Genomic DNA, 57,671 nt, shown 5'->3' with positions numbered 1-57,671 from the left:
CAGCGCACCCCGTCACCCAGGGCAGCACGCACGGCCGCGAGCAGGCGCTCGTCCTCCTCTTCCGCGACGCACCGCAGGTCCACCAGGCACACCCCGTCGTGCACTCGCGGCAGCACCGCCGGCGTGCCGCAGCGCAGTGCTGCCGCGGCAGTCTCCGGCAGCTGCACCGCCCACCCGGGCAGGGGTAGGCCGGGGGCCCCGCCGCCGCCGACACGACCTTCGTGCGGGACGACCTGTGCGCCGACCGCGGCTGCCAGGTGGTGCGCGCGTGCCGCGAGTCGATCCGGGTCGGCATGGAGCGACTGCACGACCGGTGGCATCGCTCCGATGAGTGTGGCCTCCAGCGCCGCCAGCGCGAGCTTGTCGGCGCGGACAGCCCGTGCCAGCGGATGACTCGACATCCGGGCGATCGTTTCGTGTCGGCCCAGCGCTATCCCGGCCTGTGGTCCGCCCAACAGCTTGTCGCCGCTCGCGGTCACGACGTCCGCACCGTCGTCGAGTGCGGTCGTCACGTCGGGTTCGTCTGGGAGCATCGGGTCCGCCCTGAGGAGACCGCTGCCCACGTCCGCGACGATGGGCAAAGCATGCTCGTCGGCAAGCGGGCGCAGTGCTTGCACGGAGACCGCGGACGTGAATCCCTGGACCCGGAAGTTGCTGGGATGCACCTTCAGGATGCAGCCGGTGTCGGGCCCGATCGCTTCGGCGTAGTCGCGCAGATGGGTGCGGTTGGTGGTGCCCACCTCCCGCAGCCGGGCACCCGTGGACGCGATCAGGTCGGGCAGCCGGAAGCCGGCTCCGATCTCGACGAGCTCGCCTCGGCTGACGATGACCTCGCGGCCCGCGGAGAGCGCCGTCGTGGCAAGCACCAGCGCGGCCGCGCCGTTGTTGACGACAAGCGCATCCTGCGCGGCGGGGCAGGCGGCCAGCAATGCCGCCCTAGCGGCGACCCCACGTTTGGACCGGGCGCCGGTGGCGAGATCGAGCTCGACGTCGACGTACCCGCCGGCGACGACGAGTGCCTGGACCGCCTCGCGGGACAGGGGCGCCCGTCCGAGGTTCGTGTGCACGACGACCCCGGTGGCGTTGAGCACCGGGTGCAGCGTGCTCGTGGGCCGAGCCTGCAGAGCATTCACTACAGCCTGCTCGACCTGGTCCGGCGGCAGCTCGCCGTGTCGGGCGCGCCCCTGAGCGGCGTGGATGATGTCGCGGATAGCCCGCTCCCCCAGGCGAGCCCGCGCCTCGCATACCCCCGGGAGCGCGAGTAGGTGGTCGGTGCGCGGGATACCGCGACGTGGGTCGTCCTTGGTCACGGACCCTCCTCGGCACCGAACGCGGAATGCGTCAGTTGGCGGAGGCGGACGGGAATCGAACCCGCCAGGCCGAGATGCTCGGCCTCACCGGTTTTGAAGACCGGGGAGCCCACCAGGAACCCTGACGCCTCCATGTCGGTCCAACCCTAAGCCCCGCCCCCTGATCGTTAGGGTGGAGGGGTGAATGAGACTGCCACGAACGTTCGACTGACCGGATTCGCGCACGGTGGCGGCTGCGCGTGCAAGATCCCTCCGGGCGAGCTGGAGGATGCCGTGCGCGGCCTCACCGGTGAGCAGCCCGGTCGGGTGCTCGTCGGGCTGAATGACGGGGACGATGCCGCTGCTGTGCAGGTCCGTGACGATCTCGCGATTCTCTCAACCGCCGACTTCTTCACGCCGGTTGTCGATGACGCCTACGACTGGGGCCGCATCGCGGCGGCCAACGCGCTGTCGGACGTGTATGCGATGGGCGGGCAGCCAGTCGTGGCAATCAACCTGGTCGGGTGGCCCCGGGAGACCTTGCCGATGGAGCTGCTCACCGAGGTGCTGCGCGGCGGTCTGGCCGTCGCCTCCGTAGCCGGTTGCCCCGTCATCGGCGGACACTCGGTGGATGACCCGGAGCCGAAGTACGGGATGGCGGTCACGGGTGTGGCCGACCCCAGCCGGCTGCTGCGGATCGACGCCGCCAAACCGGACCTGCCGATCACCCTGACCAAGCCGATTGGACTGGGGCTGCTCAACAACCGACACAAGCAGACTGGCGAGGTGTTTCCGGAGGCCGTGGCGATGATGACTCAGCTCAACCGCGAGGCGTCGGAGGCGGCGCTGTCGGCTGGTGTCCGAGCGGTCACCGATGTCACGGGGTTCGGGCTGCTCGGGCACCTGCACAAGCTGTGCCGAGCCTCTGGCGTCGGTGCCGTGATCGATCGGGCGGCCGTGCCTGTGCTGCCGGCGGCCCGGCACGCGCTGCGGGACGGATTCGTGCCCGGCGGAACCCGGCGCAACCTCAACTGGGTGCGCCCACACCTCGTCCTCGGGGCCGACGTCACCGAGGACGACCTGCTGCTGCTCGCGGACGCGCAGACGTCCGGCGGTCTGCTCGTGGTCGGCGAGCTGCCGGGGCACCCGGTGATCGGGCACACCGTGGCGGGACACGGCATACAGATCCGCTGACGTCGTGGCAGCAGCGCGCCAGAAATGGGCCGCTCCTTCACCCATGACACCTCGGTCCGTGACATAGTCTGATTGTCAACAATCTTTCGAAAGGCTGCTAGGCGTCGTGTCCGCGGCGCCGTCCAACTCGACGGATTGTTAACCACAGCAGACGGATCCGCTGGCACCTTACGCCCGAGCCGGTCTCATCGCGGCGAAAGGGTGAATACATGAACGTCCCCGAACGGCAGGATTCCGGGGTGGTGGAGGCACAGGCGCAAGGAACAGCACCTTGCAGGGCCCGAGGAAGTTGCGCTCGCGTCACATCACCATGATCACTTTGGGCGGAATCATCGGGTCGAGCCTCTTCGTCGGGTCGGCGAACATCATCCGGTCGGTCGGGCCCGCGGCCATCGTGTCCTACCTTGTCGGCGGGCTGCTGGTCTACCTGGCCATGCTCATGCTCGGGGAGATGGCTGCGGTACGCCCCGCGATCGGTTCCTTCATGGAATACGCCCGGGTCGGGATGGGTGACTGGGCGGCGTATCTCGTCGGCTGGCTCTACTGGTACATCTGGTCGGTGTGCTGGCCTACGAGGCGGTGATCGGCGGGCACACCCTGCGCGGGTGGTTCCATGGGTTGCACTCGTGGGCGTGGTCTCTCCTCCTCCTGGGCATCTTTGTCGCAACGAACCTCTTCTCCGAAGGAAGCTGCGGGCAACGCGGGCTTCGGAGTCGAGCGTGCAGGCGGAGCCGGCGGGGTAGCTGAATTGAACGAGCCGTCACCCACCACGGTGAAGGCGCTTCAACGTGGGACTTCAGTTCCGGGACGATCAGGGCCATCCAGCAGGCACTCCACGCGAAAAGGTTCTGGGCCAATACTCGGCCCTCCCCCGTGCTGGTTCTAGCGACCGCCTGCGATTCCTTGCATAGCCCGCAATGACGAACCGGTCCCCCGCCGCAGAACCAGTGCCGCCAGACCCATCACCAGGAGCGTCACAAGCAACATCATCGTCGCCATCGACGCAACCTCCGGCCGTAGTCCGGAGCGCACGGCGCTGAACACGTATACCGGCCAGGGCGTCTCACCTTCGACGGATACGAAGCTGGACAGGATCACATCGTCCAGGCTAAGGGTGAACGCCATGAGCGCACCCGCCACCACCGCGGGCAACATCAGCGGGAGCGTGATCTGGAAGAAACGCCGTATCGGCGGGGCGTAGAGGTCTGCCGCCGCGTCTTCAAGGGTTTCGTCCACGCCACTCATCCGCGCTCTTACGATGAATGCGACAACCGCGGTGGAGAACAGCGAGTGCGACAGAATCAGCCGGACAATCCCATTGTTGAAGATCGAGAGGTGATGGTCGACACCAAGGGAGACGAACCAGGGCAACTCTGAGATGGCCATCATGATCTCGGGTGTGACCATCACCAGGGCGAGCAAGACGACGAAAAACTTCGACCATCTCCCCGTGTGACGAGCCAGTGACAGTCCCGCCAACGAGCCGAGTACGGTCGCGAAGATGGCCGCGCCCGCGGCTGCCTTGAACGAGGTCGCGACCGACGACAGCACCTGCGGATCGGTCAAAGCGCTGCGGTATCCGTTGAGCCCGAAGCCCGCCCAACTAAGGAACAGTCGACCATTGTTGAAGGAGTACACGACGATGTACCCGATCGGCAGGAAGAGGAATAGGTATACGAAGACGGGCCAGATCCGCAGGGCCCACTCCCCTGTGCGCTCGAGCAACCGGTCGTAGCGCCCCGGAGACCGCAATTCACCCGAACCTACCTCGAGCCGTAGCCGTGCTCGGTCCTGAGGCTGAACGAGGGTCACCCGGCGTCGGCGCCGCAGTGCACTGCGCAGCACCACTGCGGCAATACCCGCGGCGGCTACCACGCCAAGGATCGCCAGGATCAGCAGCACCGCCTCTGCCGACCCGAGCGCCCAGTTGGATCCGGCCTCGAACCAGCTGGCGACCAGTATCCCGACCATGTTGCCCTTGGCTCCACCGAGGACCGTGGCGGTGATGTAGTCGCCCATCAGCGGAACGAATACCAGCAGCGCCCCGGCTGCGATACCCGGCATGGCCAGCGGCAGAGTGACCTGAGTCAGTGTGCGAAATCGGTTGGCACCCAGATCCTTACTCGCCTCACGCAACGCCGGGTCCAGCCGTTCGAACGCGACATAGAGCGGCAGGATCATCAACGGCAGGTAGTTGTAGACGACACCGATCTGCACCGCCGTCGCGGTGAACATGACGTTCAGCGGCCCAGTGGTCAGCCCCAGATTTTGCAACACATTAGACAAGGTGGCATTCGGCGAAAGGATCAGCTCCCAGCCCAGAGTGCGGATCAGGAAGTTGCACCAGAACGGGACCAGCACCAGCCCGAGCAGGGCGGCCTTCGCCCGAGGCGACGCCTTGACCGCCAGGAAGTACGCAAACGGCAGACCAACCAGCAGCGCGATGCCCGTGGCGATTCCTGCAATGCGCAGCGTGTGCTCGAACGTACCGACGAACGGACCGCCGAGTGCCTCGCGGTACCGATCGAAGGACAGACGACTGTTGTCGTGGAATCCAAAGATGCCAGGTTTGTACCCGAAGCTGTACCAGGCGACCAGAGCGACAGGCGCGATGAAGAAGATGATCAGGTAGAGGGTCGCGGGTAGCGTAAGGATGGACCTCGGCACCGGTACGCGCCGGCTCCGATGCCCGTATGGCACAGTTCCGGTGTCGGCATCGTGCCGAGGTAGCCACGCTCGCGTGGTCTTTGAGTCGGCCTTGACCTGCATAGGATCGTGTCCGGTATCAGCCCGCCGCCGCGGCTTTGGCCGCGTTGAGGATCGAAACATGTGTCTGAGTGGCACTGTTGACCGCCCCACTTTGCAGCTCGGCGACCTGGGCCTTGGTGAAATAGATCATGTCCAGGTACTTCAGCCCGGCCGCTTTCGCCTTTGCCTCGGTTCCGACGATGGCAGTGTTGTACCCGATGAACTCGATCTCGAGCAGTGAGTGGCCCGGGTCGAGCACGTAGTTGATGAAGGCATGGGCCGCGTCTGGATGCGGCGCCCCGGCGGCGATCGACCAGTTGTCGATCCACAGGTGTGATGCTGGCCCCGGGAGGACCCACTTGTACTGTGATGCGTTCTTGACGGCAAGGAAGCCCTGACGCGCGTCGCCGTTCCACGCCTGCATCAAGGTGTACTCACCCTTCGGCATCCCGCCCCCGCTGCCCGGATAGGCATCGAACTTCTTGATGTGCGGCGCGAGCTTGTCGACCAGGAACGCCTGACACTTCTTCAGGTCGCTCTGGTTGGTGGTCGTCCAGCTCATGTCGTGTGCGAAGAAGTACAGACCGACGAACTCGTCCGGGTCATCGAGCACCGATGTCTGACCGCTGGCCTCGTTCTGCGCCGCGGCCAGGAAGTCATTCCACGTCTTCATCGGACGTGTGATCTTGGTCGTGTCGTACACGAACCCGGTTGAGCCCCAGTCCTTCGGCACCGAGTACTTGTTTCCCCTGTCCCAAGGCTTGTCCAGGTAGGCCGGGTCGTAATTCTTGAGGTTGGGAAGTTTGGCGTGGTCCAGTTCCATCAGCAGGTGGTTGGCGGCCATCTGCGGAACGTAGGGGCCGGTCGGGACGACGATGTCGTATCCGCTGGTACCTTTCGCCGATACCAGCTTCGCAATCATCTCGGGATTCGAGTCGTAACTGGAAATGCTCACCTTCGGACCAAGCGCGCCGGTGAAGTTGGTGAACGTTTTCGGATTGTCGTAGGCGCCCCACGTATAAACCGACAAACTGCTGCCGAGCTGAGCCGGTCCGCTGCTTGCCGGACCACTGCTGGCACTGGGCTGTCCTGAACTTCCGCTGCTTCCGCTGCTTCCGCCACAGGCTGCTAGCGCGGGTATTGCGCCGGCTGCGGCCAGCCCGGTGAGGAAACCTCGACGACTTATATGACGCGCGAGGGTGGTGGGGACGAGGGCTCGGATCTGGTCCGAAGAATCAGTCATCGTAATTCCATTCGGTGGAAGAGTTGTGGTCCGATCAGGTGCGAAAGCATTCCAGTTAGGCCGAAGCCGACGCGGTGTCCTGGTCCTCGGTTAGCGTGGCGGCCAGTTCAGCCATCTTTGCCTGCGCCGCGTCAAAGATTCGAACACTCGACTCGGGCCACTGGCACACCACGGAAGTGCCTCGCTCGCGGGGCACGCTGTCGGTCCGGCGGGTTCGTACGAGGACTGTCTGGTTCTCACCGACCCTGATGATGTGCTGGACCGTGTCACCGAGGTGGGCGACACTGACCAGTGCGCCGGCGACGCTGTTGACGGCCGAGGTGGACTCGCCCGCACGCATCGTGATCGCCTCGGGTCGGACCGCCCCCATCACGGAGGAGCCGTCGGGAATGCCGTCGGTGGAGGCGGCGGCCCGCAACACCACGCCGTCGCCGCGGATGGTACGTCCCTTATCGGCGACTGTTCCGTAGAAAAAGTTCTGTCGGCCGAGGAAGCCGGCAACGAAGGCGGTCTCGGGATGCTCGTAAATGGCGAACGGGTCGGCGATCTGCTCGATGCGACCGTCGAGCATCACGGCGACCCGATCGCTCATCGCCAGCGCTTCTTCCTGGTCGTGCGTGACGAAGACAAAGGTGGTCTTCAGCTCTGACTGGAGCAGTTTCAGCTCCACCTGCATCTCTTCGCGCAGTTTGCGGTCCAGCGCTCCGAGCGGTTCGTCGAGCAGTAGGACACTCGGCCTGTTCACAAGAGCCCGAGCAAGGGCCACCCGTTGCTGTTGACCGCCGGAGAGCTGTTGCGGCTTGCGGTCGGCCATTGCCGTCATTCGCACCATGTCCAGCGCGTCGCTGACGCGGACGCCGACCTGTGCCCGAGGAGTACTGCGCTGGCGCAGACCGTAGGCGACGTTTTCCGCAACCGTCATATGAGGGAACAGTGCGTAGGCCTGAAACACGGTGTTTATATCACGTTTGTGCGGAGGGACCCCGGCCACAGGCTGACCAGAGATCATGATCTGTCCGCGGTCGGGTTGCTCGAATCCGGCGAGTAGTCGCAGCGTGGTCGTCTTTCCACAACCGCTCGGCCCGAGCAGGGACAGGAATTCGCCAGGATGCACTCGCAGACTGATTCCGTCGACAGCGGCGGTCGAGCCGAAGTAGCGTGCGACGTCGATGAGTTCGACGGCTCCTCGTTCTTCGTCGAGCGGTTGCGGTGACGCCGCTGCTGGGCGGCGCGTCATCTGATCCTCAGGACGTGAGCCTCCGGCTGTGTGGTTGCCTCGTCGGCGGAGAAAGGTCCTAGCCTGCCGCGCTTCGCTGCCGGTGGTCATCAAACCATTACCTCTCGACATCCCAGATCAGTTCCTAATAAGTACAGCACCCAGAGAAGATGCGTCAAGGTATTCGGAGAATTGAATGGATTAGACGACTGATTCCGCAACTAGTCGATGCATCAGCCACGTTTTCGTGCGATGATCGGGGAACTGATGACTTGGCGATGCCGCTCGGATTCATCGCGGGATCCAGGTCTTGAAGGTACGTACCTGGAGCTGCCGATGCCACGGATGCCGTCTGAACCGGGCCACTTGTTGGCGTTCCATGCAACCGAGACTCTCGCAACAAGGCGTTGACAGATATGGAGCCGAACTCGTGTCGAAGACCTCAGCAGACCTCGCGATCATGGAAGCACGTGTGTGGACCGGTGACCCGAACAGGCCGACGACAGACGCGGTGGCTGTCCGTGGTGATCGAGTCGTGGCGCTCGGCTCCGCGGACGTTCGCGAACAGATCGGGACCGGCACAGAGGTGATCGAAGCGGACCACGCGAGCGCACTTCCCGGCTTTCAGGACGCGCACTGCCACCCAGCGCAGGCCGGGAACAACATGTTGCGAGTATGGCTCAACGATGACGCAAACCAGACTGCCTACCTCGACCACATCGGCCGCTACGCGGCCGAACATCCGGAGGAGCCGTTCATTGTCGGCGGGGGCTGGGCCATGGAAGCATTTCCCGGCGGCACCCCCCGCAAGGAGGACTTGGATGCGATCGTCCCAGATCGCCCGGTGTTCCTGTTCAACAGGGACGTACACGGTGCATGGGTCAACTCGAAGGCGCTGCAGCTAGCCGGGATAGGCCGCAACACCCCTGATCCAGGGGATGGTCGTATCGAACGCGACCCGCGCTCCGGCGAACCGAGCGGCACACTCCACGAAGGTGCGGCCTACTCCTTCAATGATCGGTATGTACCGCTGCCGGACACCAAGGCGTGGCAGAACGCGATTCGAACCGCGCAGCAACACCTGCACCGGCTCGGCATCACCGGGTGGCAGGACGCCTGGGTTACGCCAGCAACGCTCGAGGCTTATCGTGCACTGGCTGCCTCCGGAGAACTCACGGCCCGCGTGGTTGGAGCCCTGTGGTGGGACCGTCACGCCGGCCTTGAGCAGCTCGACACGTTTCTTGCCCAACGCGAGATCGGCCGTGTCGGCAACTTCTACCCCACCACGGTCAAGATCATGACTGATGGCGTGTTGGAGAACTTCACCGGCGCGTTGCTTGAGCCGTACTGTGACGGCTGTGGTGGGACAACTGACAACTCCGGACTAACCTATATCGACGCCGAGCAACTTGCCGCGGCAGTTAGCCTGCTTGACCGGAACGGCTTTCAGGTCCACATGCACGCCATCGGTGACCGCGCAGTTCGTAACTGTCTCAACGCAGTCGAGGCCGCGCGTCGAGTCAATGGCGCTAACGATCTGCGACATCACATTGCGCATGTCCAAGTGATTCAGCCCGAGGAGATTCCTCGCTTTGCACAACTCGACGTCGTCGCGAACTGCCAACCGTTCTGGGCTCAGCATGAGCCGCAAATGGAGGAACTCACCATCCCGTACCTCGGCGAGCTGCGATCCGAGCGTCAATACCTATTCGAAGACCTGCGGCGCAGTGGGGCCCGCCTGGCCATGGGCAGCGATTGGCCGGTGACAACAGCAGACCCGCTGAAGGAGATCGAGGTAGCGGTCCGACGCATTAGCCCAGACCACCGCGACACACCCGCATTCCTGCCGGAGCAGGCGCTTGCGTTGGAGACAGCGCTGAGCGCCTTCACTGCGGGCTCGGCCTTTGTCAACCACGACCCCGACGGTGGGATCCTGCGCGTCGGCTCGCGCGCCGATCTCACCCTGCTGGATCGCGATCTGTTCGCCGACGCCGTCCTGCCTGCCGACGCCACGGTGACGATGACAGTCGCCGCCGGCAAAGTCGTCTACGACGGGTCGAGCACGCGATGAGCGCCACGCGGAACGCACACCCGAACCATCCCTACGTCTCACTTTGGCTGGACGAGGCGTTCTCGACCGAGCAGAGGTTGCCCGTCGACCTGAATCCCCTGCCGCGAACTGCGGACGTTGTGATCGTCGGTGGCGGTTACACCGGATTGTGGACCGCCATCCGGCTGCTCGAGCATGACCCATCCCTGGTCGTGTGCATCGTCGAGGCACAGTACTGCGGGTATGGAGCAAGCGGACGTAACGGCGGGATCGCCGACACGAGCTGGGCGAAATTCCCGACCATGGTCAAACTCTTCGGCCTCGATGATGCCGTACGCCTTGCACGCGCCATCGAGGCCGGCCTCGATGAGTTGTGCGGATTCTGCACCCAGCACGGAATCGACGCGCAGATACGTCGCAGGGGCAGCCTGTGGACCGCGACCAACGCCGCACAAGTCGACTCTTGGCATAATGCTGTTGACGCCTGCACCGAGGCCCATGCCCATCCATTCCGTCCAGTTGATACCAGCGAGAGTCGGATTCTCACCGAGTCCCAACTGGCTCTCGGGGGCGTGTTCGAACATTCCGCAGCCTCGATTCAGCCAGCACGGTTGGTTCGTGCGCTGCGCAGGACCGCGATCAAGTTCGGCGCCCAGATCCACGAGTCAACGACCATGACCAGTTTCAACGGCGCTGGCCCCGTGCGGGTGCACACCACACGGGGCACCATCACCGCACAAAAGGTCGTGCTGGCAACGAATGCCTGGCTTGCAAGAACCTCGACCTTCAAGCCCTACCTGTTCGTGACCTCCAGCGACATCATCGCAACCGCTCCAATACCGCAACTGCTCGACCCGGATGGTCTGGGCTCGGGCATTGCACTGTCAGATTCCCGCCGGCTGATCCTTTACTGGCGTTCCACACCGGATGGGCGGGTCGTCTTCGGCAAGGGCGGTGGGCACATGTCGCGCTACAACCATGTCGACCGACGATTCACCGGAAGGTCGACCTTCACAGGCCAGGTCACTGAACGACTTCACCGGCTCTACCCCCAACTGGCACAAGTGCCCATCGAGCACACGTGGACCGGCCCGATCGACTACTCGGTGACCGGACTTCCCTACTTCGGACCGGTCGACGACAGCAACCACGCCGTGCTGGCAGGCGTTGGATACTCAGGTATGGGGGTCCTACAGACCATCCTCGGCGGGCGCATCCTCGCCTCGCTCGTCACTGAGCGCGACGACGAGTGGGCCGCCATGCCGCTGACCCGACGGTGGCCCAACCGGCTACCCCCCGACCCGTGGCGCTCTGCCGGCGCCCCACTGGTGAAGGCGGCGACGATGCGAAAAGAGCGCCTCATGGACGAGGGCCGGCAACCATGGCCGCTCACCTGCCTCGTCGCCGGGCTGGACCCGACAACCGCGCCCTCGCAGTCATGATTCACCTCGGCAGTCGCAAGTGTGGCTCACCGAGGACATGCCGGACAGCGCCGCCCAGACAGATTCGGAGACCATGCCGTGACCAGTACTCGTCTACCAGACCAACGTCACGAACTGTTTTTGACGGATGGCGGCATCGAGACCGATCTCATCTACCGCCGCCACCTTGACTTGCCGCACTTCGCAGCGTTTCCGCTTCTCGACACCAGCACGGGCCGCGCCGCGTTACGCAACTACTACACCGACTACATCGACATCGCGGCAGCGAACGGCTCGGCGTTGATGCTGGAGAGCCCAACCTGGAGGGCCAACCCCGACTGGGGCACTCTGCTGGGCTACCCAGCCCTTGAATTGAATCGGCTCAACAAAGCCGGGATCACGCTGATGCGCGACCTCCAGACCCAACGCACATCAGGCGTCGCAGAAGTCATCATCAGCGGATCAGTGGGCCCCCGCTACGACGGCTACGCCACCGACGCGTGTTTGCAACCCGAGGAGGCTGCGAACTACCACCGTCCCCAGCTGCAAGCACTCGCCAAGGCCGGCGCCGACATGGCCAGCGCCTACACGATCACCCACACCGGTGAAGCCATCGGCATCGTGCGTGCCGCCCGCGACATCGGGCTACCGATCGCGGTGTCATTCACCGTGGAAACAGATGGCCGTCTGCCCAGCGGAATCACCCTCGCCGCGGCGATCACCGAGGTTGACGCCGCCGCGCCACCGGACTACTTCCTTGTCAACTGCGCTCACCCGACGCATATTCAACCGGCCCTCGCAAACCCTGGGCCATGGATCAAACGCATCGTTGGGGTCCGCGCAAATGCGTCGAGGAGAAGCCACGCCGAGTTCGATCAAGCCACCGCCCTCGATGATGGCGACCCCGCGGAGTTCGCCAACGACGTGGGGAACCTCGTCGAGCTATTACCCGCACTCGCGGTCGTCGGCGGCTGCTGCGGAACAGACTCGCGCCACATCGGAGCCCTCGCCGCCATTCGCCGGCCGCCGGCCTGAGCCCCCGACGTCCGAACCCCGCCCCACGCTTGTCCGGTTCGAGAGCACCGACGCTCGAGACAGAAACCTGTTTGGAAAGCTCGGCCAGGCTATCGGCCAGTGACTTCGACCTTCCGATGTCGCGGTTCAGCTGAACCTGCTGAAAGAGCTCCACGTCTTCCCATTATAGGTGGCCTTGTACACCACGCCCTGGTGCTCGGCGTACACGGTGTAGTTACCACCGGCGTAGAGCGCGGCCGGCGCGGTGTCGATCCCGGCACCGATGCTCCGATGCGTCCACGACGAGCCACTGGTGTAGTCCTGCTGCAATGCATTGTTCGTGCCCCGCTCGAACACGTCCGTCACGGTCGAGGCCGATACCGCACTGACACCCGAAGGATTCACCTTCGCCGCACCCACGACCCGCCACGGATGCCAGCTCCCACCACTGTACGTATCCTGCAACAACGTGCCCGCCGACGTCGTCGCGTACACGGCATACCGGCCACCGGAATACGTCACGCCAGGGGCCCCGGTCGTCACCCCACCCAGATCCTGAGTCAACCAGGAACCCGCAACCGGATACGTCGCCTGCTGCAGATGTCCGCTCGTCCTGTGCCCGAAGACGTGATACGCGCTACCCACCCGCACTGCAGCCAGGCCCGGAGCCCAGGACCCACCCATGTCATGCCACGGCAACCACTTTCCAGCGGTGAAGGTCAACTTGTACAACTGACCGGACCTCGCCACCGCGAACACGTCGTACCGCCCGCCGGAATACAACACCGCCGGCGTCCCGGTCACTGCGCCCCCAAGATCCTGTGTGACCCACGCCCCCGCCGCGTTCCTACTACGCTGCATCAACTGCCCCGACGAGGCCACCCAGAACACATGATCCGAACCACCCACCGAAACCGCCCCCACCCCAGCAACCGCAGGCGGGCTCGTGCTGAATGTGAGTCCGGGGTAGTAATAGTGCGACAGTATCTGCTGGTAGGTACTCCCGAAACCAGCGAGACTCTGGGATCCATACTGCGACATGCTGGTGCCGGCCGGCCGCGGTGCGCATGCCGAGTCGGTGGCACAGTACTGCGCCTGGAATATCTTGCCCCTCTCCGTTATACGTGTTGGCCACGTCGCGTCAACGGCGGCATTCGTGCTGGCCCTGCCTGTCCCTGGTTTGTAAACCTGGGAACCGGCGTCGTCGCGAACGTCGTAGCACTGACCGGCATAAGACCGTGCTGCGGAGTGGTTGGTCCAGTACCACGCGAATTCTTTGACTGCCATGGCACCCGCCTGAAGAGAAGCCGGGTGCCAGCTGGAAATCCACTCGTTGGGGAGCACATCCTTTGCGTACTGTTCGAACGAGACGGTGTCCACTCGACCCAGTGCGACCCGATAGACCCGGATCGACGTTGGAGCCACAGTGTCCGAGTAGTGCCCCCCACACCCGGTGGATGCGACGATTGCCAACGGCGATGCCTTCGATGTCAGGAAGTTACCCTTCGCCCCGACGCGAATCTGACCTGATGGATCGGGCGAGCCACTGGCCGCGGCCTGCGAGCCGATCCCGGCCGAGGCGAGGACGGCGACCAGGCCGCCGACGACCAACGTGCGCTTATACGACATGCGGGTGTCCTGTCTGCGAATTCGATACGTGGCGTGGAGTGCCGCCGGACCATGTTGGCTGAGCAGATGTGTTGAGGGCACACCCACATCTCTGACAACCAGGTGCCCGAGAACTCGGCTCGACTTAGTGACTCTAGGGCCCAGGGGTGGTCCCTCGCTACAGTTCGAAGTACTGTCGTCGGCCGCGCCATCGGCGGGGCCGACGTGCTTCGAGGGGCTCAGACCACGCGTAGGCACACCCCAGACTTGGCCACGCCCCTAAATGCTGCTGGAGGTGGTGAGGCCTTCGAGGATCGCTTCTTCAATAGTGCGTGGAGTGCGGCAGTCGCCGATGGCGATCGCGGGGGTGCCCGCTTGTTGGAGTTGGCCGAGGAGCCCAGTGTTCGAGCGATGGCCGCAGGCCAGGACGAGGCCTACAACGTTGTCGAGGACGACGGGTTCCTCTGTGAGAACGTGCTGCAGATACACGCTGTCCCCGTCTGCACCGTAGGGTCGCATCAGGGATAGCACGGTGATCTTTTCCCGGTGTAGGGCTGCGAGTGCACTGTCGCGGACGTACTGCTGCAACATCTGGGCGGCGCCGTATCCATTGACCGCCAGGGTTACCTGGTGGTGGGTGTTTGCGAGGAGGCGCGCGACACCGATCCCGATCCAGTCACCGCGCCAGTCCGCGACCACGATGTGCCCGGCGGGCATGCTCTGACCAGAGGCGATGTCCCATGCGTCCTTCACGACGGCCTCGTCGGTGAGATCCAGGTCTGGCCGGTACGGGGTTGCGCCGGTGGCGAGGATGACGACGTCCGCAGCTTCGGCGCGGACCGCGTCAACGTCCATGCGCTTGTGCAGCACCAACTCGATGTCCTCACGCTGAACTTCGTGGGCCAGGTTGGTGGCGGCACCGCCGAACTCGTCCCTTCCGGGCAACCGCTCGGCCAGCAGAACCTGCCCACCGACCCTGCCGGTCGCCTCACAGAGCCGGACCTGGTGACCGCGTTGCGCCGCTATGACGGCAGCCTTCATGCCGGCCGGGCCGGCTCCGATCACCAGGACCTTCTTGGGATGAGAGGTGCGGGCGGGCGTGCCGTAAAGCAGTTCTCGGCCGGTCTCGGGCCGTTGCACGCAGGAGATCGGAAAGCCGGCGTGGAAGTGCCCGATGCAGGCCTGGTTACAGGCAATACAGGCGCGAATGTCGTCCGCCTTCCCTGCTTTGGCCAGGCGCGGCATCCTGGGGTCGGAGATCAGTGCCCGGGTCATGATGCACGCGTCTGCATCCCCCGCGAGCAAGATGCGTTCGGCTTCCTGCGGCTGGTTGATCCTCCCGGCAACGAACACGGGGAGGGACCCGACGGCATCCTTGACGAGCCGCGACTCCGCGGTCACGTACCCGTTCGCCCAGTTCATGTCGGGCACGATGTGGTCGGACCCGGCCAGGCTGGCGGAGGTGCCGACGGTCACGCTGACGTAGTCCAGCAGACCCTCGTCTGCCAGGTCGGTGCACGTCGTCAGCGCGGTCTGCTTGTCCAGCCCCTCAGGGTCACGTTCACCGATGGATATTCGCAACCCGACCGCGATGCGGGACGCGACCTTGGCACGCACCGCGCGGACGACCTCGTGCAGGAATCGTGCCCGGTTCTCTGGGGATCCGCCGTAGTCGTCATCACGATGGTTCACTCGCGGGTTCAGGAACTGGGCAGGCAGGTACCCGTGGCTGGCGACTACCTCGACACCGTCCAAGCCCGCCTGCGCCAGGCGCAACGCCGCTGACGCGTATCCCTCGATGATCTCCCGTATCTCGGTTACGAGTAAGGCGCGAGGCATCACGTGGAACCGCTCTTGAGGAACGGCAGACGGGGCCACCGGTACCTGGGCCGAACCGTCCTCGAGGGGGTCCATGACCTCCCGACCAGGGTGAAACAGTTGGCCGAACATGCGGGTACCGAACGGGTGCACGGCCTCTGCCAGTCGCCGATACCCGTCGATGCAGGAGTCGTCTGCAGCCATCAGTACGTGACTGGTGTACCGCGCCGTCTCGTGCACACCGGCTGCCTGCACCACGATCAGACCGACCCCGCCCTCGGCGCGCGCCTTGTGGTACGCAACCAACTGGTCGGTGACCCGACCATCCTTGGTCATAACCGTGTCATGAGCTGAGGACACGATCCGGTTGGGTAGCGTCACGGGTCCAACCGTCAGTGCCGTGAACAGACTGTCGAACATCGGGTTGTTGGTCATGTGTCAGCTCCGCCCAGTTGCATCTGCCCGGTCAGGTGTCGTCGCCGGTGAAGACCGGCTGGCCGTCCACCAGGGTGAGCACCACTCGTGCCAACGCAATCTCTTCAGTGGGCTCCTCAAGGAGGTTGCGGTCCAGCAGAACCAAATCGGCCTTCTTGCCCACCTGGATGGTTCCAGTCTCGTTGTCGAGATGGTTGACATAAGCGCTGCCCGTCGTGAAGGCCTGGATCGCCTCCGGCAGCGTCAATGCCTGGTTCGGCAGGAACGCATCCAGATCTTCCGACCCGGGCAGGCTGCGGTTCACCGCGACATGGATCTCCTGGATCGGGTCCGGCGTGCTGACCGGCCAGTCGCTGCCTCCTGCCAACCGCGCGCCGGAGTGGATCAGACTCGCGAAGGGGTACTGCCAGGCCGCTCGCTCCGGCCCCAGCAGTGGAATGGTCAGCTCCGTCATCTGTGGCTCGGAGCAGGCCCATAATGGCTGCGCGTTGGCGACGGCGCCCAGCTGGGCAAACCGAGCGCGGTCTTCGGGGTGCACGACCTGGATATGCGCGATGTGCGGGCGAGTATCGGTGTAGCCGTTCGCGACCCGGGCAGCCTCGATCGCGTCGAGCGCATCCCGGACCGCTCGATCGCCGATCGCATGAAAGTGGACCTGGAACCCCGCAGCATCAAGGGCGGTGACATGTCTACGCAACTCGTTGGCGTCGACAAAGGACATCCCGAAGTCGGCGGTCTCTTGCCCGTGGTCGTCGAGGTATGGGGTGAGCATGGCCGCCGTGCGTGTCTCGCAGACTCCGTCCAGCATGACTTTGACGCTGGTCGCCTTGAATCGTCCGATATGCGAGGCGTTGCGCGCGTCGAGCAGCTCGGGAATCTGCTCGTTGCCACGCTGGCGGTCCCACCAAAGGGCGCCGACAACACGAGCCGTGAGTTGGCCCCTGCTTGCAAGGTCTTGGTATGCCGCAAGCGAGTGGTGCTCGGCCGTGTCGCCGCCGACGATCGCATCTTGCCAGGCCGTGACGCCGAGCGAGTGCAGGTAGCGCTGACCCTCGATCAACCCGTCAAGCATGTCTTGGCTAGTCGTCTTCGGCAGTAGACGCGTAATCAGTCGCTGGGCGCCTTCATGGAGGACACCCGTGGGGACTCCATCATTATCTCGTTCGATCCGGCCGTCGGCCGGGTCGAGGGTTTGGGCGGTGATCCCTGCCAGCTCGAGGGCGTGGGAACTTACCCAGGCACTGTGCCCATCGCGATTCGGCAGGTACACGGGCCGCTTGCCGACCACCCGATCCAGCGGGCCCTTGTCGGGGATGCCCCCAGGAAAGGCGTCCATGGACCAGCCGCCGCCGAGAACCCACTGGCCGGCCGGCCGGAGTCGTGCGTAGTTGCCGATCGCATCAAGGTATTCCGTACCCGTGTCGAGCTCATGCAGGTCGCACTGCTTGCGGGTCATGCCGCCCTCGACAGGATGCACGTGCGCGTCCTGAAACCCGGGCAGCAGCAGCCTGCCCCGCAGGTCGACCACCTCGGTCCGAGCGCCCACCAGGGCGCCAAGCTGCGCGTCGGTGCCTACGGCCACAATGCGGCCGGCTCGCACGGCCACCGCCTGGGGTCGGCTGTCGATTGCGGTCGCGGTGTAGACAACGCCGCCACGCAGCAGCAGGTCCGCGGGTTCCTCCACATTCACCATGCCCCATGCTCCTTCAGCTAGATGCAGTGACAGCCGCCACGGCGTGCGGTTCGTGACCCAGGGGAAAGTGACAGGCAACCAGGTGTTCGCTGGCGGCGGGCGCACGTAGTACCGGGACTTCGACGGCGCAGACTTCCTGGGCTATCGGGCATCGCGTCCTGAACCGACAACCCGACGGCGGATGAATGGCGCTCGGCAGCTCACCGGTCACACGCAGCTTGTCCTTCGCTGCCTCACGAGCGGGGTCGGCAATCGGGATCGCGTCGAGCAGGCCCTTGGTATAGGGATGCAGCGGTCGCTCGTAGCATTCGGTCGCAGGCCCGACCTCGACAAGCTTGCCCAGGTACATGACGCCGATGGTGTCCGAGACGTGGCGGACGACGCCCAGATCGTGCGAGATGAACACGTAGGACAGCTCATGCCGCTTCTGCAGGTCGATCATCAGGTTGAGCACTTGTGCCTGCACCGACACGTCAAGTGCCGACACCGGCTCATCGGCTACAACAAGCTTGGGGTTCAGCGCGAGGGCACGTGCCAGGCCCACCCGCTGGCGTTGGCCGCCGGAGAACTCGTGCGGATACCGTTCGACGGCGGTCGCTGGCAGGCCGACCTCGTCGAGCAGCTCCAGCACCCTACGTTCTTGCTCCCGTTTGGATCCGACCCGCTGAATCGCCAAGGGCTCACGGACGATCGCGCCGATGCTCATCCGAGGGTCCAGCGATGCGTACGGATCCTGGAACATCAGCTGCATGTTCCGGCGCAGCTCCCGACCGGAGCGGCCGTGCAGCTGGGCGGTGTCGTGCCCCGCGATGGTAATCGTGCCTGCCGTCGGCCTTTCCAGGCCGACGATCAACCGTCCGGTGGTGGACTTGCCGCATCCGGACTCGCCAACCAGGCCAAAAGTCTGGCCCGCGCTCAGGTTGAACGATACGTCTGCAACCGCAGACAGTGCTCCCGTCTTCCGCTGCAGCACCGCGCCACTGGTGACGTCGAAGTCTTTGACGAGGTGGTCCACCATCAGCAGCTCGCGACCCTCATCGCGTGGCGACCGCCGCGCGGTCTCGTCCTGATGGCCGGCCTCTGGTCTGCTGGGGCGGCGCCACGCCAGGCTGCCGATCGGGTGCGCCATGCCCTCAGGCGTGCCCACGGGATGGAAGCATGCAAATCGGTGGCCGGATGCCTCACCGGCGACGGAAGGATAGGCCGCTACGCACTCCTTTGTGGCATAGCGGCACCGCGGGGCAAATCTACAGCCGATCGGCGGGTTGGTCAGATCCGGAGGGAGGCCGGGGATCGTATACAGGGTGTCGTGGGTTGCCGCGGCGTTGTCCGGCAAGGCTGCCAGCAGTGCCTCGGTATACGGATGGCGCGGGTTCGAGAACAACTGGGCGGTGTCGCCGACTTCCACGACTCGGCCGGCATACATCACAGCGACCCGGTCGGCTCGACCCGCGATCACTCCCAGATCGTGGGTCACCAGGATCACGGCCATATCCAGCTCGCGCCGCAACTGGTCGACGAGCTCCAGGATCTGCTCCTGAATGGTCACGTCCAGGGCGGTGGTCGGTTCGTCGGCGATAAGCAGCTTCGGACTGGCGGCCAGGGCAATAGCGATCATGACGCGTTGCCGCAGGCCTCCCGAGAGCTGGTGCGGGAAGTCGTTCACTCGTTCCGCGGCATGCGGCATCCCGACCTGCTGCAACAGGTCGAGCGCGCGGGTCATCGCGTCCGACTTCGTCACTTGCTCATGGAGTCGGACCGCCTCGGCGATCTGACGTCCGATGGGAAGTGTGGGATTCAGTGACGTCATCGGGTCTTGGAACACGAAGCCGACGGATCTCCCACGCACGTCACGCATCTGCTTGTTGGACAGCCCCACCAGGTCCTGCCCGTCGAGCACGATGCGCCCGTCGACGATCCGGCCACCTGACGGCAGCAGGCGCATGATCGACAGGCCCAGAATCGTCTTGCCGGATCCGGACTCGCCTACCACACCAAGTGTTTCGCCAGGAAACACTTCCAGATCGAGCCCGTCGACAGCCTTCACCGAGCCGTGCCGAAGTCCGATCTCGGTTCGTAGCTGGTCAATGCGCAGCAGCGGTTCCATTCGATCACGCACCTATCTCCGCTGTAGCCGTACTTCGAAGGCATCACGCATTCCGTCTCCGATAAAGTTGAATGCCACCACAATCGCGACGATCGCGACGCCGGGTGGCCAGATCAACCACCAGGTGCCGTTGTACACGTAGTTCATCCCGTCGTTGAGCATCCCGCCCAAGTCTGTCTGAGGTGGCGCAAGGCCCAGCCCGAGATAGCTCAGTGTCGCGAGCACCAAGATGGCGTCGGCCACCTGGAAGGTTGCGTTGACCACGATGACGCTCAGCGAGTTCGGCACGATGTGACGAAGGACGGTCCGTGGGCTGGTGCTGCCCATGGAGCGTGCCGCGGCAACGTAGTCGCGCGTGCGCAGCATGAGCGCCTCCCCCCTGACCAGGCGAGCCGTGACGAGCCACGAGATCAGCGCGACGATCACGACCAGGGTGGTTTTGGTCGGTGTGACGATCGCCGCCAGCAGGAGCAGTAAGAACACGGTCGGTATCGCGAGCATGCCATCGACACATCGCATGATGACCCCGTCGGCTACCCCGCCGAAAAACCCTGAGAACGCACCCACCAGGGCCCCGACGAGGGTGGCGAGCAGCGCTGCCGCGACGCCGACCTCGAGGGATGTCTGGCCGCCGATCATCAACCGGCCGAGCTGGTCATACCCTTGGCCGTCGGTTCCCAGGACGTGACCAGGCGACCCCGGCTGGAGGTTCACGATGGACAGGTTCGTGTGCACCTGGTCGGTCGAATGGACCAACGGTCCGATGAAGCAGAACAATGCGAAGAGGACAAGAAATGCCGCCGAGACCAGCGCCAGCCGGTTCTGCGCAAAGACCCCGACCACGGCGATCCACCGACGGCCGCGCTGCGGCGCACTCGCGTAGGACTCCGGAACTGCACCATCGTGCGGCTCCGCCCCGGGCCTCTCGGGGACGATCACGATGAGTACCTCACGCGTGGGTCCAGAACGGCGTAGGTGATGTCGGCGAGGACGGAGCCGATGACCGTCGCCACACTGATGATCACGGTCACACCCAGAAGTATGGGGTAGTCGTGCTGCACGGCCGCCTGCCAGAACAGCAGCCCCATCCCCGGGTAGTTGAACACCGACTCCACGACAAGCGCACCGCTGAACACCCACGGAAGGCTCAGGCCCAGAAGAGTAACGACAGGGATCAAGACGTTGCGCAACACGTGGCCGAAGAGCACCCTGGTCTCTCCTGCGCCCTTGGCCCGCGCCGTACGCGCGTAGTCCTCGGTGAGCTCGTCGACGGCGGAGGCCCGCACGTATCTACTGAAGAGCGCAACGGAGACCAGCACGAGAGTCGCAACGGGTAGAACGAGTCCACTACCCGCTGCGAACAGGCCGCCGATCGAGGTCGCCTGCGGTGCCTGTGCGGGGAAGAGATGCCACTTCACGGCGAACAGCAGGACCAAGATCAAGCCCATGAAGAACGTGGGTGTCGCGTAGAACACAAACGCCACAAACGTCATCACGTAGTCCACAGCCTTGTTCCGCCACACCGCCTGCAGTAGCCCGAGCACAATCGCCAGCAGCACTGCGATGGCAAGGGATAGACCGGTGAGCACCAGAGTCTTCGGCAATCGCTCCGCAATGAGGCTCGCGACGCTCTGGTTCTGGGTGATTGAGTAGCCCATGTTTCCTTGCAGGAACCCGCCCAACCACTTGCCGTACTGGACCGGAATCGGCTTGTCCAGGCCAAGCTGCTGGGTCAACTGCGCAACCTGCTGCGGCGTGGCGGTCTTGCCAAGCATTGAGCGCACCCCACCGGGAAGCTGGTGCAGGAGAATGAAAACCACGACCGTCACGACGAACACGACAAGGACGGCCTGAACCACCCGCCTCGCGATGTATCCGATCATGTCGAATCGACGCCTGGTCGGGAGGTCACTTGGTGAAGTACCAGTTCTCGGGAGTGAGGGTGAGCATCGGGTTCAGTGGCGTGACGCCGTTCAGCCCTTTGACGATCTCGGTCAGCTGCTGGACGGGAAGAGGCTGCCAGATCAGCGGCACCTGCTTGGCCAGGTAGTCCTGGTATGCAGTGAGCGCGGCGTTGGAGTTGCCGCGCGTCGCCGCAGCGATCAGACCGTCGATCTTCGGGTCGTTCCAACCGCCGTCGCTGGTTGCCGTGCTGAACAGCTGGCCGACGGTGGGATAGGGGCGCAAGGCCCACCCGCCATACTCACTGAGCTGCCAGCTGCAGTTCGAGTCAGTCGGCTTGCACCGTACGGTGTCACCGATCACGGTGTTGAATGGCGCCTTCTGCACGTTGACTGCGATACCGGCCTTGGATGCGTTCGACCGGAAAAGGTTCATACTCTGGTCGTACGCCGGACCGTAGTCCGCGTACATCAGGTTGAAGGTCAAAGCAGTGCCCTTGGCGATTCCAGGGCCGCACTGCCCAGGCCCGGAGCCGGCCGTGGTGCACGTCGTCTTGCCGTCGGGCACAACCGACCAGCCATGGCTCTTCAGTAGCGTCTCAGCAGCACTCACGCTGAAGGGGTACGGGTTGGAACGTTCGTAGCTCGACGCATACGGGTTCTTCGGCTCGAGGGGGACCGGGCCATTGGTTGGGCTGCCAAATCCCTTGAGTGCGCCCTTGATCACGCTGGGCTGATCGACGACGTGCTGCAGCGCCTGGCGGATGTAGAGCTGCTTGAACAGTGGACCGACCTTCGGGTTGTTGTAGTTCGGCTGGAGGTAGTCGATGCCCCACCAGTACCACGGCACCAGGTTGTAGCTGCTGGACATCGGGTTTGACGCTGCGCCGGACGCAGACTTCGAGACATTGGCGGTGGCCGGTAGATAACCGACGCTGATGCTGCTTCCGGACCGGAGCTCGTTGACTTCGGCATCCGTCGAGGTGAAGGCCAGAGTCTTGAACTCCGCCAGGTGCGGCTTGTCCGGCCCCGAGTACTTCGAGTTCGGCACGAACGTGGCATTCCCGTTCGACTGGAAGCTCTTGAGCTTCCACGGGCCATTCACGACCTGCCAGAGCGGGTTACTGGCGTACGTCTGAAGATTCTTCGCCTGACTGGCGAGATACTTGTACACCGCCGCACATCGGCTGACGTCGTTCGTACACCCACCGCTACCCGGAGTGGCCCCGTCCGATGTCTTGTCCCAGGCCATGGGAAGTGGGGTGATGTACGTCAACTCGTTGTACCAGAACCAGGTGTGGTTGTAGTTCGCATTGAGCGTGAACGTGACCTGGTGGGCGTTGTCGATGTGGACCGACGTGATGTTGTCGGGGTAGAGACCACCGACGTACCCGCCCCAGTTGTTCTTCTCGGCAGTTACCAGATGCTGCCAGAACACGACGTTCTTGGCAGTCACGCTCTCGCCGTTCGACCACTTGTAGTCCCGCAGCTTGACCGTGACCGTGTGCTTGGCATCGTTGAAGGTGGGTGCATATGCCAGGCTTGCATTGGTGCTGACGACTGGCTGCCCGTTCACGCCATACATATACAGCGGCCGGAACATCAGCTTTTGGAACTGCTCCATGTTCTGCACGCTGTAGTACGTCGACGAGTTCATCGGAAAGATGTAGTTCGGCACCGAGTTCGGCAGCCAGGCAAACGTGGCTGTGCCGCCTTGCCGCGGCGCGCCGCTTTGAGACGAACCACTGCCGGACCCCGTGCTCTGTCCCCCACTACACGCAGCCAGGGACATGAGCCCAGCTGCCGCACCGGCTACCACTATCGCCAGACTCTTCTTCATGATGCTCCTGCCTTAGCCGATTCGTGGTGCTCTGCGTTGATCAACCGAATGTGACTGTCCGCTGCCATGACTGGTCGTCATGTCTTCGGCCACCTCCCGGATCGCGTCGGCGACCTGGCGGCACGACCAGCGGAACAGCTCGGGCTCCATCGTCAATGCGGGTTGCATGCGGTAGAGCGGCTTCGACTCCTCGCTGATGGCGAATACCCCGCGCCTCATCGCGGCGAGGTGGACTGCGTGCTGGAACTCCGGCGCCGGTTCCGTAGCGTCGGCGACAGTAACGAACTCCAGGCATGCCCACGCGCCGACCCAGCGCACATCTCCCACCTGACCGACCTCACCGACCAGCGGCCCGAGCTCCTCGCGCGCGATGGACTCCAGCGCCATGACGTTCGACAGCACGCTCCCGTCCGCGAGGAGATCGAGACCGGCTAGTGCGCCGGCGCATGCCGCCGGCTCCCAGGCGTACGTGCCACCGAGGTGGGCAGCCGAGCCGGCCATCATCTCTTCCGTGCCGAGCACGCCCGCGACCGCCTGGCCTCCCCCGGTCACTCCCTTGCCGACAAGGAGGAGATCCGGCTCCAACCCCCACCGTTCCGCCGCGAACACTGTGCCGCAGCGACCGAGACCAGTCTGCACCTCATCAAGGATCAGCTTCCAGTCATACTCCTGGCACATCGCAGTCAGTCCATCCCAGAACGCCTGCGAAGGGCTGAGAATTCCGGCTTCGCCGGCAACCGGCTCGATCAGCACCCCAGCCACCTGGTCTGGCTCCACCTGATATCGGAGAACCCACTCACGGATGTACTCCAGGTACAATGTGTCGTCATAGGGTCCAGGTCCACGGTGGAACGGGGCCCGGAACGACTGCGGGTACGGAACGAGGACGACGCCCGGAACGTATTGCGCGAAACCACGCGTATTGCTAGGCAAGTCGGTGGACGCCGCCGCGGTCAAGTAGGTCGACTCACCGTGGTACTGCCCAAGAAATCCCAGAATGATCGGCCGCCCCGTCACCTCGCGAGCCAGTTTCACCGACCCCTCGACCGCCTCGGTTCCGGTCACGGTCGGTGCGACCCTGGTGATCTGACCCGGCGCGATCTCTACCAGTCGCTCGGCCAGTGACAGGACCGGCTCGCTCGACAGGTACTGGGATATCTCCATGCCGTAGCGGTCCCATGCAGTGTTTACAGCCTCCCGAACCAGAGGCGGCTGGGCGCCGTAAGGTGCTGCGCCCCATGCGGATACGTGGTCTGCAAATGTGTTGCCGTCGACATCTTCAATGACATGCCCATGCTTCTGACCCAGCACAAATGGGACATTCTCACCATCCCGCAACGGTCCCTGCAGCACGCGATCTTTCCGCGCCAGCAACTCACTGCTCCGGGGCCCAGGCAGAACAGTATTGACCTGAGGCCATGAAATAGCAGCGCACACAGGCAAACTCCCTTGATCCAGGCGCACCATACCGACGACCCGGTGATTGACTCCGAGGCCGCAACCAGCATGTCTGCGTACTTGCCTGCGTCAAGATTGAACCACCATTCAAGGTCCTGTCAACCCCTAAAACCGGCTGGGATCGATCATCAGGTCGATGCCGAGCGACAGTGTGCAAAAAGACTTCCCGAGCTCCAGGGCGAACGACGGGGTGACCGACTCGTCGTTCAATGCGATCTGCACGGCGAGGCCATCCAGCAGCGCAGTGAGCATGTAAGCGAAGCGCTCCGCGTCCAAGTCCACGGTGAGCTCGCCAGATGCCTGACCATCACGCACGATGCGGGCCACGGTGGCACGCCAGCGCGCATCCAGCTCCGCGCGATCACCTGCAGCTTGCGTATTGCGCGCGGCCTGGCTCCACAGTTCGAACCACAGAGCCCAGCCCTGCGGTAAGTCCATGACAGGTTCGGGTGAGCAGGAGACCAGAAGCAGCTCAACCAACTTATCGTGTGCGGTCCCGACAGCAGCCAGCCGCGACGAGACGACCTCGTAGAAGCAGTCCTCGGTGTACCGCAACGCCTCGATCAGCAAACGCTCCCGCGTGCCGAAGTAGTAAACAATGAGGGGCGCACTGACGCCCACCTCGACCGCTATGTCTGCCAGGCGAGTCTCGGCGAAGCCACGTTCGGCGATCACACGTGCTGCGGCCTTCAGCAGCTGTGCTCTCCGATCACCATCTCGCCCGTCGTTGGTCATCAAGGTCTCCTTTTGATCGCGTACGGGTGGTCAGTCACGACGTGAACAACTAGGGGTCTCACATCACTCACCACGAGTAGGCATCGCATCCGCGCAATGGTCAACTGCGTCGCGAATGTCGAAGGAATCGTCTGGCGGATGATTCAGGTCTTGGGGTGGACTCCGGCGGTGGGCGTTTGGCAACACACCTTCCCAGGGAAATGGCTACTCGAGGCTGGCGCGGGAGCGGCAGTCAGGGATGTGAACCCGTCCAAGATAGCCCAGAGCGATGAGGACCATCACGCATGAACCTGCCCGACTTCTTGAGGGCCGTACGCCGATCGGAGGGTGCCAGTCCATGCCGTGAAGCGCGCGCTGACACCAGGTTCCGTCACTGCGCGGTGGGAGGACGAGCGTCCATGGTCTGGCGCGCCTGCGCGACAAGGCGCACGGGGGTGTTCACCGAGCCGAATCCGCCGTATCCGTCTCTTCGCTCGAGTAGCTCGACGTAGAACGCGTCCGCAACGTGTCGGGTGTAAGCGTGCAACAGCTCACCTTCTGAGTCTCGGTCGTACAAGACGTTGTGCTCGCGCAACCTGCCGATAAGGGCTGGGCTCAGATCAGACCGAGCCCGCAGGTCCTCGTAGTAGTTATCTGGGATCTCCAGCATCCCGATGCCAGAAGTCCGCGCGGTCCTGACGGCGGCAAACACATCAGCCACGATGAAAGCGATCTGGTTGAGCCCGCGGTCCGGGATCCGGGTGGCCGTGCGGGTCTCGATCACGTTCAACACGATCTGCAGTGCACCCGCAGACGGGTGATCCTCGGAACGCACCACGCGTGAGCGTAGCCAGCCGCGTGGCTCCGTGAACTCCGAGATTGCACCGGTGGGCAGCCCGAGAAGCGTCCGGTAGAAGGAAATCTCGGCATCGCTGACCTCGAAAGGGATCCTGTACCCGAGGTGGTCCACGTCTATGATTCGCACCGCCGCGCTGGGTTGCTGTGCGGGGGTAGGAACGAAGTCATCCTGCCAGCGGTCTCCCTCGACAAGGAACAGGTGGACGCCGGCGGGCGTGTCCGTTGCGTCGCGGGGCGCCTCCGCGAGATCGTGGCGAAGCGCCAGTCGTGGCCACAGCAGTGCGTCCGCGCGTTCGCTCACCTCGGCGACCGTGGGGACAGCTACGGCGAGTCCGACGACCGCCGGCCGGTCCACGGATCGGGTCCACCGATCCGCCAGGTCGGACGACGCGTTGAGCACGATGTTGGCACCACCGTTCCGCCACCAGGAAACGGGCTTCGTGCGATGTGTCCCACCCTCAACGAAGCCAAGCCCCTGAAGGAACCCGCTCATGTCCCCGTCCGACCGGACGGCGATCTCCAGGAAGCCGCACGTCGCCTGACGGGGGGCTGGGGGCGGGTCCGTCAACGTAACGTGGGGGCGTTGATCGTCCGGCTGGCCCGCCCACCGGCTTCGAAGCTCCTCCTCCAGATGTATCAATGAGCGCATACCGTCCAGCGCAGTTGCGCGCGGCTCGGCCTCTCGGATCACGTCGCTGAACACCTCGAGAGAAAGCGGGCCGCGGTAGCCCTTCTCGATCACGGCACCGACGACCGAGGCAAGGTCGAACGTTCCCTGGCCGGGGAAGCAGCGGTGATGGCGGCTCCACTGCAGAATGTCGGTGCGCAGGTGCGGTGCATCGGCTATCTGCAGGAAAGCGATCTGGTCTCCAGGTACGTCCTGCAGCACCTCCGCCGTATCGCCTCGAGCGAGTATGTGGAAGGTGTCGACCACGAGTCCCAGTGCGTGGTGGTCGGCACGCCGGATCACTTCCCACGCCTCGCTGACGCGGCTGACGTGGGTGCCCCATGCGAGAGCCTCGAAGCCGAGTCGTATGCCGTGCTCGGCGGCGCGTTGCCCGGCAAGGTGGAGCTGTTCGGCGGATAGATCCACATCACCGATCGCCCCAGGGCTTGTGTTACTGCACACGAGCGCCGTTGCTGCACCGAGCTGTTCCATCACCTCGAGCTTGGCTTCGAGTCTCCCCAGCGCGGACTGGAATCGATCAGGGTCAAGGCCCTCGAGGTCCCGAAGGGGTTGGAACAGCTCGATCGTCAGGCCGAGGTCAGCACACCGACTTGCGATCTCACCGGGGCGCAGGCGCGATGCGACAAGGTCGGGATCGTACAGCTCGATTCCGTCGAACTTGGCCGCCGATATCGCCGCCAGCTTCTCCTCAAGGTCACCGCTGACCGACACTGTGGCGATAGATCTTCTCACCGCATGCCTCCTATTCCAGCTATCCCGGTGTCAGCCCCGTGGTTCGCTGACCAACGTGTTGAAGTGAGTGAGCATCCGATCGATATCCGGTGTCCTGCCAGTGAACTGTTCGAACGCCTCGGCTGCCTGGAACACAGCCATGCCACCACCTGCCACAACCCGGCATCCCCGCGCGCGCGCCAGTGCAACCAGCTCAGTCTCCAGCGGGAAGTAGACGACATCGGAGACCCAGAGGTCCGAGCGGATCATGGCCGGTGGGATCGGCATGCCTCCCTTGCCCAGCATGCCTATCGGCGTCGCGTTGACCAGTCCTTGCGCATCAGCTACTGCCGTCGCCAGGTCCATGGCAACGCGGACTCTGTCGTCGCCGAAGATCTTTGCAAGTCGGGTCACACAGCTGTCGGCCGTCGCCCGGTCGACGTCGATGATGCTCACCCGTTCCGCGCCCTGCTGCAGCAATGCGTACCCGACCGCTGACCCTGCGCCACCGGCGCCGACCAGGACCACCCGATCATGGACGGCTTCTGGCAGCTCACGTCGGAAGGCTCGGCCGTATCCGGACCAGTCTGTGTTTACACCCGTCATCCGGCCGTCGCGCAACAGCACGGTGTTCACTGCGCCGAGATCGTGTGCGGCGTCGGAGAGATCATCAAGCAACGGAATGACTGCCTGCTTGAACGGATGAGTGATGTTCAGGCCATCAAAGCCGAGCCGTCGGGCCCAGTCGAGGACGCTCGGCAGCTCCGCCGTGGAGAACCCTTCGAGGGCCGCGTCGATACGCCGGTAGGTGAGGTTCAGTCCGCGGGCCCGACCCTCACGCTCCTGCATTGCGGGAGTCAGGGAGGCAGCGATGCCGGACCCGACCAGTCCGAGGGCGTAGGAGGTCTTGTCTGTCATGATCCGGTTCTCCGATGAGTCGTGGTGTGAGCGCTGTTCCTGCAGTGAGCTCATCCGTGTGCGTGGATGGCCGGCACCATGCGGTGCTTGGTGTCGGTCTTTACGCCGAGCTCGCGAATGGACATCGTGTGGGTCCGGCTCGGACCGCTCAGGACGGCAATGCCGGAGGCGGCGCACGCCAGCAGTGCGAAGATCGCGACCCTGTACCAGTTGCCCGCGTTGCCTGCCATCAGTGCTCCGGCGATAGACGGGAGTGAAGCCGGCCAAAGCGAATCCGCACTGGGTGCCGATAGCCATGCCCGAAAGCCGCACGCTGGTCGGAAAGTACTCCGCATACGTCACCGACCAGACCGAGTTGGGCATGGAGTAGACCACGCCGGCAAGCAGGATGCCGGTCACCATGACAAGAGGGAGGCTCCCGAGCGATATGGCCCAGAGGAAGACCACGACCATGATCCCGGTGCCGATGAGGCCGCCGACAAAGACCGGCTTGCGCCCGATCCGGTCCGACAGGGACGCCCACAGTGGGATCGTGCCCAGCGCCACGACGTTGGCGATGATCGCCAGCCAGAGCATCGCGGTCTTGCTGATCCCGATGCCGTACGTGTCCGAGGTTGCGAAGGTCAGAGCGAAGACGGCGAAGACCGTATTGACCATCGCGACGAATGCAGCGAAGAACACCCGGACCACGCCGCGCCAGTGGTCCCGAAAGAGCACTCCAAGCGGAGCCGGGGGCACCGAGTCCTGGGCGGCTTCTGCCTGGAACTCCGGTGTCTCCTCGAGGCCCCGGCGGATGAGGTAGCTGATGATGATGACGACCGAGCTGAGCAGGAACGGTATCCGCCATCCCCAGGTCAGGAGCTGGTGGCTGGGAAGCGCCGCGATCGGCAGGAACACCAAGGGAGCCAGCACCTGTCCGCCCTGCGTGCCGTTGAGCGTAAAGCTGGTAAAGAATCCGCGGCGGTGCTGCGGCGCGTGCTCGAACGACATCGAGTTGGATCCGGCCTGCTCCCCGGCGGCCGAGAATCCCTGCAGCAGCCGTAGGAGGACCAAGAGCGCCGGTGCCAGCAACCCGATCTGCCGGTAGGTCGGAAGGCAGCCGACCAGAAAGGTCGACAGTCCCATCAGGATGATCGTGCCGATCAAAACGCGTTTGCGGCCGAGCGTGTCACCGATGTGGCCCATGAAGAACGATCCGATCGGCCGGGCGACGTATCCGACGCCGAAGGTGGCCAGGGAGGCGATGGTCGCCGCCGAGGCATTGCCGTCCGGGAAGAAGACCTTGGGAAAGACGAGTGCCGCGGCCGTGCCGTAGATGGCCATGTCGTAGTACTCGAGGGCGCTTCCGGTCCAGGCCGCGATGGCTGCCCTGCGCGGAGTGCGGTGCTCGCTGGTGGTCTGTGACATTGATCTGTCCTCGCTTCATGCCGTTGCGTCGAGTGCGTAGCCACGACGGTAGAAGTGACGGACATCACATGGCTATCGTTTGCCATAATTTGCCATACTGGCTCCGTGAACACGACACGGCCACGCAAGCGGGCCACCATTCTCGACGTAGCTCGCGAGTCTGGTGTTGCTCCGTCGACAGTCTCGCGTGCCTTCACCAAGCCCGGCCGGGTCAATGACGTCACCCGTGAACACATTCTCGGTGTGGCCGAACGCCTCGGCTACGCACCGAACCCGATGGCCCGCGCGTTAGAGAGTGGCCACACGAACACCCTGGCGCTGCTGGTGCCGGATATCACCAACCCGTACTTCGCCGGTGTCATCAAGGGGGCCGAACGGGCGGTCGCCCGATCGGGACGCACGTTGGTACTGGGAGACACTCAGGAGTCCGCCGCGGCCGAGGAGCAGCTGGTGCGCCGACTCGGACCCGCAGTGGATGGATTTGTGCTCAGTGCCTCGCGGCTTCCCGACGACGGGCTCCGGCGGGCCGCCGAGGTGAACACCCTCGTGCTGCTCAACCGGGCGATTCCCGGCATTGCGAGCGTCGTGGCCGACTATGCCTCCGGGACGCGCCAGATCATCGATCACCTGGCCTCACACGGACACCAGTCCGCGGTGTTCCTTGCCGGGCCTCCCGAGTCCTGGTCGGGGAGAATGCGATGGGACGGTCTACGGGCCGCCGCGACCGATATGAACATGACGGTAAAACGGATCGGGCCCTATGCCCCCACCCTGGACTCCGGGCCAGCGGCTGCGGACGCCGTGATCACCTCGCACGCGACGGCTGCGGTGTGCCACAACGACATGCTCGCGATCGGAGTCATACGCCGCCTGGTCGAGCGCGGCGTCCGAGTCCCCCAGGACGTTAGCGTGATCGGATTCGACAACATCTTCGGCGCCGACATCTGCACACCTTTGCTGACCACCCTCGCCGAGCACACCCAGGATGCCGGTGCCAGAGCGGTCGACGCCCTGATCCACCTCGGCCAGCAACGCTCTCGCACGGTGAAGTCATGGCAGCTGCCCACACATCTGGTCGTGCGTGACTCCACCGGACCATCTCGCTTGCGTTGAGCCGCGAAGCCTGAGAGCAGAGGCTGTGATTCGCGCGGCCGGAGCCATTCAATCAAGGAGTGCCATACCCTGCACACGGTGCCCGCTCAGGGGAGGATCAGGCCGGTGCGCACGCGCAACTCATCCGCGCTGATGCCGTAGGCGGCGCGCACCCGGGCCCCATGGGGTGACAGGTCGAAGATCGCATGGTTGGTGAATACCGTGGTGACGCAGTTGACACCGGTGAGGGGGTAGGAGCAGCGCTCGACGAGTTTGCTCTCGCCCGTCTTGGTGAACAGGCTCATCATCACGAACACCTGCCGGGCGCCGATCGCCAGATCCATTGCCCCACCGACCGCGGGGATCGCGTCTGGGGCGCCGGTGTGCCAGTTGGCCAGGTCGCCGTTCACACTGACCTGGAACGCGCCGAGCACGCACACGTCCAGGTGTCCGCCGCGCATCATCGCGAACGAGTCGGCGTGATGGAAGTATGCCGCGCCAGGGGTCTCGATGACCGGTATCTTGCCCGCGTTGATCAGGTCCGGGTCGATCTCGTCCCCGACGGCCGCACGGCCCATGCCGAGCATCCCATTCTCGGTGTGCAGCACGACGCCCTGCTCCGGGCTGAGGTGGTCGGCGACCGTGGTTGGCTGGCCGATACCCAGGTTCACGAAGCTGCCGTCGGGGATGTTGCGGGCGACCAGCGCCGCCAGCTCATCCTTGGCCAACGGGCCACGGTCGACATGGTAGGTCGGGCTGCTCACTGTGCGCCTCCTTCGGGTCCGGTCTGGCCCTGGCACACGACCCGGTCGACGTAGATGCTCGGGGTCACCACGGCCTCCGGGTCCAGCGCGCCGGTGGCCACCACCTGACCGACCTGCACGATCGTGGTGGCGGCGGCAGTGGCCATGACCGGGCCGAAGTTGCGGGCGGTCTTGCGATACACCAGATTCCCCATCCGGTCGGCGCGGTGTGCCTTGATCAACGCGTAGTCGCCGGGCAGCGGCAGCTCCAGCAGGTAGTCTCGCCCGTCGATCGTGCGTGCCTCCTTGCCCTGCGCCAGTGGCGTGCCCACGCCGGTCGGGCAGTAGAACCCACCAATTCCGGCACCGGCGGCGCGCATCCGCTCGGCGAGGGTGCCCTGGGGCACGACCTCGAGCTGGACTCGCCCCGACCGGTACAGGTCGTCGAAGATCCACGAATCGACCTGCCGGGGAAACGAACAGATGATCTTGGCCACCTGCCCGGCAGCCAGCAGTGCGGCCAGACCGTGGTCGCCGTTGCCCGCGTTGTTGTTGACGACCACCAGCTCCTTGGCGCCCTGCCGCCGCAGCGCGTCGATCAGCTCTACTGGTTGCCCTGCCGAACCGAACCCGCCGATCAGCACCGTCGCACCGTCCGGAACGTCGGCCACGGCCTCGTCCGCACCGCCCTGATCACGGTAGTGCGCGATCATCGCGTCCCCTCCGGGTCCTCATCGAGCTCGTCCAAGACGCTCTGCGCGATCCGGAAGGCCGTGTTCGCATCTGGCACACCGCAATAGATCGCACACTGCAGGATGAGTTCCTTGATCTCGTCAGTGGTCAGGCCGTTGCGGCGGGCCGCCCTCACGTGCATCGCGAACTCGTCGTGGTGGCCGCGCGCGATCATCGCGGTGAGCGTGATCAGCGACCTGCTGCGCCAGTCCAGTCCCGGCCGGTTCCAGATCTCCCCCCAGGCGTATCGGGTGATGAGGTCCTGGAACTCGTCGGTGAACTCGGTCCTGGATGCCTCGGCTCGGTCAACATGGCTGTCTCCCAGCACCTTCCGGCGCACCCGCATACCAGCGGCGTGAAGCCTCCCCTCTGGCGAGGTCCCCGTGGTCAGGTGCTCACGCACCAGTTGCGCCACGCGCTCGGGCGCCTCAGCCGGTGCCAGGTGCCCAACTCCGGGCAGCACGACCAGTCGTCCGTGCTGCACCGACTCCGCGATCAGACGGCCCTCCCGGGGCGGTGCGGCGATATCGTCCTCCCCTGCAATGACCAGCAGCGGCGTGCCGACCTCGCCAAGCCGTGCACGCACGTCGAAGCCGGCGAGTGCCTCACACGCCGCGGCGTAGCCGAAACGGTCGGCAGCCTGCAAGGAGTCCAGGAGGGTGGCGCCGATCTCGGGGTGGCTGTCGAGAAACCCTGGTGCGAACCATCGCTCGGCCGATCCGGGCACCACTGCCGGGGTGCCCGATGAGCGGACCAGCGCCGCGCGTTCGTGCCAGCCGGAGGGGTCGCCGAATCGCGCCGCTGTGCACAACAGCACCGCGCGGGTCACCCGTGCGGGCACGTCGAGAAGCAGCTGCTGCCCGACCGCACCGCCAATCGAGACACCCGCGTAGGCGAAGGCACCCCCCGCATCGCCGCGCTCGGATTGGACCCGGTCGACGAGGTCCAGCACCCCCTCAGCCAGCTCAGCCATGGTGAAGCCCTCACCCGGAACATCCGGGTTGTGGCCGTGGCCCGGCAAGTCCCAGGCGACCACCTGCCAGGCATCGGCCAGATCGCTCGCGGCAGCAGACCACAGCGCGGTGGCCGAGGTGCCCAGCGACGGACCGAGCAGCAATAGGGGAAGTCCGGGTCCGCCGCCCATGGCGACACCGGTGACTTCAGGCGTAATCATGCGTCCTCCCGAGGGTGTCGTGCACGATCGATGACCGCGTCGATGAGTAGCTCTGCAGCGCCGAGGTAGTTCTCCGGCTCGGTGTCCGTTGGCTCTTCATCGAACAGCGCTGCGATGCTGCGCCGCTCGGCAAGCAACGACTCGGCCGCCGACTGAGCGGTGCACCGCATACGCTCGGTGTCGACCCGCAGCCCCGTCACCAGCTCGGTGGTCTGCGACCCGGCCGCCACTGCACCGCGCGCAAGCGTGCGTAGCGCGGGCCACTCCGCGTGCCAGGCTCCGCCGGGCCGTTCGTCGACGGCGCCGGCCGCGGCCAGATGCACAATCGAGGCGGTCGCCGGGGCGCTGAGCGCGGTTCGCGTGATCAGCGTCGACAGGATCGGATTGGTCTTGTGCGGCATAGTGGACGATCCACCGCGACCTTCCGCGAGCGGTTCGCCCAGCTCAGCGATCTCCGGTCGAGCCAGCACGAGGACATCACCGGCGATCCGCCCGTAGGCGGCAGTGCATCCCACCAGTGCGTCCACAAATCGGGTGATCGGGGCGCGGGCGGTATGCCACGGGGTCCGGAAGGCCAGCCCGAGGCTCTGGTTGACCTGCTCCGCAAGCGCGACAGCGGTGCGCTCGGGGTGCTCGATGCCCCTGCGGCGGGCCAGCTCGACCACGGCCGCCGACGACCCGACGGCTCCCCCGAACTGCCCGGCGAGTCGCGCGGTGGCCCAGTCCAGGTCGTCACGGGCGTCAAGGACGCCGGTGAGCCACGACGCCGCCTTGAGCCCGAAGCTGATGGGTGCGGCGTGCTGGGTCAGGGTCCGGCCGGCCATCACCGAGCGCTCGTGCTGGACGGCCAGACCGGCCAGCGCATCGGTCTGTGCCTTGAGCTCGTCGCCGAGCCGATCGGCGACGTCCCGGCAGCACACCACCAGTGCGGTATCCACGACATCCTGGCTGGTCAGTCCACGGTGCAGCCACTGCGCGGCCAGCGGATCTGATTCCTGTAGCCGCTCACGAAGCAGCTGCAGCAACGGGATGAGCGGGTTGCCACCCGCTTCGGCCGCCTGGCTGATCGAGGGCAGGTCGGCCGGACCGACCAATCCGGTCAGGTCCTGTCGGGCTGCGGCCGGGGCGAGATCGGCAGAGACCAGCTCGTTCAGCCACACCTGCTCGACGGCGACCATCGCCTCCATCAGTGCGGTGTCCGAGAAGAGGTTGCCGGCTCGATCGTCGCCGGGCGAGAACAGATCGCTCATCCGTCGCCCGGATAGCGCAGGAACACCGTCTCCCGGTCCCCCTGCAGGTGCACGTCGAAACGGAACCCCTCCAGGTCGGGGGTGGCAACCAGGCCGGACCGGCGGTCTGCGGGGAGACTCGACAGCAGCGGATCGGCCGCGAGAGCTGCCTCGTCGCCCGGGATATACGCCCGGGTGAGCAACCGGTCCAGCAGTCCGCGGGCGAAGACGGTGATCGCGAAAAACGCGGCCTTCCCGGGTTCGGCTCCCGGCCACAGCGTCGTGAAGGCGTAGTGGCCCGTCGCATCGGTCGAGGCGCGGCCCCAACCCGTGAAGGTGTAGCCGTCGCGGTGCAGCGAACCCTGCTGGCGCACCGCGGCCCCGTCGGGATCGAGCTGCCATACCTCCAGCAACGCGTCGGAGACCGGGTCGCCATGCCCATCAAAGACGGTGCCGTGCAGACGAATCGCGTCGGGGTGTCCCACGGGCACCAGTTGGCTGTCCGCTTCAAAGGGCAGTGCGTAACCGAAGAACGGACCAACGGTCTGCCCGGGGGTCGGGGTGCGGATCACTGCTCCTCCTCGAATGGCGTGCGGACGTGGCCGGTCAGCACGATGTCCCACCGGTATCCGGTGGCGAACTCCGGCTGCGTCAGGTTGTGGTCGTAGTCGGCAACCATCAGTTCGCGCACCTTCGGGTCGACGGTGCTGTTGAAGATCGGGTCCAGCTCGAAGAGCGGGTCACCCCGGAAGTACATCTGTGTGATCAGCCGTTGCGTGAAGTCGGTGCCGAAGAGCGAGAAGTGGATATGCGCCGGGCGCCAGGCGTTCTGATGGTTTCGCCACGGGTAGGGGCCAGGCTTGATCGTCAAGAACCGGTAGTTGCCCTCCTCGTCGGTCAGGGCACGTCCCACTCCGGTGAAGTTCGGATCGATCGGCGCCGGGTGCTGGTCCCGCTGGTGGATGTACCGTCCGGCAGCGTTGGCCTGCCAGATCTCCACAAGCTGTCGCGGCACGGGACGCCCCTCGCCGTCAGTCACCCTGCCGGCCACCACGATCCGCTCGCCGATCGGGTCCCCACCGTGTTGGATGGTCAGGTCCGCCTCGACCGGGGCCACGTCACGCTCGCCGAAGACCGGCGCAGACAGCTCGAGCATCTCGGGGTCGGCGTGGTGAAGATCCTTCGTCGGATGCCGCAGCACGCTGCTGCGGTACGACGGGTAGTCCAGCCGGGTCCGGGGCTCGGCCGCGCCCCCGGCGGCATAGGCGCAGGCGGCCTGCGCGATCTCGGCAGTGATCGTCGCCTGGCTGACGGCCGCCATGTCCGAGCCGACCGGGGCCGAGTCCATCGGGGGTCTCGCTGTCGTGTCGTTCACGGCTCCGACGCTAGAAGCGTGGGCCATCCGTGTGCAAGAGTTGACTTTCACTGGTTGAAAGAAGGGCTGACAGATGGCGGGCAACACGTCACACCCTGGTGCGAGTGTGACGTCCCGGGTCCTGGCCGTTCTGGGCGCCTTCGATGCCGACCATCGAGCGCTGACCTTGACCCAGATCGCGGATCGGGCCGGAATCCCCGTGCCGACGGCACATCGACTTGTCCGGGAGCTGGCCGGCGGAGGTGCGCTGGAGCGCCGCGACCACGGGACCTATGTGGTCGGGCAGCTGCTGTGGGATCTGGGACTGCTCGCCCCGTCCCAGGCCGGCCTGCGGGAGATCGCCTCGCCCTTCCTGCACGACATCTATGGCGCGACCCTGGCTACGGTGCATCTGGCGGTGCGGGAGGGTGCCGAGGTCCTCTACATCGCCAGACTCTCTGGGCACCAGTCGGTTCCGGTAGTCAGCACGGTCGGCTCTCGGCTGCCGATGCACTGCACCGGCGTTGGCAAGGTGCTGCTCGCATTCGCACCGGCCGAGATCCAGCAGCAAGTCTTCGGCAACCTCACCCGCGTCACGGCATACACGATCACCCAGCCCGGGAGGCTCGAGCACGAGCTGGGCCGGGTCCGGGAGACCGGCTTCGCTCAGACGCACGAGGAGATGTCCCTCGGCGCGTGCTCGGTGGCGGTGCCCGTGATGGCGAGCGGGACGGCAGTGGCCTCGGTGGGGATCGTCGTGCGGAGCCTCCGCACCGACCGCGACCGACTGGTCGCCGCCCTGACGGTCGCGGCGAAGGGCATCGAGCGCAGTATCGGGCCGTGATTTCACTCAATGAAAGCCTGGCGTGGCATCGGCGGCCTCGAACCGTGAGACTGCACCTATGGGATCCGCGCAGACCACTCAGACCCGCGTCGGCATTGTCGGCGGTGGACCCGCCGGTCTGATGCTCTCCCACCTGCTTCATCTCGCCGGCATCGACTCCGTCGTGGTCGACAACCGCTCTCGCGAGCAGATCGAAGAAACACCCCGCGCGGGCATCCTCGAGCACGACAGTGTACGGCTGCTCGTCGAAACCGGCGTGTCGGACCGCGTTCAGCGCGACGGGGACGAACACGAGGGCATCACCCTGGCCTTCGACGGCGGCGCCCATCGGATCGACTTCAAGCACCTGGTCGATGCCTCGGTGCAGCTCTACCCACAGACCGACGTGTTCATCGACCTCGCTGCCGCGCGCGAGCGCGACGGCGGCGACGTGCGGTACGGCGTCACCGACGTCACCGTCTTCGATGTCACCTCGAATCGTCCTGGCATTGGCTTCCGCGACGCAGAAGGACGCGCCCAGGAGGTGCGCTGCGACTACCTGGTCGGCGCCGACGGCGCCCACTCGATGACCAGACACACCTTTCCGTCCGAGCTGCGCCGGCACTATTTCAAGGAGTACCCGTTCGCCTGGTTCGGGATCCTGTGCGAGGCCCCACCGAGTGCCCCTGAGCTGATCTACAACCACTCCGAGCGCGGGTTCGCACTGATCAGTCAGCGGACCCCCACCCTGCAGCGGATGTACTTCCAGTGTGACCCGCACGAGGACGTCGCCGCCTGGCCCGAGGACCGGATCTGGACCGAGTTGCAGGCCAGAGTGGGGGCCAATGGCTTCACCCTGAAAGAGGGGCGGATCACGGACAAGTCGGTGCTTCCCTTCCGCAGCTTCGTCCAGGAGCCGATGCACTACGGCAACCTGCTGCTCGCCGGCGACGCCGCACACACCGTGCCCCCAACGGGCGCCAAGGGACTCAACCTGGCGCTAACCGACGTCGTGGTGCTCGCGGAGATCCTCGAGCGAGCACTCGCCGGCGACCCGACCGCCATCGAGGAGTACACCCCCCGCGCGCTCGAGCGGGTCTGGAAGGCCCAGTACTTCTCCTTCTGGATGACCTCGATGCTGCACCAGCTGCCAAACGCCGACAGCTTCGACGCGCGGCGCCAGATCGGTGAACTCACGGCCGTGACCTCATCGGTGGCGGGCCAGACCTACCTCGCCGAGTGCTACACGGGGTGGCCGGACCGCTAGAGGGAGCTCAGGGCGAGATGTGGTCCAGGTTACGACCCCTGGTATGCGGAGTGAATTGGGCGATGATCGCGGCGACTACCAAGAAGGAGGAGATCAGCATCAGGGCGCCCAGCGTGGACATGTGTGGCAGCACGGGCGCAATGGCCAGCACGCCGATCCCGCCGCCCACGTGTCCGACACCGTCCACCAGCGCGAACCCGCTGGTCCGAGCCCGCGTCGGAAAAGACTCCGCCGACATGGCATACGTCGGAGACACCCACATGTTGAATCCGGCGAAGATGAGGATCGATCCGATGAACGCGATCGCGATTGTCGAGCCCGCCGCGGCGATCAGGACCGCACCTATCAGGGTGACGACGGCGGCGATCGGTAGCCAGTAGCGACGCTCGAGCAGTTCGACGATGAAGGTCATCAGGATAGTCATCCCGACGAACCCGAAGGTCCCGACAGCGGCGATCACACCGGCCTCCGGCGGTGGGTACTTCAACGCGGACAACACACTGGTGAAGCCGGAGGCATACGAGTAGACGGTGATATAGCCGATGAACCAGAGTGCGAACAGCACCAGGATGCGCCGCCGGTAGAGCGGATTCGTGAACAGTGTCGTGTATGGGACGGGGGACGGCGGGGTCACCGCCTCCTGCGGTATGTCGTAGTCCGGCTCGGCGAGCTCACCTCGTTTGAGGGCCCGCTGCTCCATCTGTCGCACGATGGCATCGGCCTCGTCCATCCGGCTCTGCCCGATCAGCCAGCGAGGCGACTCGGGCAGCTCGAACCGCAGCAGGATCGCAACCAATGCCAGGATGGCGCCGATGCCGTACATCCAGCGCCAGCCGTTGTCGAACGATGGACTTGCCTGGGCGAAAGGCAACCCGAGCGGCCAGTTCTCCTTCGCGGTGGTCAGGATCAGCCCCAGCCAGATGCCGGCGAGAGCACCCAGCGCGGAGTTGATGAAGATCATCGTCGTGAACTTCGCCCTGGCCTTGCGCGGCGCGACCTCGTTGACGTAGGTGTTCACGATCGCCAGGTCGGCACCGATGCCCACGCCCGTAATGACTCGTGCGATCACGAAGTTGGCGTAGTCAGGGGCGAAGGCGTTGTACAGCGAGCCGAGCCCGGTGATCAGCATCGTGATCAGCAACATGTTCCGGCGGCCGATCTTGTCGGCGATGGGGCTCAGCACCAGCGTCCCGATCACATAGCCGACCAGGTTCAGCACCACGGGCAGCGGTAGTGAGTTCAGTGCAGTCTCGGGCGTGCACCCCTTCTTCAGCTCGACGCAGGTCTGGATGAAGGAGACGTTGATGTCAAAGATGTCGTAGAAGGTGAACAGAAAGCCGAGCCCGATGATGGCGATGAATCTGTACGACAGGGACCATCCCTCCAGCCGCTCGAGCCGGGCGATGATTCCTGGACCGCTGCGCGACCGCGGGCTGGTCGGCGATGTCGTTTCCATGAGTATGCCTTTCGTGAACTCCGAGCCGGCCGCGTTGCCGGCGCTCAGCCTTGGACAGCCACAGCTCGCTGGGGCAGCATGATGGGACTGAAGAACGCTGTCAGTGCTGCAGTCTTGGTCAGGGGAAGCACCGCGGCGACATACTGGTCCGGTCGCACGACGACGACGCAGCCCGAGCGGTCGATGCCGCGCACGTCGAAGATGTCCTCGCCGGGGATGGTGCCGTAGACCTTCTCGTAGTCGATGAGCTCGAACGGACCGCTGCGGGGCAGAAAGATCTGCGGAACACGGCCCAGCTCGATCTGCTCCAACTGCTGCTGATACACCACCTTGACGTCGAAGACGCTGTCAGCGCCGGCACCCTCGGGGGTGAAGGCGAGCAGCGGCGACTCGGGTGCCTCGCCGAGCCACGTGGCCCAGTCGGTCAGCTGGGACCCCTCTCCCGGACCGGGCCGATCCGCGAACGCGTAGATGCGCCAGCGACCGTCCGCTCGATGGTGGTGCCCCAACTGGCGCGGAGTTGTGTCTGCGACCCGCACCACCCGCGCTGACTTGAAACGCTTGCCGACCGGGAGGCCGACCGCCAGCTCCTGGTGGAGCGTGTCACTGACGATCAGCGATGCCTGATACTCGGTCATGAATCCGGCGGGGAACTCCGCTGTCGCCGTGTAGAACTCGCCGAGCGCCTTCGGGTCGTCGAACTCCTCCGGCGCCTTCGCCATGAGCGTGGACCACTCCTTGTCGAAGTCGATGAGGTTCTTCGCGATGACCTGCCGCTCCGCCGAGTAGGTGGACAGTAGGGACTCCGGACTGCGGCCGTCGAGGACGTGGGCCAGCTTCCAACCGAGGTTGAAGGCGTCCTGCATCGACACGTTCATGCCCTGGCCGGCCTTCGCGCTGTGCGTGTGGCACGCGTCCCCCGCGATGAACACGCGCGGCGTCCGGGCCTCGCCCTGCGGCACATCGTCGAACTTGTCCGTCAACCGGTGCCCGACCTCATACACGCTGTACCAGGCGACGTCCCTCACGTCCAGCGTGTACGGGTGCAGGATCTCGTTCGCCTTCGAGATCGCTGCCTCGACCGGCGTCGCCCGGATGGCGCCCTTGTCGTTCTCGGTGACCTGCCCCAGATCGACATACATCCGGAACAGGTACCCGCCCTCCCGCGGAATGTGCAGGATGCTGCCGTGTTCCGACTGAATGGCGCACTTGGTGCGGATGTCGGGGAAGTCGGTGACCGCCAGAACGTCCATCACGGCCCACGCGTGCAGGGCCTGACTCCCGGTCATCCGGCGGCCAATCGCATCACGGACCCTGCTGCGGGCTCCGTCACAGCCGACGACGTACTTGGCGTGAACCCGCCGCTGTTCACCGTTGTGCTCACCGGCGGTGTGCCGCAGCGTCACGGTGACGGGATGGCTCATCTCATCGGGGTCGCCGACCGTGACGTCAAGGCACTCCAGTCCGTAGTCCGGTCTCATTCGGGATGGCGAGGCCGCCGCCACGTCGGCGAAGTAGTCCAGGACGCGTGCCTGGTTGACGATGAGGTGCGGGAACTCGCTGATGCCGTGCGCGTCGTCGACCTCCCGCGAGGTCCGGATGATGCAGCCGGGGTCGGCCGGGTCCGGCGCCCAGAAGCTCATCGACGTGATGCGGTAGGCCTCGGCGATGATCTGGTCGGCGAAGCCGAAGGCCTGGAAGGTCTCGACGCTGCGGGCCTGGATGCCGTCCGCCTGGCCGATCTCGAGACGACCAGGACGCCGCTCGATGATGCGTGTCGTGATGCTCGGGAACTGCGACAGCTGTGCAGCCAGCAGCATGCCGGCGGGTCCGCTGCCGACGATGAGCACATCGACCTCATCGGGCAGCTCGAGCGGACGGTTGATGCCGGCCGCCGCAGCGCGACTGACGCGCGGATCTCCGGACACGTAGCCGTAGTGGTGAAACTGCATGGGTCCTCTCACCTGAGCCTTCGTCGTGAGTCGTCATCCTCAGCACGGTCTGTTCAGTGACGGTTGCTGAGCATTCTGCGATCGTATACGATCTGAGATACGTCGTAAAGGCCAAAGATCAAACGGAGAGAGACGCCGTGTCCGAGCAGATCGACCATGAGACCAGGACCAGCGGTCGCAGTGCCCGCCCTGGCAAGATCATCGCAGTGCATCTCAGCTATGCCTCGCGCGCCGACCAGCGTGGCCGGCGCCCTGAGCACCCCTCCTACTTCCTCAAACCGTCGAGCTCGGTCGGCGAATCGGGTGGCACGATCGAGCGTCCGGGTGGCACCGAGCTGCTCGCGTTCGAGGGCGAGATCGCCCTGGTGATCGGCAGCCCGGCCAGGCGCGTGTCCCTGGAGGACGCCTGGGATCACGTCGCATCGGTCACCGCTGCCAACGACTTCGGGCTCTACGACCTGCGGGCGAACGACAAGGGTTCGAACGTCCGCTCCAAGGGCGGGGACGGGTTCACGCCGATCGGGCCGGACCTGATCGACGCACGCAGTGTCGACCCTGGCACGCTTCGTGTGCGCACGTGGGTGAACGGCTCTCTGGCACAGGAGGACACCACTGCGGGTCTGCTCTTTCCCCTCCCTCAGTTCGTGGCCGATCTGTCACAGCACCTCACGCTCGAAACGGGTGACGTGATCCTCACGGGCACGCCTGCCGGGTCAGGCGTCGTCGTGCCCGGCGACGTCGTGGAGGTTGAGGTCGACGCTCCCACCGCGCCGGGCGCGCCAACCTCCGGACGGCTCGCGACCACCGTGACCGCCGGCCGGCATCCGGCGTATGACGAGCGCCTCGGTTCGCTGCCGCACGCAGACGACGCGCAACGGGTGGCCGCATGGGGCTCGCCCGAGGCGGCCGGCCTACCGGAACAGGCGCCCGCGTTGTCAGTGGAGCTGCGCGCCAAGCTCGAGAAGGCCCCCGTGGCAGGCCTGTCCGCCCAGCTGCGCAAGCGCGGCCTCAACAACGTCCTCATCGACGGAGTCCAGCCACTGCGGCCGGAGGCCAAGCTCGTCGGCACGGCAAAGACGCTGCGGTTCGTGCCCAACCGAGAAGACCTCTTCACCTCCCACGGTGGCGGGTACAACGCCCAGAAGCGAGCGTTCGACGCGGTCGACTCGGGGGAAGTCCTGGTCATCGAGGCCCGCGGAGAGGTCGGCGCCGGCACCCTCGGCGACATCCTGGCGCTGCGTGCCAAGACGCGCGGAGCCGCCGGCATCGTCACCGATGGCGCCGTGCGCGACTACGACGCCGTGCACGAGATCGGAATTCCCGTCTACGCCAAGGCAGCCCACCCGGCGGTCCTGGGCCGTAAGCACGTGCCATGGGACTTCGACCTGACCATCGCCTGCGGGGGTGCCACCGTGCAGCCCCACGACATCATCGTGGGCGACCGGGACGGCGTCGTCGTCATCCCTCCGTCGATCGCCGAGGAAGTCGTCGACGCGACGCTGGCGAAGGAGGATGAGGACGCCTGGGTCGCGCAGCAGGTTGCCGAAGGGCATCCGATCGAGGGACTGTTCCCGATGAACTCCGAGTGGCGGCAACGCTACCTAGCGGACACCGACCATGAGTGACACCCCACGCACTGCCCCCGCTCAGAGCAAGTCACAGGTGGCGTACCACGTCATCAAGGAGCGAATCGCCCGGAACGAATACTCCCCCGGCTACCGGCTGGTGCTGGGCCGTATCGCCGGCGAGCTTCAGATGAGCGTTGTGCCGGTGCGCGAAGCCATCCGGCGGCTCGAGGCCGAGACACTGGTGACCTACGAGCCCAACGTCGGGGCGCACGTCTCCATGGTCGATGACACGCAGTACCGGCACAGCATGCAGACTCTCGGCATCCTCGAGGGCGCGGCCACCGCGTTGTCCGCCCAGTTGATGACGCCTGAGGACGTCCGTGCGGCGCGCCAGGTCAACACGCAGATGACCCAGGGTCTGGAGCACTTCGACCCGCACGCGTTCACCGCGCAGAACCAGCAGTTCCACTCCATGCTCTTCACCCACTGCCCCAACCCGCGGCTGCTCGACCTGGTCACGGCCGAGTGGGGCCGGCTGGGAAACCTGCGCGACTCGACGTTCTCCTTCGTCCCTGGGCGGGCGCGCGGATCGGTGCAGGAGCACGAAACCATCCTGCGGCTCATCGAGGACCGGGCCCCCGTGGCGGAGGTCGAGGCCGCAGCCCGGGAGCACCGCGCCGCGACGCTGGCGGCGTTCCTGGCCGTCGAGCACCCCGGCGCGCCGACCAGCGCATCACTCGACAGGCACGTCATCGCCCCATGATTCCGCTGATGATCCACAATCCACCGCATAACCGTCTTCTCCGGAGGCACCTATGACCGACACCTCACCCGCCGCGACCTCGCACCGCGTTCCCGCGGACCTGCCGAATCACATCCAGCACTACGTCGACGGCAAATTCATCGACTCCGTGGATGGCGCCACGTTCGAGGTTCTCGACCCGGTCTCGAACAAGACCTACCTGCAGGCCGCCGCGGGCAAGCGGGCCGACATCGACAAGGCAGTGGCTGCCGCGCAACGGGCCTTCCGGGAAGGCCCGTGGCCGCGGATGCTGCCGCGTGAACGATCCCGCGTGCTGCACCGCGTCGCCGACATCGTCGCCTCGCGCGACTCGCGGCTCGCCGAGCTCGAGTCGTACGACTCCGGATTGCCGATCACCCAGGCGCTCGGCCAGGCCAAGCGGGCGGCGGAGAACTTCCGCTTCTTCGCAGATCTCATCGTGGCGCAGGCGGACGACACCTACAAGGTGCCGGGCCGGCAGATCAACTATGTGAACCGCAAGCCGATCGGCGTTGCCGGACTGATCACGCCGTGGAACACCCCGTTCATGCTCGAGTCGTGGAAGCTCGGACCCGCGCTGGCGACGGGCAACACCGTCGTTCTCAAACCGGCCGAGTTCACGCCCCTGTCGGCCTCCCTGTGGGCCGGCATCTTCGAGGAGGCCGGCCTACCGCAGGGCGTGTTCAACCTGATCAACGGACTCGGCGAGGAGGCCGGCGACGCACTCGTCAAGCATCCCGGCGTGCCGCTCATCTCGTTCACCGGGGAAAGCACGACCGGACAGCTGATCTTCGCCAACGCCGCGCCGTTCCTCAAGGGCCTTTCCATGGAACTCGGCGGGAAGTCGCCGGCGGTCGTTTTCGCCGACGCCGACCTGGACGCCGCGATCGACGCGACCGTATTCGGGGTCTTCTCCCTCAACGGCGAGCGGTGCACCGCGGGTTCGCGCATCCTTGTACAGCACGACATCTACGACGAGTTCGTCAGAAGATACGCCGAGCAAGCCAAGCGCGTCGTCGTCGGCTACCCGCACGACCCGGCGACCGAGGTCGGGGCGCTGGTGCATCCTGAGCACTACGAGAAGGTCATGAGCTATGTCGAGATCGGCAAGACCGAAGGGCGCCTGGTCGCCGGTGGTGGCCGCCCCGAAGGATTCGAGACCGGCAACTTCATCGCGCCGACCGTGTTCGCGGACGTTCCGCCAGAGGCCCGGATCTTCCAGGAGGAGATCTTCGGACCGATCGTCGCGATCACCCCGTTCGACACGGACGAGGAAGCGCTCAAGCTCGCAAACAACACGAAATACGGTCTCGCAGCATATATCTGGACAAATGATCTCAAGCGTGCGCACAACTTCGCACAATCTGTCGAAGCCGGCATGGTGTGGCTGAACTCCAACAACGTGCGCGACCTGCGCACCCCATTCGGCGGAGTGAAGGCCTCCGGGCTCGGCCACGAGGGCGGCTATCGCTCGATCGACTTCTACACCGACCAACAGGCGGTGCACATCACCTTGGGCACGGCGCACAACCCGTCCTTCGGCAAGGAGGCCTGACCCATGAGCACGATCACCCCCGGCTCCCCCGAGCCCGTCGTCACCGCAACCAGCCCCATCCGGGCGAGCAACGCGATACCGACCCCGTCGGCGCCACCGCCGGACGTGCTGCGGTGTGCCTACATGGAGCTCGTTGTCACCGACCTGAAACGCTCGCGCGACTTCTATGTCGACGTACTGGGCCTGGTCGTCACCGAGGAGGACGACCAGGCCGTCTACCTGCGCACGCTCGAGGAGTTCATCCATCACAACCTCGTCCTGCGCAAGGGGCCGGTTGCCGCGGCGGCCGCGTTCTCCTACCGGGTGCGCAGCCCGCAGGACCTCGACAACGCCGTCGCGTTCTACACCGAGCTCGGCTGCCGCGTCGAGCGCCGAAAAGAAGGCTGGACCAGGGGCGTCGGCGAATCCGTACGTGTCGAGGACCCCCTCGGGTTTCCCTACGAGTTCTTCTACGACGTGCAGCACGTAGACCGGTTGGCGTGGCGCTACGACCTCTACACCCCCGGCTCGCTCGTGCGCATCGACCACTTCAACCAGGTCACCCCCGACGTGCCACGCGCCGTCGCCTACATGGAAGACCTCGGCTTCCGAGTCACCGAGGACATCCAGGACGAGGACGGCACCGTGTATGCCGCCTGGATGCGTCGCAAACCGACCGTCCACGACACTGCAATGACCGGCGGAGCCGGGCCACGAATGCACCACCTGGCATTCGCAACCCACGAGAAGCACAACATCCTCGCCATCTGCGACAAGCTCGGCGCGCTGCGACGCTCCGACGCGATCGAGCGCGGACCGGGCCGGCACGGCGTCTCCAACGCGTTCTACCTCTACCTGCGCGACCCCGACGGGCACCGCATCGAGATCTACACGCAGGACTACTACACCGGAGACCCGGACAACCCGGTCGTCACCTGGGACGTGCACGACAACCAGCGCCGCGACTGGTGGGGCAACCCGGTTGTGCCGTCCTGGTACACCGACGCATCCCTCGTGCTCGACCTCGACGGCAACCCACAGCCGGTCGTCGAGCGCACCGACACCTCCGAGCTGGACGTGACGATCGGCGCCGACGGGTTCTCCTACACCCGCCGCGACGAAGAGGACATGCCCACCTGGAAACAGGGCGAGTACAAGCTCGGGCACCAACTGTGATCACTCCACGAAGTTCTCGCTCGTCCCTCACTCGATACTTCGCGGGGACCCCGATCTCGACCCCCGCGGTGATCCCGAACATGCGCGTCGAAGGAGGCACGGATGCTGAACGCTGAGACCATTGCCGCGATCGCCGACGAGCTCGCCCAGGCCGAGCACGACCGCACCATGGTGCCGCTGCTGACCACACGGCATCCCGGGATGACCGTTGACGATGCGTATGCCGTGCAACAGGAGTGGCGGCGCCGCGGCATCGCGTCCGGCCGCCGGCCCGTGGGGCGCAAGATCGGTCTGACCTCGAAGGTGATGCAGGTCGCGACCGGCATCACCGAGCCCGACTACGGCGCCATCTTCGAGGACATGGTCTTCAGCAACGGTGCTGTCATCGACCACAATCGGTTCTCGAACGTGCGCATCGAGGTCGAGCTCGCCTTCGTGCTGGCCGAGCCCGTCAAGGGCCCTGACGCCACCATCTTCGATGTGCTCCGCGCGACCGAGTTCGTCGTGCCGGCCCTGGAGATCCTCGCCAGTCGGATCGAGATGGAGGGCCGCACGATCGTCGACACGATCAGCGACAACGCCGCCATGGGCGCCATGGTCTACGGCGGGAACCCGATGAAGCTCGCCGATGTCGACCTGCGCTGGGTCTCGGCACTGCTCTACCGGAACGAGACCATTGAAGAGTCGGGCGTCGCCGCGGCCGTGCTCGGCCACCCCGCGACCGGAGTCGCCTGGCTCGCAAACAAGCTCGCCGCGCACGGCGACCAATTGGAAGCCGGGGAGATCGTGCTTGCCGGTTCCTTCACCCGCCCGATGTGGGTGCACCCTGGTGACACGGTGCTCGCCGACTACCGACAACTGGGGACGATCTCATGCCGCTTCATCTGACCCAGACCTTCCGCCACCGGCTCGCCGAGACGACCCGCCCGCTCGCCGGGATGTGGGTCTGCTCAGGCAGCCCAGTCATGGCGGAGATCGCTGCGGGCGCCGGCCTGGACTGGGTGCTCATCGACATGGAGCACTCCCCCAACGGGCTGGCATCGGTCCTGGCGCAGCTGCAGGCTGTCGCCGCATACCCCAGTCTGCCGGTCGTGCGCGTGTCGTCCGGCGACAGTGTGACCATCAAGCAGGTCCTCGACCTGGGTGCCCAGAACATCCTGGTCCCCATGGTTTCTACACCGCAGCAGGCGCACGATGTCGTCGCCGCAATGCACTACCCCCCGCGGGGAGTGCGCGGGATAGGTTCCGCGTTTGCTCGGTCCGGACGCTGGAGCCGCGTGGAAGGCTACCTGCGCGACGCGGATGACCACGTCGCGCTCTTCGTCCAGGTCGAGACTGCCGAAGGCGTCGACAACGCCGCCGCCATCGCGGCGGTCGACGGCATCGACGGCGTGTTCGTCGGGCCGGGCGACCTGGCCGCGTCGATGGGACTGATCGGACAGCAGATGCACCCCGAGGTGATCGCTGCGGTCCTGCGGGCGTTCGAGTCCGTCAAAGCCGCGGGTAAACCGGTTGGCGTCAATGCGTTCGACCCCACCCAGGCAGAGTCCTACCTCGACGCCGGCGCTCAGTTCATCCTCGTCGGAGCAGACGTCGCACTTGTCGCTCGCGGGTCCGAGGCGCTCACCGCCCGTTGGACGCGCCGAGGCACCATCCCTGGCACGTGACCGTCCACCTCGAAGGTGCGGCACCGTGATGCCGTTCAGGCCCCGCCGGTGGCTCGGAACTCCCCCGGTGTCATCCCCGTCCCGGACTTGAAGGTGCGGGCGAATCCTGACGGATCGCCAAACCCCCAGCGCGCCCCGATCGCTGCCACCGGATGCGCGGCAAGCGCCGGATCCAGGAGATCCACCCGGCAGCGCCGCAGACGGCGCTGCCGGATCCATGCGCTGGGCGTGGTGCCACGGTCCGCGAAGAGCTTCTGCAGGTATCGCACCGAGACGTGCTGGGCGAGAGCAACGTCCTCGACCTCGAGTCCGGACGCAGACAGGTGCTCGTCGATCCATGCTGTGGCCGCGGAGAACACGACGGACGCGCCCGGCACCGTTCCGGCCAGGTCCAACCGCTGACTCAGGGCCGCACGAACCAGTTCGACGATGGCGTCCACGGCGCGGGGGTCGGTGTCGGCCCCGCCGGATCGCACTTGGGCGCCCAGTTGTGCGAGCAGAGTGGATGTCAGCGCCCCAAGCCCTTGACGACCTGAAATGCGTTCGGCGGTGAGCTGTCCGATCTGCTCGGGAGAGAGCCCCAGCCGGTCGCGTGGGATCAGCAGCACAAACATCCGATACGACTCTGCGAAGTCCAGCGTGTAGGGCCGGGTCGTGTCATAGATTGCCAGATCACCCGGTGTCAGAGCCGCCTCTCGGCCGTCCTGGGAGAGTATGCAATACCCGTGCAGTTGTAGCCCGAGCTTGTAGACCCCCGGGTTCGATGCGGCGATTGACGCCTTGTCCCGCCGCACCGTCACCGGGGACCCGCCGACCTCCGTCGCGGTGACCTCTCCGAGGTCCTGCGCCAGCAGGCCGCCCTGGTATCCATCCGCGGACCGAACCATGGCGCGCAGCGGGACGAACGTGGCGTTGACCGCCGCTTGCCACGCCTCGAATCGGTCGGCGGGCGCGGTCGAGGCCGCACTGAATACCTGCACGTCATGCCCGACGGTGCTCATCTCTGCGCCTCCTTGCGCATCTGGGCGGTCCCGGCGCCCGACCGTGTTCCGACGGGCATCACCACCTCACCATGCCACCGGTCAACGCGCACGCGACAGTGCGCGCCATGCACACAGCCGTGCGCCTGGCGCCAATGCGAGGTCGGAGTGACGTGCGTCACAGTGGTGGCAACACCAGCATACGAAGGAGTGCCCGTGGGAGACCAGACAAGTGACTACATCATCATCGGTGCTGGCAGCTCGGGCAGCGTCCTGGCTCGCCGCTTGCTCGACGCCGGCCACAGTGTCCATGTCATCGAGGCCGGGCCGGTCGACTCCAACCCGAACATTCATTCGCCGCAGGGTTGGCCGGCGCTGTTGCTGAGCGACAACGACTGGAAGGTCATGACGACTCCACAGCACCACGCCGCAGATCGGTCGCTTTACTGGCCTCGCGGCAAGATGCTCGGCGGATCCAGTTCCATGAACGGCATGATCTACATCCGCGGACACCGCGATGACTACGACGCCTGGGCGGCTGCCGGCAATACCGGCTGGGGGTGGGATGCCGTTCTACCGCTCTTCAAGCGCAGTGAGGACCACGAGGACGGTGCCTCCGAGTTTCATGGCTCCGGCGGGCCACTGCACGTCTCCCGCCTGCAAAACCTTCACCCGGCGTCGCAGGCATTCGTCGACGCCGCCGTCGCGCTCGGTCATCCGCTCACGGAGGACTTCAATGCCAAAATGATGGAAGGCGTCGGCTTCAACCACGCCACCATCAAGGACGGCCGGCGGCACAGTGCCTGGCAGGCCTTCGTCGCACCCGTGCTGGAGAACTCGGCACTGACCGTCACCACGGACGCGCTCGTGACGAGGTTGGTGCTTGACGGCGCCCGCGCAATCGGCGTCGAATATGTGACTGCGGCCGGCACCCAGATTGCGCGTGCAGCGGCAGAGATCATCGTGTCTGCGGGCACCATCGGTTCGCCCAAGATCCTTCAGCTCTCCGGCATCGGCGCCCGGGACGATCTCGACGCCGCAGGCATCGAACGCCGGGTCGAGCTGCCCGGAGTGGGGAAGAACCTGCACGACCACCTGCTTGTTGGCAACATCTACGCCACCGGGGAGCCGCTCGTGCCAGGGCGTAACAACTTGCTCGAGGCCCAGCTCTTCGCGCACTCCTCACAGGCCGATGACGACGCCCCCGACCTACAGCCCCTCTTCCTCCACCTGCCCTACCCCACCGACGGAGGTCGCGTGCCCGAACAGGGCTACACCATTGCCCCGGGCCTCGTGGCGCCACGCTCACGCGGCACGTTGCGTGTCGCCTCGGCCGACCCGGCGACAGCTCCGATCGTGGATCCCAACATCCTCGCGGACGACTACGACGTCGAGGCGCTCGCAGATGCTGTGATCATGTGCCGTCAGATCGGTGGTCACGACGCGTTCGCTCCGTTCCGACCCACCGAATATGTCCCAGAGACCACCCCGGTGACCAGGGACGAGATCCGCGCGTTGATCCGAGCACTGGCCGGGACCTACCACCACCAGGTCGGCACCTGCCGGATGGGCGTCGACGACCACGCCGTCGTCGACCCTGCTCTGCGGGTAGTCGGAGTCAGCGGACTCCGCGTCGTGGACGCCTCGATCATGCCCACGATCCCGCGCGGCAACACCAACGCGCCGTCCATCATGATCGGCGAGAAGGCGTCAGACCTCATCCTTTCCGACATCTGATCAGCCCAGAACCCAACGTCCACTGCGCGATCCGGCGCCGGGAGCACCAACGACCGGCACGGCCGGGCCGATACCCCAAGGAGACATCGTGACCACCCTGCTCGAACACATCCAGGCACCGGCCGGGACAGGCCGCCCGATCACCGACCCAGCCACGGGAGACGAGGTCGGCCGAGTCCCCGACGCGACCATCGCGGATCTGGCCGCCGCCATCGAGACGGCTCGTGCCGCGCAGCCCCGTTGGGCAGCGCTCGGTGACGCGAAACGTGTCGAACGGCTGAACGCGGCGGCAGACGCCATCGAGGCCAAGGCCGAGGAGCTCGCTGTTCTCCTCTCTCGAGAGCAGGGAAAGCCGCTCAACGGACCCAATGCTCGGTTCGAGGTCGGCGCCTGCGCCGCCTGGCTGCGCGCGGCCACCACCCCTGACGTCTCGCCGGAGGTGATCGTCGACGACGGGCAGGTCCGCGCCGAGATCCACTACCGTCCATTGGGCGTCGTCGGAGCAATTGGGCCATGGAACTGGCCGATGATGATCTCGGTATGGCAGCTCGCACCGAACCTACGCATGGGCAACACCGTGGTCATGAAGCCCAGCGAGTACACGCCACTGTCCGTGCTCGCCCTGGCGCAGGTGATCAATACTGCGCTGCCCGACGGCGTGCTCACGGTGGTCCCCGGCGGCCGGGAGGTCGGTGAAGCCCTTGCGGCCCACACCGGTATCGCCAAGATCATGTTCACCGGTTCCATCGCCACCGGGCAGGCGATCATCCGCTCATCGGCAGAGACCGTGAAGCGCGTGACGATGGAGCTCGGGGGCAACGATGCAGGCATTGTGCTCGACGATGCCGACCCTGCCGCCATTGCCGAGGGCCTCTTCTGGGGCGCCTTCATCAACACCGGCCAGACCTGCGCCGCACTGAAGCGCCTCTACGTCCCGGACACGCTCTACGACGCCGTATGCGAGGAACTGGCGAAGCTTGCCGCGACGACTCCGATGGGGGTGGGGCTTGCCGAGGAGAACGTGCTCGGGCCGATCCAGAACCGCAAGCAGTACGACATTGTCGCCTCACTCGTCCAGGAGGCCAGGAGGTCCGGAGCCAAGGTCCTGGTCGGCGGCGATCCTGACCCGGACGCGGTGGGCAACTTCTATCCGGCCACGATCGTGGCCGAGATCGACAACGACAACGCTCTGGTCGCGCAGGAGCAGTTCGGCCCTGCACTGCCGATCATCCGCTACTCGAGCCTGGATCAGGCCATCGCCTGGGCCAATGGGCTCGACGTGGGTCTCGGCGCCTCGGTCTGGTCTCCCTCCCCCCAGCGGGCTCGCGACGTGGCGCTCCAACTGCAAGCCGGGACGGTGTGGGTCAACGAGCACGGGGCGATCGACCCGCGGGTACCCTTTGGTGGGTCAAAGAGCTCCGGGTATGGCGTCGAGTTCGGCCGCGAGGGTCTGCTCGAGTGCTCCCAGGCCGTGTCCGTAAAGGGCTCCGCAGGATCGTTCGTGTGAGGTTGCCATGAGCAGACTTGATGCATCCCTTTCGGAGACCCCTGCCGAGCGCACCTCTCGGCAGGAGCGACTGCACGGCACGCTCGGGGTGGCCGGCATCGTCTTCATGGTTGTCGCGGCATCTTCACCGCTCACCGTTGTGGCGGGGGCCGTGCCGGTCGCTCTCGCCATTGGCAACGGTCCGGGTCTACCGGCGGCCTACCTGCTGGTTGCCGTCATCCTGTTGCTTTTCTCGGTGGGATACAGCCTCATGAGCCAGCACGTCACGAACGCCGGTGCGTTCTACTCGTACATCACCCGCGGCATCAGCAAGCCAACCGGTCTGGGCGCCGCGTTCGTGGCGCTGGTCTCCTACACCGCCATTCAGGCAGCCGTCTACGGACTGTTCGGCGCAACCTTGTCGAGCCTGCTGGTGTCATGGGGAGCCCCGAACATTCCTTGGTGGCTCTGCGCGTTCGCTGCCATGGCCGTCGTCGGTGTGCTCGGCTACCGCAACGTGGACCTCAGCGTGAAGGTGCTGGGTGTGCTCATGCTGTGCGAGGTCGGCATCATCGCGATCATGGACTTCGGCGTGCTCGGCCAGGGCGGAGCGACCGGGGTCTCGCTCACGTCCTTCACCCCTCGCTCCTTCTTCACTGGCAGCCCGGGCATCGGCGTGATGTTTGCGATCGCGTCGTTCATGGGCTTCGAGGCCACCGCCATCTATGGGGAGGAGGCCAAAGACGCGAAGCGCACGGTGCCGATCGCGACCTACGTGGCCGTGATCCTCATCGGCGTCTTCTATGCGTTCTCGTCGTGGGCGGTCGTCATTGCCTACGGCCCCAGCAAGGTCGCGGCCGCGGCCGGCAAGAACATCTCCGGCTTGACGTTCGCCGCCACCGACACCTATATCGGTGGGTGGGCCGAGAACACCATGAACGTCCTACTCGTCACCAGCCTGTTCGCAGTCCTACTGGCATTTCACAATGCAGTGGCACGCTACCTCTTCTCACTCGGACGCGAGTCGGTGATCCCGGCGCGGTTCGGGCGCTCCCATGAGCGCCACCACTCTCCGCACTTCGGCTCCCTGACTCAGACGGCGTCCGCACTCGTTGTCCTCGCGGTGTTTGCGCTGGCCGGCCTGGACCCGGTGGCCAACGTCTTCTCGTGGATGTCAGGTCTGGCGACGCTCGGGTTGATCGCCCTGATGGCGCTCACCTCCGCCGGTGTGCTCGTCTTCTTCCGCAAGACGAGGGTGGACACCCGTGTCTGGAACACTCTGGTCGCCCCGGCGCTGGGCCTACTCGGACTGATCTTCCTGCTGGTGCTGGTCGTGCTGAACTTCACCACTCTGATCGGCGGCTCGTCCGCTCTTGCCTATACCTTCGAGGCAATCCTGGTGGTGGCGTTTGCGCTCGGATTCGGGCTCGCCTGGCGCTGGAAGGTGTCCCGCCCGGACAGTTATGCACAACTCGGCAGCTTCCTCGGCTGAATCCACGACGAAAGGATGATCTTCCATGTCGGTCACTGACACGGTTTCGACGACAGTAGGTGCACGACCACATCCGTTGGACAGACTGATGGCGTCCGAGATCGACGCGGCACGTGAGGCACTCATTCGAGCCGGCCTCGTCGTGGAGTCCACCAGGTTCGCCTACCTCGGCCTGGAGGAGCCACCGAAGCCGGAGGTCCTTGCCTACCAACCGGCCAGCCCGCCCGATCGTCGGGTGCGTGCCTTCCTGCTGGACACCTCTTCCGGGGTCAGCCACGACGTGGTGGTGTCAATCGCCACCGGCGAGGTCATCTCGGATCGCACACTGGACGAAGCTGACGGGCAGCCGCCCGTGCTTCTCGAAGACTTCATGAGCGTCGACGACATCGTCAAGTCGAGTGAGGAATGGCGCCAGGCCATGGCCCGTCGAGGTGTGACCGACCTCGACCTGGTGTGCACTTGCCCGCTGTCGGCAGGCACCTATCAGCTCCCCGGCGAGGAGGGGAGGCGCATGTTGCGGGTGCTGTCCTTCCTGCAGCATCGGAAGGAGGACCATCCGTGGGCGCATCCCATTGACGGTGTGGTCGCGTACATCGACCTGGTCGACAAGCAGGTGATCGAGGTTGTCGACGACAAGGTCATGCCGATCCCGCACGAGGAGGGTAACTTTGACGACGCGGCGGCGACCGGCCCTGCCCGCACGTCACTGCGCCCGATTGAGATCACTCAGCCGGACGGACCGTCGTTCAGCGTGGACGGCAACGTCGTGGAGTGGGAGAACTGGCGGTTCAGAGTTGGTTTCGACGCCAGGGAGGGGCTGGTGCTGCACGAGTTGTCGTTCAACGATGGCGGTCGGCAGCGGCCGATCATCTATCGGGCGTCTGTCGCCGAGATGGTTGTGCCGTATGGTGACCCCAGCCCGGTCCGATTCTGGCAGAACTACTTCGACGCCGGCGAGTACCTCATGGGCAAGTGGACGAACTCCCTGGTTCTCGGCTGTGACTGTCTCGGGGAGATCCACTATTTTGACGGTTGGGTTGCGGACGATCACGGTCAGGCACAGCAGATCACGAATGCCATCTGCATGCACGAAGAGGACTTCGGGGTGCTGTGGAAGCACACGGATGTCTACACCGAGTCGAGCGAGACCAGGCGGCAACGCCGACTGGTCATTTCCTTCTTCATCACGGTGGGCAACTACGACTACGGGTTCTATTGGTATCTCTACCTGGACGGCACAATCCAGCTTGAGGCCAAGGCGACCGGGGTGGTGTTCACGTCCTCGTATCCCGGAGAGGGGTACCGCTGGGCGACCGAGGTGGCGCCCGGCCTCGGAGCCCCCTTTCACCAGCACCTCTTCAGTGCGCGTCTGGACATGATGGTCGACGGTGTTGAGAACTCGGTCGACGAGGTAGAGGCGGTGCGGGTGCCCATGGGACCGGATAATCCATACGGCAACGCATTCGGTCGCCGGGCGACACGCCTGACCACCGAGTCCGAGGGGCAGCGCTGCGCCGACAAGTCCGCAGCGCGGGTCTGGCACATCACCAACCCGACCATGACGAATCGGCTCGGCCAGCCCGTGGCCTACGTGCTCTACCCACAAGGTGAGCCGCGACTGCTCGCCGACCCCGAGGCATCGATCACCCGACGTGCACGATTTGCGACCAAGGACCTCTGGGTCACACGCTACGCCTCCGACGAGCGCTATCCCTCCGGCGACTTCGTCAACCAACAGCCTGGACTGGACGGACTCCCTGCGTTCGCGGCACAGGATCGCGATATCGACGGCCAAGACATCGTGCTGTGGCACACCTTTGGCCTGACGCACTTTCCACGACCCGAGGACTGGCCGATCATGCCGGTCGACTATTGCGGGTTCACGATGAAGCCCAACGGGTTCTTCGACCGCAACCCCACACTCGACGTGCCTGCCTCCCCCGCCGGCCACTGCGGCGGGTGCGAGTGAGGCCTCCGGCACCCCAGCTCTGACCAGATCATGCGTGATTCCCGGTCTCAGGGCCAGGTCTGGACTCGCACACCGCCCGCGAGGACCTAGGTCGTGCTACGAAAGTCGTTTGAGCCGGTGCTCGATGGTCGTGGCGCGGGTGGTGGCCTTGTATCCGAGGGCGAGCTTGGCGTAGCGGGTGGCGAATGCTCGGTGGTGCTTGAGGATGGTGATGTCGCAGTCGACGGGGTGCCGGTCTTTGTGCCGCTCGGTGTGGTCATCTGGGCGCCCTGCAGTGGCGTCTTGCGTTGGTCCTCAAACGAGTTACGCGGGAGGCCTCGCCCTGCGGCACGAGACTCGCCGGCACGAGACACGCCGACACCGCTCGCGGAACAGGCTCTAGTCGGCTGGCTCCGGGTGTTGTCCCGCACCATCGGCATCGAGGCTGTCCGACTCGACGGTCGCCCCAACGGTGACGTGCACGTCGGCGGTGACGTCGAGGGTGCCGGGGTGGGTGGTGTATTCGCGGCCGGAGGGACTGGTCCAGGTGCTGGTGCCGTCGGCGGTCATGGTGACCTGCCAGCGGGTTTCGTGCTTCGCGCGGTGATGGTGCCGGCACAAACATTGCAGGTTCGCGGGCTGCGTGGGTCCTTGTGGCCAGGGGATCACGTGGTCGACATCGCAGAACTTTGCGGGCCTCTCGCAGCCCGGAAACCGGCAGTGCTGGTCTCGCAGGAGGACGTGGCGGCGGATCGCCGCGGTCGGCCGGTAGGTGGCCGCGCCGGTTTCCAGGATGGTGCCGGTGTGCCAGTCGACCAGGGCCCGGGTCACGGTGGTGCCCAGGGTGCGGATCATCTCTTGCACGGCGTCGGCGGGGATCACGCCGATGCCGGGGACCTCCACATCCGGTAGACACAAAGGTCGTTGCTCACGAGGTGGCGGCGGTGGTTGGTCGGGTGGGCCGCCCTCGGGTGGGCCTGCCTCGGGTGGATCCGGTTCGGCTGGATCCGGTTCGGCTGGTCGGTCGGGGTCTTCGTCGGGTGGCGGTGCGCCCGATGAGCACGCAGCGCCGCTGCTGCTCGTGGTGTCGGTGCTGTCTGCGCCAGAGCAGTCGTCGTCAGGGTGGTGGTGGTCGAGGTCGATGATCAG

The 57,671-nt window shown here is 65.5% G+C and carries 43 protein-coding genes, 1 tRNA gene and 1 pseudogene (1 of these 45 running past the window's edge); 18 read left to right on the top strand and 27 right to left on the bottom strand.

All coding sequences use genetic code 11. From position 1 onward, the window contains the following. Both selA and FGL98_RS09215 read right to left on the bottom strand, forming a co-directional pair. A protein-coding gene (gene selA / locus FGL98_RS09220; RefSeq protein WP_146316472.1) for an L-seryl-tRNA(Sec) selenium transferase crosses the window boundary here: on the bottom strand, positions 1-1,310 show its 5' portion. Its footprint begins 1 nt before the window's first position; only the first 1,310 of its 1,311 coding nucleotides appear in the window; it begins with the start codon at positions 1,308-1,310; its stop codon straddles the left edge of the window (only 2 of its three bases are visible, at positions 1-2). Positions 1,311-1,346: 36 nt separating this feature from the next. After that, positions 1,347-1,442: transfer RNA gene (locus tag FGL98_RS09215), tRNA-Sec, on the bottom strand. 48 nt (positions 1,443-1,490) lie between these two features. Here FGL98_RS09215 and selD point away from each other — a divergent pair. Both selD and FGL98_RS26290 read left to right on the top strand, forming a co-directional pair. Further along, positions 1,491-2,483 carry a selenide, water dikinase SelD gene (gene selD / locus FGL98_RS09210; RefSeq protein ID WP_146316471.1) on the top strand — a complete coding sequence of 331 codons (993 nt, stop codon included), beginning with the start codon at positions 1,491-1,493 and terminating at the stop codon, positions 2,481-2,483. A 319-nt stretch (positions 2,484-2,802) separates the two neighbouring features. Continuing rightward, positions 2,803-3,066 carry an amino acid permease gene (locus FGL98_RS26290; protein WP_246136462.1) on the top strand — a complete coding sequence of 88 codons (264 nt, stop codon included), beginning with the start codon at positions 2,803-2,805 and terminating at the stop codon, positions 3,064-3,066. Positions 3,067-3,365: 299 nt separating this feature from the next. On the opposite strand, the gene FGL98_RS26285 is transcribed toward FGL98_RS26290, so the two are convergent. The 3 genes from FGL98_RS26285 to FGL98_RS09185 form a co-directional block, all read right to left on the bottom strand. Further along, positions 3,366-5,150 (bottom strand): ABC transporter permease subunit, encoded by a 1,785-nt coding sequence (locus FGL98_RS26285; RefSeq protein ID WP_246136461.1) that lies wholly within the window; start codon positions 5,148-5,150, stop codon positions 3,366-3,368. Positions 5,151-5,268: 118 nt separating this feature from the next. Next, positions 5,269-6,474, bottom strand: coding sequence for a polyamine ABC transporter substrate-binding protein (locus FGL98_RS09190; protein ID WP_146316470.1), 1,206 nt, complete (start codon positions 6,472-6,474; stop codon positions 5,269-5,271). A 55-nt stretch (positions 6,475-6,529) separates the two neighbouring features. After that, positions 6,530-7,711, bottom strand: coding sequence for an ABC transporter ATP-binding protein (locus tag FGL98_RS09185; RefSeq protein ID WP_146316469.1), 1,182 nt, complete (start codon positions 7,709-7,711; stop codon positions 6,530-6,532). 514 nt (positions 7,712-8,225) lie between these two features. On the opposite strand from FGL98_RS09185, the gene FGL98_RS09180 reads away from it, so the two are divergent. From FGL98_RS09180 to FGL98_RS09170, 3 genes are all read left to right on the top strand, one after another. After that, positions 8,226-9,761, top strand: coding sequence for an amidohydrolase (locus FGL98_RS09180; RefSeq protein WP_222432085.1), 1,536 nt, complete (start codon positions 8,226-8,228; stop codon positions 9,759-9,761). Further along, on the top strand, positions 9,758-11,182 hold the full coding sequence (locus FGL98_RS09175) for an NAD(P)/FAD-dependent oxidoreductase (RefSeq protein ID WP_146316468.1): 1,425 nt from the start codon (positions 9,758-9,760) through the stop codon (positions 11,180-11,182). Before FGL98_RS09180 ends, FGL98_RS09175 begins: the two co-directional genes overlap by 4 nt. A gap of 78 nt (positions 11,183-11,260) precedes the next feature. Beyond that, entirely contained in the window at positions 11,261-12,196 is a 936-nt protein-coding gene (locus tag FGL98_RS09170) for a homocysteine S-methyltransferase family protein (RefSeq protein WP_146316467.1), read from the top strand. Between the two features lie 126 nt (positions 12,197-12,322). On the opposite strand, the gene FGL98_RS26280 is transcribed toward FGL98_RS09170, so the two are convergent. The 12 genes and pseudogenes from FGL98_RS26280 to FGL98_RS26275 form a co-directional block, all read right to left on the bottom strand. Beyond that, positions 12,323-12,979 carry a PLL family lectin gene (locus tag FGL98_RS26280; RefSeq protein ID WP_246136460.1) on the bottom strand — a complete coding sequence of 219 codons (657 nt, stop codon included), beginning with the start codon at positions 12,977-12,979 and terminating at the stop codon, positions 12,323-12,325. 342 nt (positions 12,980-13,321) lie between these two features. Beyond that, positions 13,322-13,804 (bottom strand): annotated as a pseudogene (locus tag FGL98_RS27090) (SpoIID/LytB domain-containing protein); the annotation flags it as partial. A gap of 258 nt (positions 13,805-14,062) precedes the next feature. Next, positions 14,063-16,036 (bottom strand): oxidoreductase, encoded by a 1,974-nt coding sequence (locus FGL98_RS09160; RefSeq protein WP_146316465.1) that lies wholly within the window; start codon positions 16,034-16,036, stop codon positions 14,063-14,065. A gap of 31 nt (positions 16,037-16,067) precedes the next feature. Further along, on the bottom strand, positions 16,068-17,729 hold the full coding sequence (locus FGL98_RS09155) for an amidohydrolase (protein ID WP_146316464.1): 1,662 nt from the start codon (positions 17,727-17,729) through the stop codon (positions 16,068-16,070). Positions 17,730-17,742: 13 nt separating this feature from the next. After that, positions 17,743-19,836 (bottom strand): ABC transporter ATP-binding protein, encoded by a 2,094-nt coding sequence (locus FGL98_RS09150; protein ID WP_146316463.1) that lies wholly within the window; start codon positions 19,834-19,836, stop codon positions 17,743-17,745. Between the two features lie 12 nt (positions 19,837-19,848). Next, entirely contained in the window at positions 19,849-20,775 is a 927-nt protein-coding gene (locus tag FGL98_RS09145) for an ABC transporter permease (RefSeq protein ID WP_246136459.1), read from the bottom strand. Further along, positions 20,772-21,719, bottom strand: coding sequence for an ABC transporter permease (locus FGL98_RS09140; protein ID WP_146316462.1), 948 nt, complete (start codon positions 21,717-21,719; stop codon positions 20,772-20,774). Before FGL98_RS09140 ends, FGL98_RS09145 begins: the two co-directional genes overlap by 4 nt. Positions 21,720-21,744: 25 nt before the next feature. Further along, a complete protein-coding gene (locus tag FGL98_RS09135) occupies positions 21,745-23,577 on the bottom strand; it encodes an ABC transporter substrate-binding protein (RefSeq protein ID WP_146316461.1) in 1,833 nt (610 codons plus the stop codon). 12 nt (positions 23,578-23,589) lie between these two features. Next, on the bottom strand, positions 23,590-25,044 hold the full coding sequence (locus FGL98_RS09130) for an aminotransferase class III-fold pyridoxal phosphate-dependent enzyme (protein WP_146316460.1): 1,455 nt from the start codon (positions 25,042-25,044) through the stop codon (positions 23,590-23,592). A gap of 96 nt (positions 25,045-25,140) precedes the next feature. Further along, positions 25,141-25,770, bottom strand: coding sequence for a TetR/AcrR family transcriptional regulator (locus FGL98_RS09125; protein WP_146316459.1), 630 nt, complete (start codon positions 25,768-25,770; stop codon positions 25,141-25,143). Positions 25,771-26,140: 370 nt separating this feature from the next. Next, on the bottom strand, positions 26,141-28,027 hold the full coding sequence (locus FGL98_RS09120) for a sugar phosphate isomerase/epimerase and 4-hydroxyphenylpyruvate domain-containing protein (RefSeq protein ID WP_146316458.1): 1,887 nt from the start codon (positions 28,025-28,027) through the stop codon (positions 26,141-26,143). A 30-nt stretch (positions 28,028-28,057) separates the two neighbouring features. Beyond that, positions 28,058-30,331, bottom strand: coding sequence for a shikimate dehydrogenase (locus FGL98_RS26275; protein WP_246136458.1), 2,274 nt, complete (start codon positions 30,329-30,331; stop codon positions 28,058-28,060). Positions 30,332-30,436: 105 nt separating this feature from the next. Between FGL98_RS26275 and FGL98_RS09105 the strand changes: the two genes are divergently transcribed. After that, positions 30,437-31,444, top strand: a complete 1,008-nt coding sequence (locus FGL98_RS09105; RefSeq protein ID WP_146316456.1) for a LacI family DNA-binding transcriptional regulator — start codon at positions 30,437-30,439, stop codon at positions 31,442-31,444. Positions 31,445-31,530: 86 nt separating this feature from the next. Here the strand turns inward: FGL98_RS09105 and FGL98_RS09100 are convergent, their stop codons facing one another. Genes FGL98_RS09100 through pcaH form a run of 6 tightly spaced genes read right to left on the bottom strand, consistent with a single transcriptional unit; the run spans position 31,531 to position 36,649 of the window. Then, the gene (locus FGL98_RS09100; protein ID WP_146316455.1) at positions 31,531-32,187 is read right to left on the bottom strand and encodes a 3-oxoacid CoA-transferase subunit B; all 657 of its coding nucleotides are present in this window, start codon (positions 32,185-32,187) and stop codon (positions 31,531-31,533) included. Further along, positions 32,184-32,879, bottom strand: coding sequence for a 3-oxoacid CoA-transferase subunit A (locus FGL98_RS09095; protein ID WP_146316454.1), 696 nt, complete (start codon positions 32,877-32,879; stop codon positions 32,184-32,186). The genes FGL98_RS09100 and FGL98_RS09095 overlap by 4 nt, the downstream gene beginning before the upstream one ends. Further along, positions 32,876-34,072 (bottom strand): bifunctional 3-oxoadipate enol-lactonase/4-carboxymuconolactone decarboxylase PcaDC, encoded by a 1,197-nt coding sequence (gene pcaDC / locus FGL98_RS26910; protein WP_146316453.1) that lies wholly within the window; start codon positions 34,070-34,072, stop codon positions 32,876-32,878. The genes FGL98_RS09095 and pcaDC overlap by 4 nt, the downstream gene beginning before the upstream one ends. After that, on the bottom strand, positions 34,069-35,322 hold the full coding sequence (locus tag FGL98_RS09085) for a lyase family protein (RefSeq protein WP_146316452.1): 1,254 nt from the start codon (positions 35,320-35,322) through the stop codon (positions 34,069-34,071). The genes pcaDC and FGL98_RS09085 overlap by 4 nt, the downstream gene beginning before the upstream one ends. After that, a complete protein-coding gene (gene pcaG, locus FGL98_RS09080) occupies positions 35,319-35,873 on the bottom strand; it encodes a protocatechuate 3,4-dioxygenase subunit alpha (RefSeq protein WP_146316451.1) in 555 nt (184 codons plus the stop codon). The genes FGL98_RS09085 and pcaG overlap by 4 nt, the downstream gene beginning before the upstream one ends. Further along, positions 35,870-36,649, bottom strand: a complete 780-nt coding sequence (pcaH, locus tag FGL98_RS09075) for a protocatechuate 3,4-dioxygenase subunit beta (RefSeq protein ID WP_146316534.1) — start codon at positions 36,647-36,649, stop codon at positions 35,870-35,872. Before pcaH ends, pcaG begins: the two co-directional genes overlap by 4 nt. 133 nt (positions 36,650-36,782) lie before the next feature. Here pcaH and FGL98_RS09070 point away from each other — a divergent pair, with 133 nt between their 5' ends. Both FGL98_RS09070 and FGL98_RS09065 read left to right on the top strand, forming a co-directional pair. Next, positions 36,783-37,499, top strand: coding sequence for an IclR family transcriptional regulator (locus FGL98_RS09070; protein WP_222432083.1), 717 nt, complete (start codon positions 36,783-36,785; stop codon positions 37,497-37,499). Positions 37,500-37,557: 58 nt separating this feature from the next. Next, complete coding sequence (locus FGL98_RS09065; RefSeq protein WP_146316449.1) at positions 37,558-38,745, top strand: 4-hydroxybenzoate 3-monooxygenase; 1,188 nt, start codon at positions 37,558-37,560, stop codon at positions 38,743-38,745. 7 nt (positions 38,746-38,752) lie between these two features. Here FGL98_RS09065 and FGL98_RS09060 read toward each other — a convergent pair whose 3' ends face one another. Continuing rightward, on the bottom strand, positions 38,753-40,201 hold the full coding sequence (locus FGL98_RS09060; protein WP_146316448.1) for an MFS transporter: 1,449 nt from the start codon (positions 40,199-40,201) through the stop codon (positions 38,753-38,755). A 44-nt stretch (positions 40,202-40,245) separates the two neighbouring features. After that, a complete protein-coding gene (locus FGL98_RS09055) occupies positions 40,246-42,153 on the bottom strand; it encodes an FAD-binding monooxygenase (RefSeq protein WP_146316447.1) in 1,908 nt (635 codons plus the stop codon). A gap of 137 nt (positions 42,154-42,290) precedes the next feature. Between FGL98_RS09055 and FGL98_RS09050 the strand changes: the two genes are divergently transcribed. From FGL98_RS09050 to FGL98_RS09025, 6 genes are all read left to right on the top strand, one after another. Beyond that, positions 42,291-43,778 carry a fumarylacetoacetate hydrolase family protein gene (locus FGL98_RS09050; protein WP_246136457.1) on the top strand — a complete coding sequence of 496 codons (1,488 nt, stop codon included), beginning with the start codon at positions 42,291-42,293 and terminating at the stop codon, positions 43,776-43,778. Continuing rightward, on the top strand, positions 43,771-44,484 hold the full coding sequence (locus tag FGL98_RS09045) for a GntR family transcriptional regulator (protein ID WP_146316446.1): 714 nt from the start codon (positions 43,771-43,773) through the stop codon (positions 44,482-44,484). Before FGL98_RS09050 ends, FGL98_RS09045 begins: the two co-directional genes overlap by 8 nt. Positions 44,485-44,536: 52 nt before the next feature. After that, complete coding sequence (hpaE, locus tag FGL98_RS09040; protein WP_146316445.1) at positions 44,537-46,057, top strand: 5-carboxymethyl-2-hydroxymuconate semialdehyde dehydrogenase; 1,521 nt, start codon at positions 44,537-44,539, stop codon at positions 46,055-46,057. Positions 46,058-46,060: 3 nt separating this feature from the next. Beyond that, positions 46,061-47,212: a 3,4-dihydroxyphenylacetate 2,3-dioxygenase gene (gene hpaD / locus FGL98_RS09035; RefSeq protein ID WP_146316444.1), complete on the top strand. Its 1,152-nt coding sequence runs from the start codon at positions 46,061-46,063 to the stop codon at positions 47,210-47,212. 102 nt (positions 47,213-47,314) lie between these two features. Further along, positions 47,315-48,100, top strand: a complete 786-nt coding sequence (hpaH, locus tag FGL98_RS09030; RefSeq protein WP_146316443.1) for a 2-oxo-hept-4-ene-1,7-dioate hydratase — start codon at positions 47,315-47,317, stop codon at positions 48,098-48,100. Continuing rightward, positions 48,085-48,879 carry an HpcH/HpaI aldolase family protein gene (locus FGL98_RS09025; RefSeq protein ID WP_146316442.1) on the top strand — a complete coding sequence of 265 codons (795 nt, stop codon included), beginning with the start codon at positions 48,085-48,087 and terminating at the stop codon, positions 48,877-48,879. The genes hpaH and FGL98_RS09025 overlap by 16 nt, the downstream gene beginning before the upstream one ends. A gap of 35 nt (positions 48,880-48,914) precedes the next feature. Here the strand turns inward: FGL98_RS09025 and FGL98_RS09020 are convergent, their stop codons facing one another. Then, a complete protein-coding gene (locus FGL98_RS09020) occupies positions 48,915-49,880 on the bottom strand; it encodes an AraC-like ligand-binding domain-containing protein (protein WP_146316441.1) in 966 nt (321 codons plus the stop codon). 195 nt (positions 49,881-50,075) lie between these two features. On the opposite strand from FGL98_RS09020, the gene FGL98_RS09015 reads away from it, so the two are divergent. From FGL98_RS09015 to FGL98_RS09000, 4 genes are all read left to right on the top strand, one after another. Beyond that, positions 50,076-51,596, top strand: a complete 1,521-nt coding sequence (locus FGL98_RS09015; RefSeq protein ID WP_246136456.1) for a GMC family oxidoreductase — start codon at positions 50,076-50,078, stop codon at positions 51,594-51,596. An 88-nt stretch (positions 51,597-51,684) separates the two neighbouring features. Continuing rightward, positions 51,685-53,103 carry an aldehyde dehydrogenase family protein gene (locus FGL98_RS09010; RefSeq protein WP_246136455.1) on the top strand — a complete coding sequence of 473 codons (1,419 nt, stop codon included), beginning with the start codon at positions 51,685-51,687 and terminating at the stop codon, positions 53,101-53,103. A gap of 7 nt (positions 53,104-53,110) precedes the next feature. Continuing rightward, positions 53,111-54,574, top strand: a complete 1,464-nt coding sequence (locus FGL98_RS09005) for an APC family permease (protein WP_146316438.1) — start codon at positions 53,111-53,113, stop codon at positions 54,572-54,574. Between the two features lie 25 nt (positions 54,575-54,599). Further along, positions 54,600-56,543, top strand: a complete 1,944-nt coding sequence (locus FGL98_RS09000; RefSeq protein WP_146316437.1) for a primary-amine oxidase — start codon at positions 54,600-54,602, stop codon at positions 56,541-56,543. 378 nt (positions 56,544-56,921) lie between these two features. Here the strand turns inward: FGL98_RS09000 and FGL98_RS08995 are convergent. After that, a partial coding sequence (locus tag FGL98_RS08995) for an HNH endonuclease signature motif containing protein (RefSeq protein WP_146316436.1) occupies positions 56,922-57,671 on the bottom strand: 750 nt, incomplete at its 5' end.

Origin of the sequence: Leekyejoonella antrihumi (assembly GCF_007845645.1) — a bacterium.
GTDB lineage: Bacteria > Actinomycetota > Actinomycetes > Actinomycetales > Dermatophilaceae > Leekyejoonella > Leekyejoonella antrihumi.
This window is presented reverse-complemented; position numbering and strand designations above follow the sequence as displayed.

Excerpts from the sequence above, each read along its gene's own strand:
- FGL98_RS09190 (WP_146316470.1), bottom strand. The coding sequence starts at position 6,474 with ATGACTGATTCTTCGGACCAGATCCGAGCCCTCGTCCCCACCACCCTC.
- FGL98_RS09185 (WP_146316469.1), bottom strand. The coding sequence starts at position 7,711 with ATGACGCGCCGCCCAGCAGCGGCGTCACCGCAACCGCTCGACGAAGAA.
- FGL98_RS09175 (WP_146316468.1), top strand. The coding sequence starts at position 9,758 with ATGAGCGCCACGCGGAACGCACACCCGAACCATCCCTACGTCTCACTT.
- FGL98_RS09160 (WP_146316465.1), bottom strand. The coding sequence starts at position 16,036 with ATGACCAACAACCCGATGTTCGACAGTCTGTTCACGGCACTGACGGTT.
- FGL98_RS09155 (WP_146316464.1), bottom strand. The coding sequence starts at position 17,729 with ATGGTGAATGTGGAGGAACCCGCGGACCTGCTGCTGCGTGGCGGCGTT.
- FGL98_RS09150 (WP_146316463.1), bottom strand. The coding sequence starts at position 19,836 with ATGGAACCGCTGCTGCGCATTGACCAGCTACGAACCGAGATCGGACTT.
- FGL98_RS09140 (WP_146316462.1), bottom strand. The coding sequence starts at position 21,719 with ATGATCGGATACATCGCGAGGCGGGTGGTTCAGGCCGTCCTTGTCGTG.
- FGL98_RS09135 (WP_146316461.1), bottom strand. The coding sequence starts at position 23,577 with ATGAAGAAGAGTCTGGCGATAGTGGTAGCCGGTGCGGCAGCTGGGCTC.
- FGL98_RS09130 (WP_146316460.1), bottom strand. The coding sequence starts at position 25,044 with ATGGTGCGCCTGGATCAAGGGAGTTTGCCTGTGTGCGCTGCTATTTCA.
- FGL98_RS09125 (WP_146316459.1), bottom strand. The coding sequence starts at position 25,770 with ATGACCAACGACGGGCGAGATGGTGATCGGAGAGCACAGCTGCTGAAG.
- FGL98_RS26275 (WP_246136458.1), bottom strand. The coding sequence starts at position 30,331 with ATGTCACAGACCACCAGCGAGCACCGCACTCCGCGCAGGGCAGCCATC.
- FGL98_RS09095 (WP_146316454.1), bottom strand. The coding sequence starts at position 32,879 with ATGATCGCGCACTACCGTGATCAGGGCGGTGCGGACGAGGCCGTGGCC.
- pcaDC (WP_146316453.1), bottom strand. The coding sequence starts at position 34,072 with ATGATTACGCCTGAAGTCACCGGTGTCGCCATGGGCGGCGGACCCGGA.
- FGL98_RS09085 (WP_146316452.1), bottom strand. The coding sequence starts at position 35,322 with ATGAGCGATCTGTTCTCGCCCGGCGACGATCGAGCCGGCAACCTCTTC.
- pcaH (WP_146316534.1), bottom strand. The coding sequence starts at position 36,649 with ATGGACTCGGCCCCGGTCGGCTCGGACATGGCGGCCGTCAGCCAGGCG.
- FGL98_RS09065 (WP_146316449.1), top strand. The coding sequence starts at position 37,558 with ATGGGATCCGCGCAGACCACTCAGACCCGCGTCGGCATTGTCGGCGGT.
- FGL98_RS09060 (WP_146316448.1), bottom strand. The coding sequence starts at position 40,201 with ATGGAAACGACATCGCCGACCAGCCCGCGGTCGCGCAGCGGTCCAGGA.
- FGL98_RS09055 (WP_146316447.1), bottom strand. The coding sequence starts at position 42,153 with ATGCAGTTTCACCACTACGGCTACGTGTCCGGAGATCCGCGCGTCAGT.
- FGL98_RS09045 (WP_146316446.1), top strand. The coding sequence starts at position 43,771 with ATGAGTGACACCCCACGCACTGCCCCCGCTCAGAGCAAGTCACAGGTG.
- hpaE (WP_146316445.1), top strand. The coding sequence starts at position 44,537 with ATGACCGACACCTCACCCGCCGCGACCTCGCACCGCGTTCCCGCGGAC.
- hpaD (WP_146316444.1), top strand. The coding sequence starts at position 46,061 with ATGAGCACGATCACCCCCGGCTCCCCCGAGCCCGTCGTCACCGCAACC.
- hpaH (WP_146316443.1), top strand. The coding sequence starts at position 47,315 with ATGCTGAACGCTGAGACCATTGCCGCGATCGCCGACGAGCTCGCCCAG.
- FGL98_RS09025 (WP_146316442.1), top strand. The coding sequence starts at position 48,085 with ATGCCGCTTCATCTGACCCAGACCTTCCGCCACCGGCTCGCCGAGACG.
- FGL98_RS09020 (WP_146316441.1), bottom strand. The coding sequence starts at position 49,880 with ATGAGCACCGTCGGGCATGACGTGCAGGTATTCAGTGCGGCCTCGACC.
- FGL98_RS09005 (WP_146316438.1), top strand. The coding sequence starts at position 53,111 with ATGAGCAGACTTGATGCATCCCTTTCGGAGACCCCTGCCGAGCGCACC.
- FGL98_RS09000 (WP_146316437.1), top strand. The coding sequence starts at position 54,600 with ATGTCGGTCACTGACACGGTTTCGACGACAGTAGGTGCACGACCACAT.